Annotated in this window: 43 protein-coding genes; 10 read left to right on the top strand and 33 right to left on the bottom strand. The window is 62.2% G+C overall.

Annotation, left to right across the window (positions count from 1 at the left end):
* Positions 1–1,034 precede the first annotated feature (1,034 nt).
* The 8 genes from EN932_RS02420 to EN932_RS02385 all read right to left on the bottom strand — a co-directional run bounded on the left by EN932_RS02420 (position 1,035) and on the right by EN932_RS02385 (position 9,206).
* Entirely contained in the window at positions 1,035–1,697 is a 663-nt protein-coding gene (locus tag EN932_RS02420; RefSeq protein ID WP_063169436.1) for an SMC-Scp complex subunit ScpB, read from the bottom strand.
* A 2-nt stretch (positions 1,698–1,699) separates the two neighbouring features.
* On the bottom strand, positions 1,700–2,656 hold the full coding sequence (locus EN932_RS02415) for a DUF1403 family protein (protein WP_063169437.1): 957 nt from the start codon (positions 2,654–2,656) through the stop codon (positions 1,700–1,702).
* Positions 2,657–3,659: 1,003 nt separating this feature from the next.
* Entirely contained in the window at positions 3,660–4,262 is a 603-nt protein-coding gene (locus EN932_RS02410) for a DUF3011 domain-containing protein (RefSeq protein ID WP_013529061.1), read from the bottom strand.
* Positions 4,263–4,333: 71 nt separating this feature from the next.
* Positions 4,334–4,768, bottom strand: coding sequence for a hypothetical protein (locus EN932_RS02405; RefSeq protein ID WP_013529060.1), 435 nt, complete (start codon positions 4,766–4,768; stop codon positions 4,334–4,336).
* A gap of 412 nt (positions 4,769–5,180) precedes the next feature.
* Positions 5,181–5,696 (bottom strand): L,D-transpeptidase, encoded by a 516-nt coding sequence (locus EN932_RS02400; RefSeq protein WP_063169439.1) that lies wholly within the window; start codon positions 5,694–5,696, stop codon positions 5,181–5,183.
* 199 nt (positions 5,697–5,895) lie between these two features.
* Positions 5,896–6,672: a DUF6065 family protein gene (locus EN932_RS02395; protein ID WP_245469182.1), complete on the bottom strand. Its 777-nt coding sequence runs from the start codon at positions 6,670–6,672 to the stop codon at positions 5,896–5,898.
* Between the two features lie 109 nt (positions 6,673–6,781).
* Entirely contained in the window at positions 6,782–8,287 is a 1,506-nt protein-coding gene (locus tag EN932_RS38340; RefSeq protein ID WP_206519185.1) for a collagen-like protein, read from the bottom strand.
* 205 nt (positions 8,288–8,492) lie between these two features.
* Entirely contained in the window at positions 8,493–9,206 is a 714-nt protein-coding gene (locus EN932_RS02385; RefSeq protein ID WP_127368707.1) for a response regulator transcription factor, read from the bottom strand.
* An 11-nt stretch (positions 9,207–9,217) separates the two neighbouring features.
* On the opposite strand from EN932_RS02385, the gene EN932_RS02380 reads away from it, so the two are divergent.
* The gene (locus tag EN932_RS02380) at positions 9,218–11,299 is read left to right on the top strand and encodes a sensor histidine kinase (RefSeq protein ID WP_013529056.1); all 2,082 of its coding nucleotides are present in this window, start codon (positions 9,218–9,220) and stop codon (positions 11,297–11,299) included.
* 716 nt (positions 11,300–12,015) lie between these two features.
* On the opposite strand, the gene EN932_RS02370 is transcribed toward EN932_RS02380, so the two are convergent.
* Complete coding sequence (locus EN932_RS02370) at positions 12,016–12,615, bottom strand: NADPH-dependent F420 reductase (protein WP_013529054.1); 600 nt, start codon at positions 12,613–12,615, stop codon at positions 12,016–12,018.
* A gap of 74 nt (positions 12,616–12,689) precedes the next feature.
* Positions 12,690–13,424, bottom strand: coding sequence for an SDR family oxidoreductase (locus EN932_RS02365; protein ID WP_024504244.1), 735 nt, complete (start codon positions 13,422–13,424; stop codon positions 12,690–12,692).
* 277 nt (positions 13,425–13,701) lie between these two features.
* Between EN932_RS02365 and EN932_RS02360 the strand changes: the two genes are divergently transcribed.
* Positions 13,702–14,598, top strand: coding sequence for a LysR family transcriptional regulator (locus EN932_RS02360; protein ID WP_127385502.1), 897 nt, complete (start codon positions 13,702–13,704; stop codon positions 14,596–14,598).
* 277 nt (positions 14,599–14,875) lie between these two features.
* Here EN932_RS02360 and recQ read toward each other — a convergent pair whose 3' ends face one another.
* On the bottom strand, positions 14,876–16,717 hold the full coding sequence (recQ, locus tag EN932_RS02355) for a DNA helicase RecQ (protein ID WP_127368811.1): 1,842 nt from the start codon (positions 16,715–16,717) through the stop codon (positions 14,876–14,878).
* Positions 16,717–17,379 carry a sulfotransferase gene (locus EN932_RS02350; RefSeq protein ID WP_244514242.1) on the bottom strand — a complete coding sequence of 221 codons (663 nt, stop codon included), beginning with the start codon at positions 17,377–17,379 and terminating at the stop codon, positions 16,717–16,719. The genes recQ and EN932_RS02350 overlap by 1 nt, the downstream gene beginning before the upstream one ends.
* Positions 17,380–17,827: 448 nt before the next feature.
* Between EN932_RS02350 and EN932_RS02345 the strand changes: the two genes are divergently transcribed.
* Positions 17,828–19,249 carry a coniferyl aldehyde dehydrogenase gene (locus EN932_RS02345; protein WP_127368812.1) on the top strand — a complete coding sequence of 474 codons (1,422 nt, stop codon included), beginning with the start codon at positions 17,828–17,830 and terminating at the stop codon, positions 19,247–19,249.
* 271 nt (positions 19,250–19,520) lie between these two features.
* Here the strand turns inward: EN932_RS02345 and EN932_RS02340 are convergent, their stop codons facing one another.
* The 8 genes from EN932_RS02340 to uxaC form a co-directional block, all read right to left on the bottom strand.
* The gene (locus EN932_RS02340; protein ID WP_063169447.1) at positions 19,521–19,856 is read right to left on the bottom strand and encodes a cupin domain-containing protein; all 336 of its coding nucleotides are present in this window, start codon (positions 19,854–19,856) and stop codon (positions 19,521–19,523) included.
* 66 nt (positions 19,857–19,922) lie between these two features.
* Positions 19,923–20,681: a 2-dehydro-3-deoxy-D-gluconate 5-dehydrogenase KduD gene (gene kduD / locus EN932_RS02335; protein ID WP_127368813.1), complete on the bottom strand. Its 759-nt coding sequence runs from the start codon at positions 20,679–20,681 to the stop codon at positions 19,923–19,925.
* Positions 20,678–21,529, bottom strand: coding sequence for a 5-dehydro-4-deoxy-D-glucuronate isomerase (kduI, locus tag EN932_RS02330; RefSeq protein WP_013529046.1), 852 nt, complete (start codon positions 21,527–21,529; stop codon positions 20,678–20,680). The genes kduD and kduI overlap by 4 nt, the downstream gene beginning before the upstream one ends.
* A 22-nt stretch (positions 21,530–21,551) precedes the next feature.
* Positions 21,552–22,325: a FadR/GntR family transcriptional regulator gene (locus tag EN932_RS02325; protein WP_024504234.1), complete on the bottom strand. Its 774-nt coding sequence runs from the start codon at positions 22,323–22,325 to the stop codon at positions 21,552–21,554.
* Between the two features lie 104 nt (positions 22,326–22,429).
* Positions 22,430–23,710, bottom strand: a complete 1,281-nt coding sequence (locus EN932_RS02320) for a TRAP transporter large permease (RefSeq protein ID WP_013529044.1) — start codon at positions 23,708–23,710, stop codon at positions 22,430–22,432.
* Positions 23,711–24,238 carry a TRAP transporter small permease gene (locus EN932_RS02315; protein WP_013529043.1) on the bottom strand — a complete coding sequence of 176 codons (528 nt, stop codon included), beginning with the start codon at positions 24,236–24,238 and terminating at the stop codon, positions 23,711–23,713.
* Between the two features lie 59 nt (positions 24,239–24,297).
* On the bottom strand, positions 24,298–25,275 hold the full coding sequence (locus EN932_RS02310; RefSeq protein ID WP_024504231.1) for a TRAP transporter substrate-binding protein: 978 nt from the start codon (positions 25,273–25,275) through the stop codon (positions 24,298–24,300).
* 32 nt (positions 25,276–25,307) lie between these two features.
* Complete coding sequence (gene uxaC, locus EN932_RS02305) at positions 25,308–26,768, bottom strand: glucuronate isomerase (RefSeq protein ID WP_164753770.1); 1,461 nt, start codon at positions 26,766–26,768, stop codon at positions 25,308–25,310.
* A 95-nt stretch (positions 26,769–26,863) separates the two neighbouring features.
* Between uxaC and EN932_RS02300 the strand changes: the two genes are divergently transcribed.
* Complete coding sequence (locus EN932_RS02300) at positions 26,864–28,384, top strand: mannitol dehydrogenase family protein (RefSeq protein ID WP_127369162.1); 1,521 nt, start codon at positions 26,864–26,866, stop codon at positions 28,382–28,384.
* A 51-nt stretch (positions 28,385–28,435) separates the two neighbouring features.
* Here EN932_RS02300 and EN932_RS02295 read toward each other — a convergent pair whose 3' ends face one another.
* The 8 genes from EN932_RS02295 to EN932_RS02260 form a co-directional block, all read right to left on the bottom strand.
* Entirely contained in the window at positions 28,436–28,843 is a 408-nt protein-coding gene (locus EN932_RS02295) for a F0F1 ATP synthase subunit epsilon (protein ID WP_013529039.1), read from the bottom strand.
* Positions 28,844–28,945: 102 nt separating this feature from the next.
* Positions 28,946–30,538: a F0F1 ATP synthase subunit beta gene (atpD, locus tag EN932_RS02290; protein WP_024504228.1), complete on the bottom strand. Its 1,593-nt coding sequence runs from the start codon at positions 30,536–30,538 to the stop codon at positions 28,946–28,948.
* Positions 30,539–30,607: 69 nt separating this feature from the next.
* Positions 30,608–31,492 (bottom strand): F0F1 ATP synthase subunit gamma, encoded by an 885-nt coding sequence (locus tag EN932_RS02285; RefSeq protein WP_127368106.1) that lies wholly within the window; start codon positions 31,490–31,492, stop codon positions 30,608–30,610.
* A 32-nt stretch (positions 31,493–31,524) separates the two neighbouring features.
* On the bottom strand, positions 31,525–33,054 hold the full coding sequence (gene atpA, locus EN932_RS02280; protein WP_013529036.1) for a F0F1 ATP synthase subunit alpha: 1,530 nt from the start codon (positions 33,052–33,054) through the stop codon (positions 31,525–31,527).
* On the bottom strand, positions 33,054–33,614 hold the full coding sequence (locus EN932_RS02275) for a F0F1 ATP synthase subunit delta (protein ID WP_013529035.1): 561 nt from the start codon (positions 33,612–33,614) through the stop codon (positions 33,054–33,056). The genes atpA and EN932_RS02275 overlap by 1 nt, the downstream gene beginning before the upstream one ends.
* A 246-nt stretch (positions 33,615–33,860) precedes the next feature.
* On the bottom strand, positions 33,861–34,256 hold the full coding sequence (locus EN932_RS02270; RefSeq protein WP_013529034.1) for a DUF4345 family protein: 396 nt from the start codon (positions 34,254–34,256) through the stop codon (positions 33,861–33,863).
* 95 nt (positions 34,257–34,351) lie between these two features.
* A complete protein-coding gene (locus EN932_RS02265; protein ID WP_127368105.1) occupies positions 34,352–35,047 on the bottom strand; it encodes an aspartate/glutamate racemase family protein in 696 nt (231 codons plus the stop codon).
* A 54-nt stretch (positions 35,048–35,101) separates the two neighbouring features.
* The gene (locus EN932_RS02260; protein ID WP_127368104.1) at positions 35,102–37,285 is read right to left on the bottom strand and encodes a primosomal protein N'; all 2,184 of its coding nucleotides are present in this window, start codon (positions 37,283–37,285) and stop codon (positions 35,102–35,104) included.
* A 90-nt stretch (positions 37,286–37,375) separates the two neighbouring features.
* Here EN932_RS02260 and fsa point away from each other — a divergent pair, with 90 nt between their 5' ends.
* The gene (fsa, locus tag EN932_RS02255) at positions 37,376–38,032 is read left to right on the top strand and encodes a fructose-6-phosphate aldolase (protein ID WP_024504222.1); all 657 of its coding nucleotides are present in this window, start codon (positions 37,376–37,378) and stop codon (positions 38,030–38,032) included.
* Positions 38,033–38,377: 345 nt separating this feature from the next.
* Complete coding sequence (locus EN932_RS02250) at positions 38,378–38,761, top strand: hypothetical protein (protein ID WP_127368103.1); 384 nt, start codon at positions 38,378–38,380, stop codon at positions 38,759–38,761.
* Positions 38,762–38,864: 103 nt separating this feature from the next.
* Here EN932_RS02250 and EN932_RS02245 read toward each other — a convergent pair whose 3' ends face one another.
* The 3 genes from EN932_RS02245 to leuS form a co-directional block, all read right to left on the bottom strand.
* Positions 38,865–41,546: a DNA translocase FtsK gene (locus tag EN932_RS02245; protein WP_127368102.1), complete on the bottom strand. Its 2,682-nt coding sequence runs from the start codon at positions 41,544–41,546 to the stop codon at positions 38,865–38,867.
* 311 nt (positions 41,547–41,857) lie between these two features.
* Entirely contained in the window at positions 41,858–42,436 is a 579-nt protein-coding gene (gene lptE / locus EN932_RS02240; protein WP_013529029.1) for an LPS assembly lipoprotein LptE, read from the bottom strand.
* Positions 42,423–45,047 carry a leucine--tRNA ligase gene (gene leuS, locus EN932_RS02235; protein WP_127368101.1) on the bottom strand — a complete coding sequence of 875 codons (2,625 nt, stop codon included), beginning with the start codon at positions 45,045–45,047 and terminating at the stop codon, positions 42,423–42,425. The genes lptE and leuS overlap by 14 nt, the downstream gene beginning before the upstream one ends.
* Before the next feature lie 155 nt (positions 45,048–45,202).
* On the opposite strand from leuS, the gene EN932_RS02230 reads away from it, so the two are divergent.
* Positions 45,203–45,865: a YggS family pyridoxal phosphate-dependent enzyme gene (locus EN932_RS02230; protein ID WP_127368100.1), complete on the top strand. Its 663-nt coding sequence runs from the start codon at positions 45,203–45,205 to the stop codon at positions 45,863–45,865.
* A 110-nt stretch (positions 45,866–45,975) separates the two neighbouring features.
* On the top strand, positions 45,976–47,025 hold the full coding sequence (locus EN932_RS02225) for an aldo/keto reductase (protein ID WP_013529026.1): 1,050 nt from the start codon (positions 45,976–45,978) through the stop codon (positions 47,023–47,025).
* A gap of 44 nt (positions 47,026–47,069) precedes the next feature.
* Here the strand turns inward: EN932_RS02225 and EN932_RS02220 are convergent, their stop codons facing one another.
* Positions 47,070–47,978, bottom strand: a complete 909-nt coding sequence (locus EN932_RS02220) for a LysR substrate-binding domain-containing protein (RefSeq protein WP_013529025.1) — start codon at positions 47,976–47,978, stop codon at positions 47,070–47,072.
* A gap of 119 nt (positions 47,979–48,097) precedes the next feature.
* On the opposite strand from EN932_RS02220, the gene EN932_RS02215 reads away from it, so the two are divergent.
* Entirely contained in the window at positions 48,098–49,279 is a 1,182-nt protein-coding gene (locus EN932_RS02215) for an MFS transporter (protein ID WP_127368099.1), read from the top strand.
* Between the two features lie 51 nt (positions 49,280–49,330).
* Positions 49,331–50,365, top strand: coding sequence for an aldo/keto reductase (locus tag EN932_RS02210; protein ID WP_024504215.1), 1,035 nt, complete (start codon positions 49,331–49,333; stop codon positions 50,363–50,365).
* 242 nt (positions 50,366–50,607) lie between these two features.
* On the opposite strand, the gene EN932_RS02200 is transcribed toward EN932_RS02210, so the two are convergent.
* Positions 50,608–50,838, bottom strand: a 231-nt coding sequence (locus EN932_RS02200; RefSeq protein WP_128368706.1) for an usg protein, incomplete at its 5' end; no start/stop codon positions are given.

Genomic DNA, 50,838 nt, shown 5'->3' with positions numbered 1-50,838 from the left:
ACGCAGCGGTGTGAGACGGGCATTCTTGTGGATGTTCATTCGGACCCTCCGATGGATGCTGAAGCGTGGTAACTCCAGTCTCCTCGGTCCGGTCCGAATGGACAACCTCTCGAAAGCTCACACCTAGAACTCCTCTTGAAAGCGTATCTAGCTTCAAAGGGCGTGTCGAAACGCGGTCTCCGGCTCGGCTTCGGTCACAAGATCGAGGACATTTACGAAGCCGCAGTGGCCCTAGGAATGCCGCCGATTGGGAACGTGAAGATGATTGCCAACAACCTTGACCTGATGAATTCTCAGCAAGATTTTAGGTACCCGTCGGGGTACAAGCTGAATGTCCCGCCGCCGAGCTTCTGCCGAGAAACGTATAACGCTCTCCACACAGCGATCGAGCCGAGGATCCCCACCGAGGTACTGAAAGCCAACCTCAAATTTCATTGGGATTTTCGGGGGAAGACTGTCATTTGGAAGGACGAATAGCCCGAGGATGATCTTCCCCATCTACGTTGGCGTTCTTATGGCGCTGCTGTCAGCATCCGCCATTGGCGGTGGCGGCAAGGCGATCTTGTTGGGATGGCCGCCTCGCTGACAATGGCCGGGATGGGCACTCGCCGGCTGGCTAGGTTCTTAGCAGGCCATAGCCGGCTGTCTGGTGGAGATCGTCTTTCAGGGCTTTGATCGTCTGTGAAAGGTCGCGAACCTTGTCCATCAGCGTCTGAATGGTCGCCCCGATGGGCTGGATCTTAACGCCTCAATCGTCGCGAGAAGCTCAAGGTAGACGTGGTTCAATTGAACTTTCTCCCTTCGAGAGCTCTCAATGGTGATCGACATGTGCGACCAGGCTCGATCAATTGCCTGTTCGCTTATCCTTCATCGACAAGCGGACGCGTGCCGCCACCTCCCTTCCGTCACGCGAAGGACCCAGCCGGCGAGACCAGACGGCGTGCGTGGCGCAATCTTCTATGTGACGAGCGGCGAGATCGCGTGTGTCCCGCCGTGATGGGATCATCTATTCGTCGAGCGCGGCGCTGGCGCCATCATCGTCGATATCTGCAAACCCTGGGATGATCCAGCAGCTTCTCCTTCGACAGCAGCCCGGCGTCCTCGAGCGCCTCGAAATCCGGCAGCTGGCGCAGCGTGTCGAGCCCGAACTGCGACAGAAAAGTTTTGGTCGTCACATAGGTGTAGGGCGCGCCCGGCTGCGGGCTGCGCGGCCCCGAGGCGACCAGCTGCTCAGCGCGCAGCACGCCGATCAGGTCACGTGACACCTCCTTGCCGAAAAAGCTCGACAGCTCGCCACGGGTGATCGGCTGGAAATAGGCAATGCACATCAAGACAAGCGCCTCCGCCTGCGACAGTTCTTTTGCTCCCTCGCCCGCTGCCGTGCCGAAGGCTGCGTGAATGGCGTCGCCAAAAACCTTTTTGGTCCGGTGCTGCCAGCCGCCGGCGACCGCGACCAGCTCGTAAGGGCGGCCGGCGAGTTCGGCGCGAATGTCGTCGATGATCAGCTCGATATTGCAGTTTTTTCCCACCACCCGCGCGAGGACACTACGTGTCACCGGTTCATTTGCCGCAAAGATCACCGCTTCGACGCGGGCCATCCATTCGCACCAGCGCAGCTCCGGCGGCAGATGTTCCAGTTCGGTGTCGAGCAGCGCCGGCTGATCGTTTGGCTTGCGGCGGGCGGACGCTTCGCTCATCGCTACAGCCCGAACAGCCGGAATGTGGGGCGGCCGGAGAGCTCGCGCACGACCTCCAGTTGCTGCAGCCGTTCGAACAGCCGTCGCGATGCAAAGCGCGACAGATTGTCCGTCGTCAGCGATCCGGACACGGCGTCTTCACTGAGCAGCAGAAAGATTACGTCGCCGGCGCCTTTGGCGCGCAGTTTCGGCGCCACCGCCAGGAGTTTTTCGGCCCGGCGCGACAGCTCGGCGGCCAACCGACAAGCGTCCGCGGCGGCCGCGACGAGCGCGATGCAAACCGCCCGCTCAAAATTCTTGTCCCCGGGCCGGATGCGCCGGCCACCGCCGGCCTCGGTGCGGAAAGATGGTCCAAAACCCTGCGCCATTAGGAGCGGCAGGGGCTGCGGCCAGCCCAGGCGTTGCGCCAGTACCAGGTCGGCGAGCCACCAGCCAAAGACTTCGGCATCGGGACGCATGGCGACGACCTCAGCGGCGATCGCCGCGGCGTCGAATGGCGCCGACCGCTGGGATACCCCGAGTTTTTCGATCTGCGTGCAAAGGTCGGCGAGCGCGGCGCCGTCCCAATGGAGGCCAAGCTGGTCGAGTATCTTCCCGAGCCGGCCGGGCGTAGCGGCGGGCGGCTGCCTGGCCAACTGCCGCCAGGCGCCAAAGACGGCGCCTGCGGGACCGGGGTCAGCACGTAGGGGACGCAAATGCCAGGCATCGCGCAAGGCGGCCGCATCCTCGGCGCGGCCGGCGAGCCGCATGCTGGAGGCGGCGCAGCGAACCGCCAGCCGCTGCCGCCAAGCGCCGGCCCAGGCTGCCTGCGCGCGGGCGAGCGTGTCGAGGGCACCCAGGGCGGCGCCGGCCCGGAAGGCGGCGTCGCCGTCACTCGGCGCGCCGGCGCTTGTGATCGCCCACGCGGGAACGGAGGGCGGCGCAGAGGAGCTGGCGGTCGCGGGATCGAGGCGAATCATAATTTGGAGAGTAAAGTGCCGGTGCGCTTTTCGCCATGATTTTCGTGCCAAAACGCACAGCCTGTCGGATCAGCACAACGACTGATAGTGTTGCATTATCAATCTCTTCACGAGTTCGTCCCTGCTAAGCCATTTGGCCAACAAGTAAGTCTCGACAGGGCACCTTTTTGCGCAGCCGGACGAAACTCCGTTCGGAAATGTGCCGGCTCGCGGCGTAGGAGCCTGCTCAGGTTCAGATGTCATGAAGGCATCTAACGCCCGATCTGCCGCGCAACTTCGGTCCCATATTCATTGCCGACGGGGTATCTGAGGGCGACGTTTTTTGCGGGTTTTTCCTGGTCGGCTTTGGAGGTGATGCTGGCGCCGATTGTCACAGGCTACTTCACTATCTGTTCCTTGACCGATGAGATCTTTTGCGCTGCGGCGCTCCCGTCTTTGCTGTGGGTCACCTTCTGACCCAAGCCCCAACGTACACACGCGGGAGTGTCCTACAAGCCATCGGTTTCGACAGATCGGATGGATTGGGCAGGCGAGCCCAAAAGCTGCGAGCTTAGAGCGGTTATAAATCGTAGTTGTAGCTGTGTAACAAACTGTGTAACAAAAAGCGCGAAAAGACTAGTATTTTCAGTATCATAGAGGTGAAAGGGAATCCCTCCCTCTCCGCCATCCTCTCCGCCATCGATTTCCCATAACGGCCTGATTCGCAACGATTTTTCCGAATATCGGCTCTCTTTTGGTGCATTTCTTGGTACAAAGAGGCTTCCGCACAAGCCCCTATGGATCGACATCATAAGAACCTCGATCTTATCGTCTCAGCCGCTGCCACGATGCAGGAGGAGATAGAGAACATGTTCGGCTGCCTCCACCGCTTCGAGGAGAAACCAAGAAGCAGGTGAACGAAGTCTGCCGTGGTGATGCCAGGATGAAGATCAAGATTGATGCTGCGGGAAAGATTTAAGAGCCCCGCTTTGACAATCGTGACCGGCTTCCTTCGTCCTTCAATTCACTCCGCGTCAGGATTGTCGACAAGGCAGCCTGCACCATGGCATCCTTGGTAGTTGCCATGCACATCAAAGTTTGGCTCTCCCTGCCTGTCAAATTGCGGTCGGGTATCGATTGCCTGGTCAGGATTGTCGACCTTGCATCCCATGCCATGACAACCATTGTAGCTGCTATCGGGGCGGTAGTTGCTCGTCGTGTGCCGTCGATTGTGATGATCGTCCGCCATCCCCTCGATCAGAGCGCCGAGAATAGCTCCGCCAACCACTGCGCCGACGTCATGACCGCGATGGTCATACATGCGGGCATTGGGATCAAAGCTGTCGCCACGTCCATGGTGGTAGCCGCCGACATCGGCGAAAATTCCGGAGCAGCCTTGCGCGACCCAAATATATTTGCTGCGTGGATTGTAGCCCCAGGTCCGGTTCAAAATACAAGGACTTCCAGAAGTCTGATGAATGAGTTGCGGCTTGCTCAGCGGGCCCGCCCAGCATTCGCCATACTGATAGTGCCTCGATTGGCATTCGACAGTCGATTGTGCGCGGGCATCAGAGATCATCCACGATGAGCCGAGCGCGAGCAAAGCAATGAACATGTAACGTAGCATGTGAACCCCTCCGGAGTGGTCAACGACCGGTTGCGTCGGTGTCATCGAAATGGAATTTCTTCCGCCAGGTGTCAGTCGTTGATCGCGGTGATCTTGATGGTGTTGCCGTCTCCGACGCCGGAGAACCAGACCTCGCCATCACCGATTGAGACGCCTTGCCAATTGGCGAACAGCGTCGGGTAGGTCTGCTTGAGGACGGTCTGTTTGACCTTGGCGGTAACGATCTTGTCGTAATCCGTCACGAAATGCGCGGCGTCGTTTATCTTGATCGCCTTGCCGCCGATCCGGGCGCGGAAGGGATAATCGATCATCGACGCGACGGTCTGCTTGTCACCGGCACTGACAGCCTTCTGCAGCTTGTCGAAAAACTGCTGATAGGTTGTGTGACTGCCGAACAGCGCGTCAAGGGTCTGGTTTGTTTCAGCGGCGGTCTGCGCTGCCGCTGGACCCGCAACGGCGGTACTCAATAGCGCGGCGGAAACCAGCATGAATAGAGAGCGCCTCATCATAGGTCCTTTCACTCGGTGCGTTCAATTGCCAACCCATCAGCCTGGATTTGTCCTTCGGACATTCGCGCCCTGACTGATGCCGACGGCGAACGGGAAGACGAATGGCATGCCGTCACTGACGAGAACTGACATATAGACGCGTCCATTGAATTTTTTTATTTCAATACACGCAAAAGGTGTAAAAAAGAATACCTAAACGTCGATTATGACGGACAGAGATGACGGTTAAGGTATCCAAAACCTTATTCGCGAGTGATATCGATACGAGCAGCGACGCCTATGTCTTAAATTCTCCCTCTATGACGCCATATGGATAGAAGCAGAAATCTGCCGTCACCTGTGCCACCGGCGTGGGTATTGTCCAACGGCATCCGACAGCAAGCGTTGGCCTGTGCCTGTTCAATTCGCTTCACTTCACGATGACCTTTGCTCCCTTCGGCACCAGACTGTAGAGTTCGATCACATCCTCGTTGAGCATGCGAATGCACCCTGAGGACGCTTCAGTTCCTATGGTCCAGGGCTCTGAGGTGCCGTGGATACGATAAAGCGTATCCACGCCGTTCTTGTACAGATAGAGAGCTCGCGCGCCGAGCGGATTGTGCGTGCCGGGCCTGATCATGCGCGGCAGGTCGGGCGACTGGTTACGCATGTCGTCAGTCGGATGCCATGCGGGCCACTCCGCCTTACGCCCTACGCTGGCAATGCCCGACCAACTGTAACCACTAGCCCCGACGGCGACACCATAGCGCCGCGCCATCCCATTGAGGCGGTATAGATAGAGGAACCTCTGCCGTGTATCGATCAACACCGTACCGGCAGGCAAGCGTTCCGGGGGCGTCACATCGACAGGCAGAAAGCGTTGGTCAAACTTGCTGCGATCGACGATGAAGACCTCATGCGGCTCCCTCGCGTAAGCGGCTTTCACGCGAACTAACTCTGTAGCCGTATTCGGGCTACCTTTTCCATCCGCCAGGCAACCGACAAGGAGCGCCGCCAGCGCCAATACAAAGCCCGACCGCACGAACTGGCGGATGCATTCCGGTCTTTCGTCTCTGCTCGAAACCGACCCGTTAATCGAACGGCCAAATGCTAGCGATCCAACTGGAGGAATGCGCACAGGCCGCTTACTCTTGGCTAGCTTCATCTACTGGCGAACCTTTTTCCTGGGCCCGCAACTGGTCGATGTGGATCGGCCGCTTTAGAGTTCGCTTTACTCGGTGAGTGTCATCCGCGACCGATTTCCCCGTCGGCGAAACACCCTGCAGATAGTGCTTCTGCCACTTCATCTCCTTGGTAAGCTCGTCGTTCATCTGCAGGCCGGCCGAAAACCGTCGACGTTCGCTATTCCAAACCTTATGTTCTTTATGGAACTCAGGATCGTCCTCCATCGGACGAATGACCGGCTGCACCTGCTCGATAGCGACACTTGGCATCATGGTGACGAAACAGAATGGCTCGCCCTTGGCAAAAGTGACAGACCCAGGGCGGGTGAAGCGCCAATTCATGGTGAAACTGAACGGCAGCCAGTTGGTTTCCACCAAGCCGTCCAGGGGCGCGATTCCGTCCTTCATCCGGTTGGGAGAGCCGCGAGCCCACACCATCCAGCCCGGCTCGGTGCGAAACACGTAACCCGGATGAAAGGTTACTATGCCGTGCCCGAAGGTCGAGCTGATGAATCGGTGCGTGACGTTCGGTTCGTTTACATGGAAGGCGACGTCTTTTGTAGTGTTGTATCCGTTCCAAGTAACAGTCACATTTATGGGGTTCAGCAATTCCCATCCGCTGGCATTGGCGATTGAAAGCGGCGTGCAGCGGTAGGCGAAATGCTGGTCGGTCGCATCCATCCAATCTCGCGTCCCCTCCGCGGCGACAAGCTCAGGCGGGTTCGGAGCCTGGATCATGCAGTCAAGACGAGGGCCGGTCATACTCTCCGCTATCCTCAAACGATTCGATTCTAAGTTGCTGATCACGTCGCCAACCGTAGCGGCATGACCAGGATAGAAGGGGGCACTATGGGCCTGCCGGTCCGGTAGGTCCCTCCGGTCCCACCGGCCCCACCGGTCCGGCAGGTCCCTCCGGTCCCGCAGGTCCGGCAGGTCCGCTAGGTCCCTCCGCACCGGGCGCGCCGGGAGGTCCAGACGCGCCGGTATCGCCGGGCGCTCCAGGTGTCCCGTCCGATCCGGGCAGTCCGACAGGCCCAGCAGGTCCGCCAGGTCCCTCCGCGCCGGGCGCGCCGGGAGGTCCAGACGCGCCGGGCACTCCAGGCGTACCAGCCTCGCCGGGTGCGCCAGGCGCCCCCGGCTGTCCCCAAACATTGGTGGAAGGCGTCGGCAAGTTGCCAACGTCTTTTACGATGTGCGATGGAAGGAAGTCGCCACGATCACGCTGAATCAAGGAACGACCTGGCTTGTCGGCATAATAATCGTTCTGACCATCTGTGACCGCGCACTCGAAATTCTGGTCCGGATCCTTGCAGAAGACTGTCTTCGGGGCGCTTCGATCGCCATTGGTGCCGAAGTGGAATCTCAAACCGGCCATCGCAGAAAAATCGCCGCTTGAGGAGACGTCGCTGTTCGTCAGATCGAAGCTGAAATCACTGTAGATAGAAGTCGCTATCCCGCTTCCGAACTCGGTCAGGTACTCGGCGCCGCCAACAAGTTGCGTTCTACCACCAAAGGCGTCGCGATGACGCAGGCCGCCATTAACCTTGAAGTTATCCGTAGGATAGTACCCGACCCTGCCTTCGGCGAACGGGCTGACGTCCTCTTCAAGTGAGTTCCATTCTATACCGGCAAGTCCCTCAAGCGTGACCCGGCCCAGATAGTACTGGCCTTCAACGCCGAGCTTGCCTTCGACATAACCGTTTTCAAGAACTCCACCATCATCGTAACCACCTCCGCCGTGAAGGTAGCTTCCATACAGACCCAGCGCCCCAACTTTCGGATCACGGCGGAACAGATGCGCGGCGGCACCTGTGAAGTTACTGTTTGGCGTCACGCCACCAATCGCATCGACCTGGAAGCCGTATTTTTCACCGAGCGGGAGCGCCACGGAACCGTCGGTAAAGGCATACGGGTCGTGACCGTTGGTTCCCGCGCCGAATCCGACACGCACATTGGGCGCGGCAACGGCACGAGTGTCGGATTGCGGATTTGACAGGTACATGCGCCTCTCAACCGAGGATAGCGCAGCCATCTCGCGACTCTGGGCCACCGAACCCCTGAGGGTGGCCAATTCTTCTTTAACCTGAGCAGTCTCGGCGTAGGCGGCCTCAAGTTTGCGCGCCATCTGCTTCTGATTTCGCTGCAGGTCCAAAATCATCTGATAGAGTTGTTCGTTGCTTGGCGCCCCGGCTAGCGCGGGGGTAATCGCGACATAGATGGATGCGAACGTTAGAATAGAACAACTGGCAAATAAAATTCTCTTATGCTGCCGCATCCCGCACCCCTTCTGCGCACCGCCGCCCTCGTTATCTACCTCGCCATGCGCACGATACATTCCTGTTCGATTATGCATAGAATGCGAGCCATCTAACGAATGCGGATTTATCCAACCCTTTCCTTGAAGTAATTAATCTCGCGATTATTCACAATCGCAGTAACTGTCATATCCTTACACTTACTGTCAGTCGCTTGAGGATGCTTCTCGAATTCCTTCCCTGTCATCTTCCAAATTGATGAGATCGGCAATCTTCTCTCTGGACAGGGTCGGCACGATCATTCTAATCGGGGAAGGCGAAGCCTGACCCGCGAATTGCGTGCAAGGGGAGAAGCATGTCGGATTTCTTGGCTCTTCGACGCAGCCGGCTCACGATGGTGTCCAGGTGGGCATAGTTGAAGTCATAGATGTCTGCGCCCATGGCTTCGACGAGCGCGCGGCGATCGACGGTCTTGCCACGCTCACTGAACAAGCGTTCCAAAAAATGCCGTTCCGAGGTGGTCAAGCGAAGGCGATGGCCCATGCCGTCGGTAAGCACCCAGCCGCCTTCCTCCAGGGCCCATCGTGGGGCCGGAGACCACGAAGGGGCGCGGCGCCTGTTGAGACGTTCATTGACCGCCATCACCGTGGCAGCAAGCTCCCGAACATCAATGGGTTTGACGAGGTAAGCGTCAGCGCCCGCTTCAAGACCATTGAGCCGGTCGTCGATGGAACTCCGGGCCGTCGCCATGACGATCCCGACCGATTGTAAGGCCCGCAAATGGGTAGCTATGGAAAGGCCGTCTTCGCCCTCCAGGCCAATGTCGAGAATGACGATTTCAGCCGGCTTGGCGGCACAGGCTCGGTAGAGGGCGGCAGCATTGTGGAATCCATGTACGTTCAGGCCCAATCTGGATAGTCCGAAGACCATCTCCTCGCGGAAATCCCTGTCGTCATCGACAAGATAAACAAGGGGGGAGATCACGACATCGCCATGCTTGTAGCCTTCTCCGATCATCTACGGACCCCATGCAGCAATCTGATACCATTCGATTTCATTTATTCGCCGCATTGTCTATATTGTTTGTGTGTCTTGTGCCGCAAACGTTATGGGCGCTTCCGCTGAAACCGACGGACGGCCTCAAGGCTCCGGTTTCACTCAGCGGTCACCTCGCAATCTTTCATGATCCCACCGGCGCGCTCACGTTCAATGATATCGTTTCCAAGCGCTCCAACATCCAGTTCGAACCCATCCCTTCGATGCTCACGCAGGGCTATCAAAAGGGCGCAATCTGGGCCCGGTTCTCCCTGTCTGCCTCCACGGCTCCAAGGCAATGGCTGCTGCAGGTAGAACGGCCCTTGATCGAACACATCACGCTGTATGTCTCTGACGGGGCGGGAGGTTATTCGGTCTTGCCCCCTGACCGACTCAACCTAGGGGATGGAGCAGACGCCGACGCATATCCGGCCGTCTTCCCAATTTCCGTGCCGTCCACCCGAACCGATTATTACATCCGACTCCAATCGTCGACCTCGATCACGACTTCGCTGAACCTTTGGCAGAGTCAAGGCTATGAAGAGTATCGCCGATCCGACGATTGGGTCATGGGCATGGTGGTTGGCGCGATTTTCGTCATGATCTTCACCAATTTTCTGTATGCCGTATGGCTCCGGGATTCTTTATATCTTCTATACATCGCGGTTATCATAGAGTCTGGCCTAATAAGTCTCTTCCACATGGGATACGCATCCGAAATTCTGAGGTCTCTAGAGCCGAAAACCATACACCTCATTTGGGGTATTATCGTTTGCTTATACAGTATAGTGCTGATATTATTTTTATCTAGACTGTTTGATTTTCACCGCCAATTGATCTGGGCGTGGCGCATCTCCCAGGGCGTTGTACTGCTCAATGGCATCGCCTTGGCTTTTGCGATTGTGGGACGCTACGGCGACGTCGGGTTTTTCGTATCGCGACTGCAGCAGCTGTCTCTCATCTTCATTTCGCTGCTGGTGCTCTATCTGCTCATTGTGCGGCGACGGTATCAATATCTGCTGTCGGCGATTGCATTTTTGAGCGTAATCTCTGTCATGCTGGTGATGCAGATGATGTATACTGGGGCCAACCCGTTCCAACTGGATGGCTCTTTGTCCAGATTCTTGGCCGGCGGGACCGTGATTCACCTGGCGTTGCTCAGCGCGGCCGTCGCGAAGAGAACGCGGCTTGCCGAGCGCAGCTTGAGCGAGGAAAAGGACCGCGTCATCGCAGTGTCGCGCTTGGCCGAGCAGGAGCTGACTATCAAGGTGCGCGAAAGGACCGCTGAGCTTGGGGAAAGAAACACCTCGCTCATGGTGGAAGTGGATCGACGTCACCTGCTTGAACTCAAGCTCAGGCAGGCTCTGGACACCGCCAACGATGCTCTGGCTCAGCAGCGGGACTTTGTGGCCTTGGTATCTCATGAGTTTCGCGGCCCGTTGGCCGTCATCTCTGCCGCCGCCGACAATCTGTCATCTTCTGCAGGTGAAAGCGCCGACAATATCAAGTTGCGCACCACAAGGATCCGCCAGACCGTCAAAAGGATGTCATCGCTGATTGAAAACGTCCTAGCCTTCGACCGGCTCAATGGCGGGCACGAAACTCTTCCCAGGATCAAGATGTTCGACCTGAATGAGGTTTTGCGCGCCGCCGAAGCGGGGTTGGATGATGCTGCGGCCGGACGTGTTAGCTTCACTCACGGCGATGAAGTGATTGTGAAAGGTGACCGCAACCTGCTGGAGATTGTGATACAAAATCTGATCCAGAACGCCCTGAAATACTCATCGGTGACCAGCTCTGTGACGATCCGGCTGTCGACTGAGCAGGGCGTGGCGTTTGTACACGTGGCGGATCAGGGCTCTGGCGTAGCGCCCGACGACCACGAGTTCATATTCATGAGGTACTATCGCGCCGCGGGCCAACTGGTAAACGGCTCCGGTTTAGGGCTCTACATTTCACGCGAGATCGCCCGGCAGCATGGCGGCGGTCTCATACTGGCCGCCAGCGACGTCAACGGGTCGACATTCCGCCTCTCACTGCCCGTCGAGCGGAACTGGCCTGCCCCTGAAAAGTGATCCCCCTGACATATGGCCTTTGGGCCGAACCAGGACTGAAGAAAATGGCCGGAAAGAGACACAGTTGCGGCCGCTCATTGTCTACCGTTAACCTCCGGCAAATCTTGCGGATCTGGTAGAGAGGCGGCGATAGAGCCGCTCGAGCCGGGACACTCTGGCCTTCGCGGAGGCCGTAAAGCTTCGGCGATGGGCAGGCCCATTCGGCATCTCCGCACATCGCTTCTGTCCGCAAGCGCAGCCATGCCGCCGTGAATTTACCAGCCGGTTTAGCCCAAATGGGGAAGAGGCCCGGCCCACGATCTCGTAACGGTTGGTTCGCCGAACCCAGTTAGGAGACCACGATGCGCAAAGCCTCTCTCGCCATCGCAGCTTTCTTCAGCCTTGCCACTGTTGCATCGGCATGCGTGTCGATGGACGGCAACGTCGTCGTAAACAACTGCAATTGTCGCGTCATGGGAAATTACAAAGGCTCGGATGGCAGTTGGGGTGGCTTCGGCCCCATCCGCGCGAGCGGCCGTGAGGCAACTCCCAAAAGATGCGATGCCGGCTGGGACATCAGCTTTTGCAACTACGATTCCTGGGTGGCAGGCACATGTCGGCCGAAGGATCCCAGGCAGATGTAAGCTTTCAAGCATGTCACTTCGCGCGCTTGGCTCGTTGCCGACGATGTGGCCGGCATCGAACGCCTGCCACTCTGTCGGCGCACGATAAATCCGTTACTGCTCCTTCTTGAACAGGTCCTGGAAGATCAGCTGGCCCCAAGTGCGGCCGCGTGCGTGCACCAGCGTGCCGCCCTCGTTGAGCTTCCCCAGCTTGACCGGTGCGAACCCGAGTTGTCTGGCCAAGGCCGCCACGGGAGCGATCGCGTCCTCGTCGTCGCTCGATAGAAAGACGACCCGGTGCCCGCCCTCGACGATCGGATCGGCAGCCAGGGTGGCCGCAATCAGGTGATTGAAGCCTTTGACGAGCTTGGCGCCGGTGAACGCCTTCGCGACGAAGGCGGAGGACGGCAGACCGTCCAGCTCTTCGGGGACTGGAAACACGTTCGTCGCGTCGATGATCGTCTTGCCTTCCCAGCTTGGCAGCGCCTTCGCGACATCCGGGTGCGATTCAAAGCGGACAGCCAAAAAGATGATGTCCGCCTTGACGGCGTCCGCCAGTGTTTTCGGGATGATCGTGGGTCCGATCGCGGCCGCGTCGGATGCAAAGCTTTCCGGGTCGCGCGTGGTTGCCACGGACACTTCGAGGCCCTTGCGGGCAAATGCCTTGGCAAGAGCCTGGCCGATCTTGCCGAAGCCGATAATTGCGTAGCTCATGTATACTCTCCTTCAGTTTACCAGGCCCTGCGGGCTCGGGATATCGAATGGAATGAACGGCGGGGCGTAGCGGGTCAGATTTGCGCCAAGCCCCCGTCGACGGCGACCTCGCTGGCAGTCATGAAGCTGCTGTCGGGCGACGCGAGAAACGCAGCCGCCGCCCCGATCTCCGCTGGATCGGCCATACGCTGAAGCGGATTCATCGAGGCGAAGACCTTCAAGCCCTCCTCGCCTATCGCTGCCTTCGCGAGTTCGGTCGCCGTCGGCCCGGGCGACAGCACGTTTACCCGGATGCCGGTGCCTTTCAGGTCTTCCGCCCAGGTCCGCGCGAGGTTGCGCACGGCCGCCTTGCTCGCGCTATAGACGCTGAATGCGGGCGCGCCCGTGGTGCCGGCGCTCGATCCGGTCAGGATAATCGAACCGCCCTCGCCCATCAGCGGCAGCGCCTTCTGGACCGTGAAGATCGTACCCTTCACATTGGTGTTGAAGGTTTCGTCAATGTGCTCGGCGGTGAGCTTGCCGAGCGGAAGCAGGCTTCCCACCCCGGCGTTGGCGAAGATGATGTCGAGGCTTCCGCGCTCGGCCTTCACCGCCGCGTAGAGCCGATCAAGGTCGGCCTCATCCGAGACCGAGCCCTTCACCGCGCGGGCATTGGGCCCGAGCTCGGCCACAGCGGCGTCTAGCGCTTCCTGCCGGCGGCCGAAGATGAAGACGAAGGCGCCCTCCTCGATGAAGCGCTTTGCAGCGGCGAGGCCGATGCCGGTGGCACCACCCGTTATAACCGCAACCTTACCGTCCAGTTTTCCCATGACTTAATCCTTCCAGGCTCTGTCTTTGGTCGTTCGGGGACGCCCCGAGAACCTCTAGATGGGCCCGCCGGGGTCGCGCGGTGAGTGCGGAAGCGCGCACATCGGTGGTGCAGAATCGATCCGCTTTCAGGATTGACGCCAGCCCGCGACGATCCGTGTCCGCCGTTCGGAATAGCGTCGCCCTTGTCGACACAAGCCACGATATCCCGTCCCTACTGCTGTAGGATGTGTTAGATACGGGCTTTGGAAGGCGCACCGCGCGGTGCCGGATTGCACCATGATCGACTGGGATGACGTTCGCTACTTTCTAGCCGTCGCACGCGGAGGCTCGGTGCGGGCTGCCGGCGCGCAGCTCGGGGTGAATCACTCGACCGTGCTGCGACGCATCGCACAGCTTGAGGAACGCCTCGGGGCGCAAATGTTCGAAAAGCTGCCTTCGGGCTACCGCCTGACCGCTGCGGGCGAGGAGGTCCTCGAGCTCGCGAACCAGATGGAAGCGTCGTCGCACCAGCTGGAGACGCGCGTCTTCGGGCGCGACCAGAGCGTACGCGGACTTCTGCGGGTGACGCTGGCACCGCCCCTCGCGACGCACCTGCTCATGCCGGACTTCGCCGATTTCGCGTACCTGCATCCAGACATCGAGATGGAAATCCTGTCGTCCGGCGAACTGGCAAATCTGACCAACCGAGAGGCCGACGTGGCGATCCGCGTCGTCTACGACCGCAAAACCCTGCCGCTCAATCTTCACGGCCTGAAGGGAGCGGAGGTGTTTGGCGGCGTCTACATGTCCCGCGACCGCCTGGCCGCGTGGCGTGCGGGCGCACCTGATCCCATCCGGTGGATCGTCATAAGCGTTCATGGAATTCCAGAGTGGGCCAGCGCGGGTGAGGTTGGCACCACGGGAGTTCCATTCAGGATCACGGACGCCGAGGCGCAGATCGTTGCCGTACGGCAAGGTCTCGGGATCACGACACTGCCGTGCTTCGTCGGAGATGCCGACCCCCTGCTGGTGAGGGTGCCGGGCACCGACCTGCACCTGTACGGAACGCTCTGGCTTCTCACACATGGGGAGACACGCAAGACGAAGCGCGTGCGGCTCTTCACTGAGTTCGTATCCCGCAGGCTCGCCGCCCACGCTCCGCTTCTCGCGGGACTGTCCACATCGCGCGACTGACGCCCGGCGGGTCGCCCGCGACGCTTGCAGTGGATAGGTGCCTGCAAGCGGACAGCGGCATCTATTGCGGTTGCAGATGCTCGGCCATGAAGTCGATGCACGCCTCGGTCTGGGCCTGATCTGTCGACCGGCCGGCCAGAAAACGTTGAACTAATCGGTCCCTGGGGGGGCATGGGCGGTGGAGGAATGGGCGGCGGCGGCACAGGAGGTTTCGGAACGGATGCCTTCTCCGAAGATCCCTCTGCTTCACGGCGCGTGACCAGTCGCTGATCTGACCTCAGGCCGCCTCACCCGACCGGTGCTCGGCAATCGCACTCAGAAAAACCTGGCCGAATTCCTTGAGCTTTGCCGCCCCAACCCCATTCACTTCGGCGAAGGCGTCGAGGTCGTGCGGGCGGCGCTCGGCCATGTCGATCAGCGTGCGATCGGAGAACACCACATAGGCCGGCACCTGGCGCTCCTTGGCGAGCCGCAGGCGCAAGGATTTGAGCGCGGCCAGTAGCCCGGTGTCCACAGCCGACTGCCCGAGATCCTGCCAGGAGCGCATCTTGCCGCGCAAGGCGCGGCTGCGTACCTCGACACGATAATGGAACGGCACCTCGCCACGGCCAAGCGCATGACCCTTTTCGGCGATGGCGAGGCCGCCATGACCGGCCGGATCCGGCATCAGGAACCCGCCGGCGACGAGTTGCCGGATCAGCGACAGCCAGAAATCCTTCTTGTGCGCCAGACCACTGCCGAAACTCGTGAGCCTCTGGTGGTTCCTGGCAAGCACCTTCTCGGTTTCATGGCCGAGCAGGATGTCGATGATATGGCCGGCACCGAAACGCTCACCGCTCTGGGCGATCGCCGTCAGGATGATCCGACCCTCGGCTCCGCCATCGGCGCGCGGTGCCTGGTCGAGGCAGGTGTCGCAATTGCCGCAAGGCTGCGCTTCCTCGCCGAAATAGCCGAGCAGCACCTGGCGGCGGCACTGCGCCGTCTCGCAATAGCCGATCAGCGTGTCGAGCCGGCCATGCGAGCGCCTCTTGTGCTCGGGCGGCGCATCCTCGTCGTCGATGAACATCCTGCGCATGCGGATATCGCCCAGGCCGAACAGCATATGCGCCTCGGCGTCCCGCCCATCGCGGCCGGCGCGGCCTATCTCCTGGTAGTAGGCCTCCAGGCTGCCCGGCATGTCGGTGTGGAAGACATAGGCGACGTCAGGCTTGTCGATGCCCATGCCGAAGGCGATGGTCGCCACCATGACGACGCCGGACAAGGTCATGAAGCTGTTCTGGTTGGCGTCACGCGCCTCCTTGCTCATGCCGGCATGATAGGCGAGCGCGGTGACACCGTTCTTCTCGAGGAAGGCCGCCATCTCCTCCGTCTTCTTGCGCGACAGGCAATAGACGATGCCGCTGCGGCCGGGATGGCGCTCGACGAAGCGCAGCAATTGCCGCTTGCTGTCCTGCTTGGCCTCAATGGCAAGCTTGATGTTCGGCCTGTCGAAGCCCAGCACCAGGGTCTCGACGCGCTCGGCAAACAGCCGGGATTCGATGTCGGTGCGCGTGCCTTCGTCCGCCGTTGCCGTCAGCGCGATGATCGGCACGCTGGGAAAGATGCCGCGCAGACGCGACAGGTCCTCGTATTCGCGCCGGAACGCCGGCCCCCATTGCGAGATACAATGCGCCTCGTCGACGGCGATCAGGCTGATATCGAGCCTGGCCAGCGCCTCGAGCATCCGTTCGGTCATCAACCGCTCCGGCGCGAGATAGAGCAGGCGCGTCTGGCCCGAGGCGACGCGACGCCATGCGGCAATATTGGCATCGCGGTCGATCGAGGAATTGATCGTATCGGCGGCCACGCCGGCAAGCCGCAAGGCGGCGACCTGATCCTGCATCAGCGCCACCAGCGGCGAAACGACAATGGTGAGCCCGCCCAGGACAAGCGCCGGCACCTGGTAGCAGAGCGATTTGCCGGCACCAGTCGGCATGACAGCCAGCACATGACGCCCGGCCAGCAACGCGTCCATGACATCGGCCTGCCCGGGGCGAAAATCATCGAAGCCGAACACGTCCTTCAGCACGCGCCGCTTGGGATCCAGCTCTTCTGTCGCGAGGGCCGCCGGTGCCTGCATCACCGCGCGTCCACGGTCGGCGTGCTTATTGGCATGTCATAGCCGAACTCGGCGCAGAAACGCTGGACGCGGGCGAGAAATGCCGGGGGCAGGCCGCCGAGATAGGTCCTGAATTCTTCATTCCGTTCCCATTTTCTCAACGAAGCCACCCGGATCGGATTGTCCGGGTCCTCGCTGAAACGAATGCGCGGTGTCAGTCCGAATGACTGCGCGATTCTGTCCTGCTGCGCATCGGGCGCGCCGATCATGTCTTCGTAGCGGACGAAAAGGATCTGCCGGTGCGGTTGTGCCTTCTTCAGCCGGATCAGCGCGTCGTATTCGGTCAGCCAGCGTTGCGGCGTGACGTGGAACCGACGCTGGTTGCGTGTTTGCGGATGCGAACTTGTCAGCGTGTCGAATGGATGGCGCGCGCAATAGATCAAGCCGATGGAGGTCGGTAGCTTCGCCAGATGCGCAAAACCGCGCGCATCGCGCTTGACGACGAGGTTCGATTCCGGCCGGTCCAACATGTCCAGCATTGCGTATCGCGCTTCGGGCGGATGGACGAAAATGTCCTCGAAACACCTCATCAGCCGCTGTGTCAGCGTCGTCCCGCTGCGTGCGCAGCCCGAAATGAAAATTCTGTTGGCGGGCGTCGCGCGTGCATATGTGCGTCTTTGCATGCGCTGTCTCAGAGACAGCGGCACGAACCGCAGAAACTCCCGCACAACCCTTCGCGCAGCCGCTCCAAACGCAGCCTCAAGCCTGTGAGCGCCCTTCATCCGCAATTCCGCTGGGCCGCGCGGCGCGGAACGCGCCGCTTGGGGTCCATGGCCAAGATGCTCGTCGCCGACATCAGCATCAGGCGGACACCGGGCTGGAATTTCGTAGACTGGAGAGGATGTGGAAACCGGTCAAGACGACTCTCTGGCGTGACGCTTTGGAGTAGCGCAGCCGTCATCCAACCACAACGCCCCCTTTGCAGGAACCTGTCGTTGATGCGGCCATCGGCGCCTGCCAGCCGGATGCCGTGCACATCCGAAAGCGGCTTCCCCTAGGACACCTGCACCCCCGCTGGATTCCGCCACGCACCACGATGTAAGCTCCGTCCGGCAAGCCAGGGAGGGCGTGATGCTGCAGACCAGACAGAATGTTCTCGGCGAGCGGTTCCACCTGCAGCGCGCCGCCTTCGAGGCGCAGCCTTTCCCCAACTTTGACGTTCGCAAGGATCGCCTCAAACGCCTGCTCGCGCTGACCGAGCGGCATGGAGCCGACATCTGCACCGCCATCGACACCGACTTTGGCGGCCGTTCCGCGCATGAGACGCGTCTTGCGGAACTGTTCGTCGTACGTGCCGGCATCCGCCACGCGCTGTCGCACCTCAGGGGCTGGATGCGCGAACGCCGCGTTGCCACCACCATGCCGTTCCTGCCCGGCAGAAATCGCCTCATCCCGCAGCCGCTCGGTGTCATCGGCATCGTGTCGCCCTGGAATTATCCTTTCCAGCTCGCCGTCGCGCCGGTGACCGCCGCCCTTGCCGCCGGCAACCGCGTGCTCATAAAACCTTCCGAATTGACGCCGGCTTTTTCGGCGTTGCTGGCCAAACTCGTTGCCGAGCATTTCGCACCCGATGAGCTCAGCGTCATCAGCGGCGACGCGGAGATGGGAAAGGCCTTCGTATCGATGCCTTTCGATCATTTGCTGTTCACCGGCTCGACCGCGGTCGGACGCCAGGTCGCGATCGCCGCGGCCGCCAACCTGACCCCGGTCACGCTCGAACTCGGCGGCAAGTCGCCGGCAATCTTCGATCCGTCATGCGACCTCGACGCGGCAGTATCCAGCATTGCCTACGGCAAGCTGTTGAATGCCGGGCAGACCTGTATCGCGCCGGATTATCTTCTGGTGCCGAAGGGGCAAGCAGGCACGGTCGCTGCCAGGCTCGCAACGGCGATCGCGAAGCTCTACCCGACCCTGCGCGACAACCCCGATTATACCGCCATCATCAGCGATCGGCACCACCGGCGCCTGCGCGACATGGTCACTGAAGCGCGTGACGCCGGCGCCGACGTCACCGAAATCAACCCGGCCGGCGAGGAACTTGACGCCAACAGCCGGAAGTTGCTGCCGACCCTGGTCCGCAATGCCGGCGCAAACCTGCGGCTGATGCGCGAAGAGATCTTTGGGCCGGTGCTGCCCATCGTAGAATACACCGGGATCGACGAGGCGATCGCCCATGTGAACGGGGCCGACCGCCCGCTGGCACTCTACTGGTTCGGCCGCGACAGCGGCAACCGTCAACGCATCCTGCACGAGACAATTGCCGGCGGCGTCACCGTCAACGACTGCATGCTGCATCTGGTACAGGAAAACCAGCCCTTCGGCGGCGTCGGCGCCAGCGGCATGGGCGCCTATCACGGCGAATGGGGATTTCGCACCTTCAGCAAGGAGAAACCGGTTTTCATGCAGTCGCGGCTGAGCGCGGGAAGCCTGCTGCGCCCGCCCTACGGCAAGACGTTCGAACGGCTTTTCAGCCTCCTGCGTCACATCACCTGACCGACCGAGCTACGCAGCCCCGGTGCATTAAGACTATCTTCACCACGGTGCGGCAGGGTCCTCATCCTGCGGTGATGTCTTGAGTACCGCGGCGCCACAAGCGCCCAGGCAACAGACCCGCGCCTCTTTCTGGGGTGCGGGTCATTCCCGCTCGATCTCTTACCCCTCGTTAGAGCAATTCCAGGAAAAGTGTGAAGCGGTTTTCCGTCTAGAATTGCGTCAAAACAAAGAGTTAGAGCAGCTCGCCGTTTCCGTGAAACGGTGAAATGCTCTAGCCGAGGAAATCGGCCCGGTGCGGCGCAAAGCTGTCGACCAGCCGCCCCGCTTCGAGCGCCTTGACCCCGTGCACCAGGCCCGACGGCACGATGAAACTCCCGCCCGTCCCAACGATCTCGCTCCGGCCGTCGATGGTCACCTCGAAGCGGCCCTCGGCGACATAGCTTGCCTGGACGTGCGGGTGCGAATGCAGGGCGCCGACGCCACCCTTGTCGAAGCCGAATTCGACCAGCATCAACTCGTCAGTGTGCAGGAGAATGCGGCGCCTGTTGCCGTCCGGTGTCGCCGTCCAGGCGCCCTCGCCGGCATGCGCGAAGATCTTTGCGGTCATCGTCGTCTCCTCAGCGCAATTCCAGGAAAAGTGTGAAACGGTTTCCGTTCGGAATTGCGTCAAAACCTAGCGTGCCAGCCAGCCACCATCCACCGGCACCACCGCGCCATGCATGTAGTTGGACGCCGGCGCCAGCAGGAAGACGGCGGCATCGCCAATGTCGCCCGCCTCGCCCCAGCGACCGGCCGGGATGCGCGCCAGGATGGCGGCGCTGCGGTCGGGATCGGCGCGCAGCGCCTGCGTGTTGTTGGTTTCGATATAGCCTGGCGCGATAGCGTTGACGTTGATGCCTTTTTGCGCCCATTCGCAGGCAAGCAGCCGGGTGATGCCCAGCACGCCATGCTTCGAGGCGGTGTAGGACGCCACGCGAATGCCGCCCTGAAAGCTCAGCACCGAGGCAATGTTGACGATCTTGCCTTTCCGCTCAGCGGCCAAGGCACGCCTGGCAAAGCTTTGGCAGAGCAAAAAAACCGCCTTCAGATTGACATCCATGACGTCGTCCCAATCGGCCTCGCTGAGATCGACGGCATCGGCGCGCCGGATGATGCCGGCATTGTTGACCAGCCCGTCGAGCGGGCCGCTTTCGTCCCAGACGCGGTCGAGCAAGGGGCCGGCGGCTGACGTGTCGGCAAGATCGGCGCTCACCGCCTCGAATTGCCCGCCCATCGTTGCGATTTTTCTTGCCGTATCGTCCATCGACGAGCGGCCGACGCCGATCACCGTGCCGCCGGCGCGTGCGATCGATACGGCGATGCCCTGGCCGATGCCGGTGTTGGCGCCGGTGACCAGGATACGTTTTCCGGCAAGGCTGAAGGGGTCGCTCACCGCAGATCGCCCAACGCCACCGGGTCGACATCGGTGTAGTCGACATTGTCGCCGGCCATCGCCCAGATGAACGCATAATTGGAAGTGCCGGCGCCGGAGTGGATCGACCAGCCCGGCGACAGCACGGCCTCTTCGTTGCCCATGACGATATGGCGCGTTTCGTCCGGCTCGCCCATGAAGTGGAAGACGCGCGCCGTCTCGGCCAGGTCGAAATAGAGATAGGCCTCCATGCGCCGGTCATGCACATGGCAAGGCATGGTGTTCCAGATAGAGCCCGGCGCCAGCTGGGTCATACCGACCACCAGCTGGCAGGTCTTTGCGCCATCGGCATGGATGAACTGGAAGATCGAACGCTCGTTGCAGGCATCCTTGCTGCCAAGATCGAGGCGCTTTGCATCGCCGATGCGGATCAGCCGGCTGGGATGAGCCAGATGCGCCGGCGCGCTGAGCAGATAGAACTTCGCCGGCGCCCCCTCGTCCGCTGAGGCGAAGGACACATCCTGTGTGCCCATGCCGAGATAGAGCATGTCGCGCGCCTGCAATTCGAAGGACTGGCCGCCGGTCGTGATGACGCCCACGCCACCGATGTTGACGGCGATCAACTCGCGCCGGTCGAGGAAACCTTTGGTGCCGGTCGGCTTGATCGCCTCCAGTTGGAGCGGCGAGCCTATCGGCACGGCGCCGCCGACGATCATGCGGTCGTAGTGGGTGTAGGTCAGGCTGATGCGGCCGGACTGGAACAGGCCGTCAATGTGGAAATTGTGACGGAGTTCATCGGTTCCCATCGCCGCGGCGGCAACCGGGTCTATGGCAAAGCGGGATGTGTAATCGGTATGGCTCTGGCTCATTTTCGTCCTGACTTGAAATGGGTCATTCGCCGGCGGCGGCCCTGACCGAACTGGCATAGAAAGCCTGACGCGCATGCAGGCGCTCGCGGTAGCGCTGCTGGCTGGCTGTGAGGTGCGCGCGCATTGCCTCGCGCGCCGCTTCGGCATCGCCCGATGTGATCGCATTGAGGATCACCAGATGTTCGCGCTGCAGCCCGCGCTGGTAGCTGTCGGATTGCGCCAGTTCGGTCGACCAGGGCGAGGTCACGTCGCACGGAATGGCGCGCCGGCCGAGCACGTCGAGCATCTCGACATAGAACGGGTTGTTGGTCGCGCTGGCGATGGCGCGGTGGAAGGCGAGGTCGGCCGGGCCGGTCGGCTCGCTGGCAAGCAGCAGCCGCTCGAATTCGAAGAAGGCTTCCTGGATCGCCGCCTCCTGCGCGGCGTTGCGGCGAATAGCGGCGATCCCGGCCGACTCGATCTCGATTGCCAGGCGTACCTCGAGCACGTTGAGCGCGATCGAATCCTTGGCTCCCATGTCGGCGGCAAGCGCTCCGAACATCGTCGAGATATGCTCGGTGACGAAGACGCCGGCGCCTTGACGCGACTCGACCAGGCCGTCGGCGGCAAGCTTGGCCAGCGCCTCGCGGATGACGGTGCGGCTGACGCCGAAGGTCTCGGTCAGCTGGCCCTCGGTTGGCAATTTGTGGCCAGGCAGGATTTCGCCCGCCTGCAGCTGCTTGCGGATCGCCGCAACGACGGTCTCCGACAGCTTGGGTTTTCTCTCGACCCTGAGATCGGCGGATGCAGCGGACACGTAATGGTCTCCTAAAGCAATTCCAGGAAAAATGTGAAACGGTTTCCGTCCGGAATTGCGTCAAAACAAAGGGTTAGAGCAGTTCGCCGTTCCCGTGAACTGCTCTAGTGGAACAGGTGCGGCAACCACAACGAAATTTCCGGCACGTAGGTGACAAGCATCAACACAGCGAAAGCCGCCCCATAGAATGGCCAGATCGAACGCATCGCCGTCCAGATCGGGATCCGGCCGATCGCACAGCTGACGAACAGCACTGCCCCCACCGGCGGTGTGCACAAGCCGATGCCGAGATTGAGAATGAGGATCACGCCGAAATGCACCGGATCGACGCCGTAGGCCATGACCACCGGCAGGAAGATCGGCGTGGTGATGATGATCAGCGGCGACATGTCCATGAACGTGCCGAGGATGAGAAGCACGACGTTGATCAACAGCAGGATGACCAGCTTGTTGTCGGATACCGACTGCAGGAAGGCGACCAGAGCGGCCGGCACCCGGAGATAGGCCAGCAGCCAGCCAAAGGCGGCGGCGCAGCCGATGATCATCAGCACCATTGCGGTTGTGCGCACGGCAGCGGTGGTCGCGGTGACGAAGTCGTTCCAGCTCATGGAGCGATAGATCAGCAGGGTCACCAGGAAAGCATAGACGATGGCGATGCAGGAGCTTTCGGTGGCGGTGAAGACGCCGGAGCGAACGCCGCCGAAGATGATGCCGATCAGGATCAGCCCGGGAATTGCGGCAACGAGCAATTGCAGCGCCCTGCCGAAGCCGGCGAACGGCTCGGTCGGATAGGCGCGGCGGCTGGCGACCCAATAGGCCGTGACCATCAGAGATAGCGCCAGCAGCAGGCCCGGTATGATGCCGGCGGTGAACAGATCGGCGATCGAGATCCGGCCGCCGGCCGAAATCGAATAAATGATCATGTTGTGCGAAGGCGGTATCAGCAGCGCAATGATGGCGCCGACCGAAGTGATGTTGACAGCATAATCGACGCCGTAGCCGCGCGCCTTCATCTGCGGGATCATCAGCCCGCCGACCGCCGAGGCATCGGCCACCGCCGAGCCGGAAATGCCGCCGAACATGGTCGAGGCGGCGATGTTGACCTGGCCGAGCCCGCCTCTCAGGTGGCCGACCAACGCCCCGGCGAGCGCAACAAGGCGAGCGGCAATGCCGCCGCGCACCATCAGGTCACCGGCGAAGATGAAGAACGGGATGGCCATCAGCGAAAACACGCTGACACCGGAGTTGAGGCGCTGGAACACCACCAGCGGCGGCAGCCCCAGCACCAGAACCGTGGCGAAGCTGGCGACACCGAGGCAGAAGGCGATCGGTGTGCCGATGATCAGAAGAAAGACGAAGGTGCCGAACAGAACCGTCAATGCCATCTAAAGACCCTCCTCGCCCGTGGCGTACTGATCGGCATCGACCGGCAGTCCGGCAAACCGCCCGGCAAGCCGCTCGAGCGAAAACAGGCAGACAAGCGCGCCGCCCAGGATGACCGGCAGGAAACTGACGCCGCCCGGGAAAGCGAGAGACGGCATCACCGTGTTCCATGTCAGCCGGGTGAGCTGGGCGCCGTAGACGATCATGCCGAGACCGAAGGCGAGCACGACGACATCCGAAATGCTGCGCAGTACCGCCTTTGCGGCGGGCGGCAGGAAATAGAGCAGCACATCGAAGCCCAGATGCGTGCGTTCGCGGACACCGACGGCCGCGCCCAAAAAGATGAACCACCCCATCAAAATCACCGAGAAGGGTTCCGTCCAGCTTGGCGAACTGTTGAGCACATAGCGTGAGAACACCTGCCAGAAGATGATCACCGTCATCAGCGTCAGGCCGATGCCGCTGACCCACAGCGCAAGCCTCGCCAGCCGTGACAGCAGCCGTTCTATTGCCAGCCAGAATGGTTTCATATGCGCGCTTCCCCCTGGACGGTGGCGCGCAAGCTCGCGCCACCATTGCCGCGAACGGATTATTTGGTCGCCTGGATGCGCGCGGCGAGATCTTTCAACTCGGGGGTCGAGAGATATTTCTCGTAGACGGGCTTCATCGCATCGATCAGCGGCTGCTTGTCGATCTCACTGACCTTGACGCCGGCTTTCTCGACGATGTCGCGGGACTTCTTCTCCTGCGCGTCCCACAATTCACGCATCTTGACGACGCTGTCCTTGGCCGCCTGCCGCACGATCGCCTGGTCTTCCGGGGCGAGCTTGTCCCAGCTCGCCTTCGACATCACCAGAACCTCGGGCACGATCTGGTGCTGGTCGAGCGTGTAATGCTTGGCGACCTCGAAATGCTTGGCGGATTCGAAGCTCGGCCAGTTGTTCTCGGCGCCGTCGATGACGCCTGTCTGCAAAGCCGAATAGACCTCGCCATAGGCCATCGGCGTGGCGTTGGCGCCCAACGCATTGACCATGTCGACGAACACGTCGGATTGGATGACGCGGAACTTCATGCCCTTCATGTCGGCCATCGAGGTGATGTCCTTCTTGGTGTTGTAGAAGGAGCGTGCCCCGGAATCGTAGAAGGCGAGACCGACAAGGTCGTGAGTCTCAAAAGCTTTCAGGATCTCGTCCCCGATCGGCCCGTCCATGACATGGCGCATATGCTCGACCGAGCGGAACATGTAGGGCAGCGACGGCACCGCGGTCTGTGGAACGATGCCGTTGAACGGCCCCATGGAGACGCGGTTGAGATCGATGACGCCGGTCTGCGTCTGCTCGATCGTGTCCTTCTCCTCGCCGAGCTGCGCCGAATGATAGACCTCGACCGAATAGCGGCCATTGGTGCGCTGCTTGATCAGCTCGCCCATATATTTGACCGCTTCGACGGTTGGATAGCCGTCGGGATGGGTATCGGACGACCGCAGCACGGTTTCGGCGTTGGCGATGCCGACCAGCAACGAGCCGAAAACGAATGTTACTGCCGTCAATTTCGAAAGATGCAACATGACTTCCTCCCTATGAAACCAAAACGCCCGGCTCAGAGCCGGTAGGCCTTTTTCGCAAGTGTATAGGCAAGCTCGCGCGCCAGCTCATGCGCCTCGTCCTCGCGCAGCCGATGCTCGGCGACGAGACGCGCCAGGAACGCGCAGTCGACCCGCCGCGCCACATCGTGGCGCGCCGGGATCGAGGGAAAGGCACGGGTGTCATCGTTGAAGCCGACGGTGTTGTAGAAGCCGGCGGTCTCGGTGGTCATCTCGCGGAAGCGCCGCATGCCTTCCGGGCTGTCGTGGAACCACCAGGCCGGCCCGAGCTTCAGCGCCGGGTAGACACCGGCAAGTGGCGCCAGTTCGCGCGCATAGCTTGTTTCGTCGAGCGTGAAGAGAACGATTGTGAGGTCGCGCTCAAGTCCGACGCAGTCGAGCAGTGGCTTCAGCGCCGTGACATAGTCGGTCCGGGTCGGGATATCGAAACCCTTGTCGCGGCCGAATTTTTGGAAAACAGCCGACGAATGATTGCGCCAGGAGCCGGGATGGATCTGCAGCACCAGCCCGTCGTCGAGGCTCATCTTGGCCATCTCGGTCAGCATCTGGGCGCGGAACAGTTTCCGTTCGCGCTCGTCGTCGGAGCCACGGCGAACGCGATTGAACAGCTCCTGCGCTGCAGCATCCGAAAGATTGGCGGTCTCGGCCGTCGGATGGCCATGGTCGGACGAGGTCGCGCCGAAGCTTTTGAAGAAGGCGCGCCGCTGGCGATGCGCATCGAGATAGCCTGCCCAATTGCCGGTGTCGCAGCCGGTGATCTCGCCGAGCCGGTCGAGATTGGTTGAAAACCCCTCGAAGTCGGGATCGACGACGGCATCCGGCCGATAAGCGGTGACCACACGGCCCTGCCAGCCGCTGTCGCGGATCATCTGGTGCCATTTGAGATCGTCGAGCGCGCCTTCCGTGGTCGCGATGACCTCGATGTTGAAGCGCTCGAACAGGGCGCGCGGGCGGAAATTCTCCCACTGCAGCAGCGTCGCGATGGTGTCGTAGTGGCGGTCGGCGGTCGCTGCGGTCAGCGGCTCGTCGATGCCGAACAGATCGGCAAGCACATGATCGAACCACAGCCGGGTCGGTGTGCCCCGAAACAGATAATAGTGCTCGGCAAAACGACGCCAGATCGTCCGGCCGTCTGTCTCGACAGGCGCGCCGTCCAGCGTCGCCACGCCGAGATCCTCAAGGCGGACGCCTTGGCTGAACAGCATGCGGAAGATGTAGTGGTCCGGGACGATGAGCAGTTGCGCCGGATCCGGGAACGGCTCGTTCAGCGCATACCAACGCGGATCGGTGTGGCCATGCGGGCTGACCAGGGGCAGGTCCTTGATCCCGGCATAGAGATCGCGGGCAACCGAGCGCGAATGCGCCTCGGCGGGAAACAGCAAATCCGCATCGGTCAGTGGCACGGCAATCCTCCCAGGGCCGCTATCGGTAGGGGCGGCAAGAAATAATGTCAACATACAAAAATTAGATTGTTGTATGATGACTTTTCGGCCCATTGTGTGGCGGGAAATCGAATGTTACGCCGCTTTGCCGATCCCTGCCGAGGCCACTCATGTCATCCGACCAGACCAGTCGCACCACGACCACCGAACGCCTTTCCACGAAGACGGTGCGCGCACTGCCGGCTTCGATCGCGACGCCTTCGTACGACCGCAGCCGCATCGTCCCGGGCATCGTGCATCTTGGCGTCGGCGCCTTCCATCGCGCCCACCAGGCCGCCTATGTCGACGATTGCCTGGCGGCCGGCGAGACGGATTGGAGCATAACAGGCGTTTCGCTGCGCAGCGCCGACACGCGCGACGCACTCACGCCGCAGGATGGGCTCTACACGCTGGCGATCAGAAGCAGTGGAACCGAAAAACTTCAGGTCATCGGCTCGATTACCGCGATGCTGGTGGCGCCGGAGGATCCGAGCGCGGTGCTGGCCGCGCTGACCGATCCGCGCACCCGCATCGTCACGCTTACGATCACCGAAAAGGCCTATCTGAGGGCGGCTGGCGGCGGATTGGACGCTGCTCATCCCGATATCGCCCATGATCTGGCCAATCCGCAGATGCCGAAGACAGCGCATGGTTTCCTGACCGAGGCGCTTGCCCGGCGACGCGCCGCCGGCACGCCGCCCTTTACCGTGCTCTGTTGCGACAATCTGCCGGCCAACGGCGCCACGCTGCATCGGCTGCTGACCGAATTCGCCGAATTGCGCGATGCCAAGCATGGCGTGAAGAGCGACGTTAGAATCGCCGATCACATCGCCCATCAGGTCGCCTTTCCTTCAAGCATGGTCGACCGCATCGTGCCGGCAACCACCGATGCCGATCGGGCGCGGATCGCTGAAGAACTCGGTGCCGAGGACGCTTGGCCTGTCATGACCGAGCCGTTCTGCCAATGGGTGGTCGAAGACAATTTCCCAGCGGGCCGCCCGGACTGGGAACAGTTCGGCGTCACCATGGTTCGCGACGTCGGCCCGTTCGAGGACATGAAGCTCAGGCTGCTCAACGGCTCGCATTCGGCCATCGCCTATCTTGGCCTGCTCAGCGGTCATGCCACCGTCGACCGCGCCTTCGCCGACCCGGCGATCCGGCAATTCGTCGATGCATTGTGGGCCGAAGCCATCCCGACCCTGCCCGAGGATGCCGGGCTCGACACGAGCGCTTATACCGCGGAGCTCGCTGAGCGTTTTGCCAACACTGCACTTGCCCACCGTACGGCGCAGATCGCCAATGACGGCAGCCAGAAATTGCCGCAGCGCATCGTCGCTTCCGCCATCGAATGTCTAGAAGCCGGTACCGAGCTGGTCCATCTCACGTTGGTGGTGGCTGCCTGGATCGCTGCTTGCGCCGCACGAGGAAAAACCTTGCCGGAGGGCCATTTCACGGATCCGCTCGACGCGGCGTTGACGGCACTTTTGGGCGAGCAACTGCCGGCGAACGAAACCGTGACCGCGGTGTTCGACCTCGCCGGCTTCGCCAGGGACCATGCCGAGCGCCAGACCTTGATCGAGCTCGTGGCCGTGCATCTCGTCCACCTGCGACGAGACGGCCCGACATTGGCTTTCGCAGCCTTGGGCATTTAAACAAAAAAGCGAGGCAAGGCCCCGCTTTTTACTCTTTCATCGAACCGAATTTCAAGCCGGCAGGATGGCGCCTTCCAGCGTGGTGAGCTGGCTAAGGAACTGTTCCGCCTTGCTGCGAGCCTCGTCGTCCTTGGCATCAGTGGCGTCTTCTTTGGCTTCCTGGATGCGGCGCGCGAGATCGGCGCGGTCGACATCCTTCACCGCGACAGCCGATTCCGCCAGCAGCGTGCAGCCGGCCGGAACGATGTCGGCGAAGCCGCCGAACACCACATAGCGTTCTTCGCCGCCCGCTGCGGTTTTTACGGTGACGACACCCGGCTTGATCGTCGTCATGACCGGCGCGTGATGCGCCATCACGGTCATCTCGCCTTCGGCTCCCGGAATGACGACGGATTCAACCTGCTCGGAAACAAGCAGGCGCTCCGGCGAGACCAGTTCGAACTTGAAAGCTTCAGCCATGATCAATTTAGCGAATAGCGAATAGCGAGCAGCGAGTAGTCAGAAGAAGAATTCGCCGGCCCATATTCCCTATTCGCTACTCCCTATTCGCTATTCGCTTGATTACGCCGCTTCAGCCGCGAGGCGCTGTGCTTTCTCGACCGCTTCCTCGATGCCGCCGACCATGTAGAAGGCAGCTTCCGGAAGGTGATCGTAGTCGCCGTTGCAGAGGCCCTTGAAGCCCTTGATGGTGTCGGCGAGGTCGACCAGCTTGCCCGGGGCGCCGGTGAACACTTCGGCGACGAAGAAGGGCTGCGACAGGAAGCGCTCGATCTTGCGGGCGCGGGCCACGGTCTGCTTATCTTCTTCCGACAGCTCGTCCATGCCCAGGATGGCGATGATGTCCTGCAGCGACTTGTAGCGCTGGAGGATCGACTGCACCTGGCGGGCGACGCCATAATGCTCGTCGCCGACGACCAGCGGGTCGAGCATGCGCGAGGTCGAATCCAGCGGATCGACGGCCGGATAGATGCCCTTTTCGGCGATGGCGCGGTTGAGCGTCGTCGTCGCGTCAAGGTGGGCGAACGAGGTCGCCGGCGCCGGATCGGTCAAGTCGTCGGCGGGCACGTAAATGGCCTGCACGGAGGTGATCGAGCCCTTGGTGGTGGTGGTGATGCGTTCCTGCAGCGCGCCCATGTCGGTGGCGAGCGTCGGCTGATAGCCCACGGCCGAAGGAATACGGCCGAGCAGAGCCGACACTTCCGAGCCAGCCTGCGTGAAGCGGAAGATGTTGTCGACGAAGAACAACACGTCCTGGCCCTGGTCGCGGAAATACTCCGCAACCGTCAGGCCAGTCAGGCCGACGCGGGCGCGCGCGCCCGGCGGCTCGTTCATCTGGCCGTAGACGAGCGCGGCCTTGGAGCCTTCGCCGCCGCCCTTCTTGTTGACGCCGGATTCGATGAACTCGTGATAGAGATCGTTGCCTTCGCGGGTGCGCTCGCCGACGCCGGCGAACACCGAATAGCCGCCATGCGCCTTGGCGATGTTGTTGATCAGTTCCTGGATCAGCACGGTCTTGCCGACGCCGGCGCCGCCGAACAGGCCGATCTTGCCGCCCTTGGCGTAGGGAGCCAAGAGGTCGAGCACCTTGATGCCGGTGATCAGGATCTGTGCTTCCGTCGACTGCTCGACATAGGTCGGAGCCGGCTGGTGGATGGAGCGCATTTCGATCGCGTCGACCGGGCCTTCTTCGTCGACCGGCTCGCCGATGACGTTGATGATGCGGCCGAGCATGCCCGGGCCGACCGGCACGGTGATCGGCGCGCCGGTGTCACGCACTTCCTGGCCGCGAACCAGACCTTCGGTCGAGTCCATGGCGATGCAGCGCACGGTGTTTTCACCCAGGTGCTGGGCGACTTCGAGCACCAGACGGTTGCCGACATTGGTCGTCTCGAGCGCGTTCAGGATCGCCGGCAGGTGATCGCCGAACTGCACGTCGACGACGGCGCCGATGACCTGGCGGACCTTGCCGACAACGCCGGTTGCCTTGCTGGCCACTGCCGATGTCTTGGCAGCTGCGGTCTTCGCCGGTGCTGCTGCCTTGGCCGGGGCCGCCTTCGCGGCTGCTGCTGGAGCCTTTGCCGCCTTCGCGGGGGCTGCTGCCTTCGCGGCTGCGGCCTTGGGGGCTGCCTTCTGGGGGGTCGCTGCTTTCGCCATCGTCTTTACCCTTTTCGTCCTTTGTTTCTCACGCGGTCCGGTCGCGGGCAAAAAACCCGCGGACCGCGCCTAGAGCGCCTCGGCGCCCGAAATGATTTCGATCAGTTCCTTGGTGATCTGCGCCTGCCGCTGGCGGTTATAGGTGATCGACAGTTTGTTGATCATCTCGCCGGCGTTGCGCGTCGCATTGTCCATGGCGCTCATCTTGGCGCCCATCTCGCCGGCCGCGTTTTCGAGCAGTGCCCGGAAAAGCTGCACCGAGATGTTGCGCGGAATGAGATCGGATAGGATTTCGCCCGGCTCCGGTTCGTATTCATAGACAGCGTTGCCGCCATCCGTCACTTCCGCCTGAGCCGAAGCAACGCCCGCCGGAATGATCTGCTGCGCGGTCGGGATTTGGCTGATCACCGACTTGAACTGCGAATAGAACAGCGTGCAGATGTCGAAGCCGCCCTCGTTGAAGAGATGGATGACCCTCTTGGCGATGGCATCGGCATTGACGAAACCGAGTGTCTTGACCTCGCGCAGATCGACGCGATCGATGATCAGCGACGCGTAGTCGCGGCGCAGGATGTCGAAACCCTTCTTGCCGACGCAGATGATCTTGACCTGCTTGCCGTCGGCCAAAAGCTTGCGGATGTGGTCGCGGGCAAGACGGGCGATCTGCGAATTGAAGCCGCCGCACAGGCCGCGCTCGGCGGTGCAGACGACGAGCAGATGCACATCATCCTTGCCGGTGCCGGTCATCAGCGCCGGGGCATCGCCACCGCCGCCGATCGCCTGGGTGATGTTCGCCAGCACGGAACCCATGCGCTCCGAATAGGGGCGCGCCGCTTCCGCAGCCTCTTGCGCACGGCGCAGCTTCGCCGCAGCGACCATCTGCATCGCCTTGGTGATCTTCTGCGTCGCCTTGACCGAGGCGATACGGTTACGAAGGTCTTTTAATGAAGGCATGCTTCAAACCTGATCCCGTCTTGTCGCTTCGCTCAGGCGAAGGTCTTGGCGAAAGCGTCGATCTCGGCCTTCAGCTTGGCGCGCAGATCGTCCGACAGTGCCTTTTCCTTGCGGATGGCGTCGAGAACGTCCTTGCCGGCCGCACGCATGTGGCTGAGCAGGCCATGCTCGAACTTGCCGACCTGGTTGACCGGCAGCTTGTCGAGATAACCGTTGACGCCGGCGAAGATCACCGCGACCTGCTCTTCCGTCTTCAGCGGCGAGAACTGCGGCTGCTTCAGGAGTTCGGTCAGGCGCGATCCGCGGTTGAGCAGGCGCTGCGTGGCAGCGTCGAGATCCGAGCCGAACTGCGCGAAGGCCGCCATTTCGCGGTACTGCGCGAGCTCGCCCTTGATCGAGCCGGCAACCTGCTTCATCGCCTTGATCTGCGCGGCCGAGCCGACGCGCGACACCGATAGACCGACGTTCACCGCAGGACGGATGCCCTGGAAGAACAGGTTGGTTTCGAGGAAGATCTGGCCGTCGGTGATCGAGATCACGTTGGTCGGGATGTAGGCCGACACGTCGTTGGCCTGCGTCTCGATGATCGGCAGAGCGGTCAGCGACCCGCCGCCCAGATCGTCGTTGAGCTTGGCGGCGCGCTCGAGCAGGCGCGAGTGCAGGTAGAACACGTCGCCCGGATAGGCTTCGCGGCCCGGCGGGCGGCGCAGCAGCAGCGACATCTGGCGATAGGCGACGGCCTGCTTCGACAGATCGTCATAGCTGATCAGCGCGTGCATGCCGTTGTCGCGGAAATATTCACCCATGGTGCAGCCGGCGAACGGCGCCAGGAACTGCATCGGCGCCGGGTCGGAAGCGGTGGCGGCGATGATGATCGAGTATTCGAGCGCGCCGCGCTCTTCCAGCACCTTGACGAACTGCGCGACGGTCGAGCGCTTCTGGCCGACGGCGACGTAGACGCAGTAGAGCTTTTCCTTCTCGGGGCCGTTGTCGTGCACCGACTTCTGGTTGAGCATCGTGTCGAGGATGATGGCGGTCTTGCCGGTCTGGCGATCGCCGATGACCAGCTCGCGCTGGCCGCGGCCGACCGGGATCAGCGCATCGATGGCCTTGAGACCGGTCGACATCGGCTCGTTCACCGACTTGCGCGGAATGATGCCGGGCGCCTTGACGTCGACGCGCTTGCGCTCGACTGCCTTGATCGGACCCTTGCCATCGATCGGATTGCCGAGCGCATCGACGACGCGGCCGAGCAGGCCTGGGCCGACGGGAACGTCGACGATGGCGCCGGTGCGCTTGACGATGTCGCCTTCCTTGATGTCGCGGTCGGCGCCGAAGATGACGACGCCGACATTGTCGGCTTCGAGGTTGAGCGCCATGCCGCGGATGCCGCCGGGGAATTCGACCATCTCGCCGGCCTGGACATTGTCGAGGCCGTAGACACGAGCGATACCGTCACCGACGGACAGCACCTGTCCAACTTCGGAGACCTCGGCCTCCTTGCCGAAATTCTTGATCTGGTCTTTCAGAATTGCGGAAATTTCCGCGGCGCGGATGTCCATCAGCCGACCTCTTTCAGTGCAAGCTTGAGCGAATTGAGTTTGGTTTTGAGCGACGTATCGATCTGGCGCGAGCCCATCTTGACCACCAGCCCGCCGAGCAGCGACGGATCGACGGTGACGGAGATAGCCACATCCTTGCCGGCAACGCTCTTCAGCGCCGCCTTGAGTTCGGTCTGCTGGACAGCCGTCAGCGCGTGAGCCGACGTCACTTCAGCAGCGGTCTCGCCACGGTGTTCGGCTGATATCTGGCGGAACGCCCTGATCATGCCGGGAATGGCGAACAGCCGGCGGTTGCGGGCGACGACACGCAGGAAATTTCCGGTAAGGCCGGTGATCCCGGCCTTGTCGGCGATCGCCGCGATGGCCTTCGCCTGGTCCTCGCTGGAGAACACCGGGCTGTTGATCAGCCGGGTGAGATCAGCGCTGCCCGCGAGCATGATTTCGAAACTGTTGAGGTCGGCTTCGACCTTGGCCACGGAATTTGCCTGCAGGGCGAGTTCGAACAGCGAACCCGCATAGCGTTCTGCGACACCTGAGATTGGCGATGACGATTGAGCCACGGACCGTCTTTTCTCTTGTCTGACAGGCCGTAGATTGTTGGCGCGAGCAAAAACTCTGGCTAAATCTTTGACCTTACTGCATTTTTTCGAGCACGGAGGCGCGGCTTCCGCTATCCCCGGCCGAAAGTCGATTGCCGTCTAGCACAGGCATTTTAAGACCGCAATGCGTCGTTCCGCATGGTTTTCAGGCACTATTGTCGCATCCGGCGAAAGTCGCCCGTCTTCCATCGCGGAATACCCAACGATTCAGGGCAGAAAGCCGAAGGCGAAGGCGAGCGGCAACGCCGCCAGGACCAATTCCAGCACAATGGAAACCCAATTGAAAGGCGTGTTGGCGCCATCAGACATCATCGACAGCAGCCGGCCGAAGGCAGTGAACAGCCAGGAGAAGCCAAGCGCCATGTAGATCAGCGGCTGCGCCAGCAGGATACAGCACAGGCCGACACCGAGATAAAAGCCCGACATCCTGCCGCGCCCCTCGGCGATCGCCGCAGCCTTCTCTGGCTTGACCTGCAGGCGCAGGGCACGAAAGGCGAGACCCGGCGCCAGGAAGAACAAAAGCCCGAGCAGCACCGTGAAGACGGCGCTCGACCACGCCAGCCATTCGCCCTGGCTCGTCGGCCATGGAAGCGCAAAATCCATCTTGTCCCCTCGAAATGCCTGTTTTGAAATTCCGGGCATTCTAACGGAGGAAAGCCCCCGCGCCAGATGGGTCCAGGTACTTTAGGCAGCGCGCATCAACCGAGCGCGAATTCCACAGCCGCCTCGGCATGGATGCGCGTCGTGTCGAAGACCGGGATGTCGAAATCCTGCTGGCCGATGAGCATGGTGATCTCGGTGCAGCCCATGATGACGCTGTCGGCCGCCTCTTCGCGGCGCAGGCGTTCGGTCTCGGCGATATAGGCCGCCTTTGAAGTCTCCTTGACCATGCCCTGGCACAACTCGTCGTAGATGACGCGATGGACCATGTCGCGCCCGGCCGCACCCGGCACCACCGGGTCCAAGCCAAATCTGTCAGCGAGCCGGCCTTTGTAGAAATCCTGCTCCATGGTGAAGCGCGTCGCCAGCAGCGCCGGACGCTGCATTCCGGCACGCTTGACCGCCACTGCGGTGGCATCGGCGATGTGGATCAGCGGGATCGACACCGACGCCTGCACCTGATCGGCCAGTTTGTGCATGGTGTTGGTGCACAAAAGCAGACCTTCCGCGCCGCCGGTCTCAAGCTTGCGCGCCGCTTCTACGAGGAGCACGCCGGCACCGTCCCAATCGCCGTGATGCTGCCGCTCGGCGATTTCGGCAAAGTCGAACGACCACAGAAGCAGTTTCGCGGAATGCAGCCCACCCAGCCGTTCGCGCACGATCTCGTTGAGCAGGCGATAGTAGATGGCGGTCGATTCCCAGCTCATGCCGCCGAGCAGGCCAAGGGTCTTCATATGAGTTTCCACATCTCGCTGGCTTGCGGGCAACCTATCGCTGAAAGCGCAACCTTACAAAAAACTCTGCGGGTCGACGTCGACCTGCACCCGGACCGAGCCGCGTTGCTTCGGCCCGTTGGCCAGCATGGCCCTGATGAAACCTTGCATGTCGGCGCGCCGTTCGCCCTGGATCAGCAGCCGGAAGCGGTGGCGGCCGCCGAGCAGTGACAGTGGCGCCTCGGCTGGCCCCAGCACGAACAGATCTGACGCCTCGGGTGCGGCGCGGCGCAGGCCACGTGCGTGGCCCTCGGCTTCCGCTCGTGTCACCGCACTGACGATGACACCCGCGAGCCGGCCGAAGGGCGGCAGGGCAGCCCGTTCGCGCTCGGCGATCTCACGTTCGTAAAATGCCTCGGCGTCGCCCGAGACGATCGCCCGCATCACCGGGTGGTCGGGCTGAAAGGTCTGCAGCAGTCCCAGGCTCTTCTTGCCGGTGCGGCCGGCGCGGCCGGTGACCTGGCTAAGCAGCTGGAAGGTGCGCTCGGCGGCACGCGGATCGCCATTGGCAAGGCCGAGATCGGCATCGACGACGCCGACAAGGGTCATGTTCGGGAAATTGTGGCCCTTGGCAACGAGCTGCGTGCCGATGACGATGTCGGCCTCGCCATCGGCGATCGCCTCCAGTTCCAGCCGCAGCCGCCGCACGCCGCCCATCAGGTCGGACGACAAGACGATGGTGCGCGCGTCGGGAAAATGCGTAACGACCTCTTCGGCGATGCGCTCGACACCCGGCCCGCAGGCGACCAGATGATCCAGCGTGCCGCATTCCGGGCAGGCTTCGGGGCGGCGCTCATTGTGGCCGCAATGATGGCAGACGAGTTGCCCGCGAAACCGGTGCTCGACCAGCCAGGCCGAGCAGACCGGGCAGCCGAAGCGATGGCCGCAGACCCGGCACAGCGTCAGTGGCGCATAGCCGCGCCGGTTGAGGAACAGCAGCGATTGCTCCTGCCTCTCCAGCGTCTGGCGCATCTGGTCGAGCAGAACCGGCGACAGGAAACCGCCACGCGCCGGCGGCGCACGCCGCATGTCGACCGCCTTCAGATGCGGAAGTGCTGCCTCGGCGAAGCGAGCGGAAAGCACCGCCCTGTTATATTTACCTTGGCTGGCATTGACCCGGCTTTCGACCGACGGCGTCGCCGACGCCAGCACCACGGGGAAGCTGCCGATATGGCCGCGCACCACCGCCATGTCGCGCGCATTGTAGAAGACGCGGTCCTCCTGCTTGTAGGCAGGGTCGTGCTCCTCGTCGACGACGATAAGGCCGATCTCCTTGAACGGCAGGAACAGCGCCGAGCGCGCGCCGGCGACGACCCGCACGCCGCCTTCCGCCACTTGCCGCCAGACTTTTTCGCGCATCCGCGGCGGCAGGTCGGAATGCCATTCGCCCGGCTTGGCGCCGAAGCGCTGCTGGAAGCGCTCGAGAAAGGCATGCGTCAGCGCGATTTCCGGCAGCAGGATCAGAACCTGCCTGCCCTGGTCGAGCGCAGCCGCCACCGCCTCGAAATAGACCTCGGTCTTACCCGAACCGGTGACGCCGTCGAGCAACGCGACGTTGAACACGCCGGCTGCGACATTGGCGCGCAGCATCTGCGCCGCGGCGCCCTGGTCCGGCATCAGTTCCGGAATAGCGTAGCCGGGATCGGGCGCGGCCACCACCGGGCGCGGCGGGATCATCACGGTCTCGAACACGCCTTGCGCCCTCAGGCCGTCGATCACCGTCGAGGACACGCCGGCGGCGTGAGCGAGGCCGGAGCGCGTCCAGGCAAGGCCGCCTTCGGCCGTCTCCAGCACGCGCTGCCTGGCGCCCGTCATCCGGTCAGGTGCGAGAAGCGTGCGCTGCAACCCCTCGATCCACGGTTCGGGGTCGAAAGCCTCCGGCGCCCGAAGCAGCATGCGCGCCACCATGCCCGGCGGCGACAGCGTGTACTGCGCCACCCAGTTGACGAAACGGCGCATCGCGCGGTCGATCGGCGGGCAATCGAAGACCTGTTCGATGGGGCGCAGCTTTTTCGCGTCGACCTTCTCGACCGCGCCATCCCAGACGATGCCGGCGACCTGGCGCGGCCCGAGCGGCACACGCACGATCGAGCCCGGCACCACGCGCATGCCGGCCGGCACGGCGTAGGTGTAGGGGCGTTCGGCGGGCATCGGCACCAGCACCGGTGCGGCTGCGACAAAGGGCGAATCTTCGATCATGAGGCGTGACCTTGCCCTGACTTTGGTCTAGATCAAAGGCCGACCCCAAATGTGCATGGCATGCACATGAAAATCTTCAGGAGACCCGCCATGAAATTTTTTGTCGACACCGCCGACGTCAAGGATATCCGTGAGCTGAACGATCTGGGGCTGCTCGACGGCGTCACCACCAATCCGTCGCTGATCCTCAAATCCGGCGGCAAGATCGCCGAGGTCACCAAACAGATTTGCGACATCGTCAAGGGTCCGGTCTCGGCTGAAGTCACCGCCACCGAATATTCCGAGATGATGCAGCAGGCCAAGGTTCTGGCCAAGATCGCCGACAATGTCTGCATCAAGGTGCCGCTGACGCTGGACGGTCTCAAGGCTTGCAAGACGATCCGCACCGAGATGAACCGCCTGGTCAACGTCACCCTGTGCTTTTCGGCCAACCAGGCGCTGCTTGCGGCCAAGGCCGGCGCCTCGTTCATCTCGCCCTTCGTCGGCCGAATCGACGACATCGGCATCGATGGCATGGAACTGATCCAGGAGATCCGGCAGATCTACGACAATTACGATTTCCAGACCGAGATCCTCGTCGCTTCCGTGCGCACCGTGAACCACGTCAAGCAGGCGGCACTGATCGGCGCCGATGTTGTGACCGCGCCGCCGGCGACCCTGAAGGCCCTGGTCAACCATCCGCTGACCGACAAGGGCCTCGCCGCCTTCCTCGCCGACTGGGCCAAGACCGGCCAATCGATTGGCTGAGATGGCGATCGGCTGAAGCCAATGCGCTTGCAGTGAAAAAAGACCGGGCAACCGGTCTTTTTTATGTGCTGCGGGTGGGGTGACTTTCCAAGTCTTTGTTTTTGCGTGCCTTGCACTAGCTCTTTTGGCTTTACTGCATCGCAGCATTGCATCCAGCTGAAATCGAGAGCGACAAGTTCAAAACAGGATATTTGATCGAGTTCACCAGATCGACACGCTGCTGAAGCATACCCTGGATATCACGCTAGAGAGATGCCCTTCGACGAACTTAAAAAACGATGACTTGGTCGAACCCTTTGTAAAGGTGCTGGCTGTAGCTTCGATGTTTTAGCTACTGGGTCGAACATGAGCCTTCTAATCTCAATCGCCTTTTCTGTTCTTGCATCAATAGGACTCGCTTTCGCAAAGGCATTTTCAATCTACGGCCTCATTCGGGACAAACGCTATTCGTGGGTGAGTTTCATAGTGATTTCGGTCGTGTGGCTTGGCGCAACGGTGCTGAGTGCCAACCGGACGTGTGGTCAATGGGGGTGTAGCTGGGGCCTTCACTTCGGTTGGATTCTTGCCCTGTTGCCTCAAGGCTTCGTGACGAATGTTGCGTTAGGTGAGAAGCTATTTGTGATTGCGTTGCTTACATATTTGGGACTGTGCGTCTATTTCTTCGGGCATGTCATTGGCTGGTTATCCTATGTGGTCGTCAGCATTGGAAAGGCCGTCACTAACCGCTAGTGTAGATGCTTAAGGTTTAGGCTGGGATAGGTGATGGAATTCACGAGCTTGACCCGCAGCTGAAGCATCCCCTGAAGCATGATCCCATAACGGCCGGGGTCGCTCAGTCCGCGCCGTCATCCTCAGGCACGGTCGCCGGCTGGCGCCGGCCCATGATGATTTCGCGTTTGCCAACATGGTTGGGTGCGCCGACCAATCCTTCCTTTTCCATACGCTCGACCAGGGATGCGGCGCGGTTGTAGCCGATGCCGAGGCGGCGCTGGATGTAGGAGGTCGAACACTTCTTGTCGCGCACCACCACCTTGACCGCCTCGTCGTAGATCGCATCGCTGTCTTCGGCTGCAACCGATCCCTTGTCGAAGACCGCGCCCTGGTCCTCGTCGATTTCTTCCTCATCCTCGTCGGCGGTCACGGTTTCCAGATATTCAGGCCGGCCCTGCGCCTTGAGATGCGCCACGACGTGCTCGACCTCCGCGTCGGAGACAAACGGCCCATGCACGCGCGAAATGCGCCCGCCACCCATCATGTGCAGCATGTCGCCCTGGCCGAGCAGCTGCTCGGCGCCCTGCTCGCCCAGGATGGTGCGGCTGTCGATCTTCGACGTCACCTGGAAGGAAATCCGGGTCGGGAAATTGGCCTTGATCGTGCCCGTGATGACGTCGACCGAGGGACGCTGCGTTGCCATGATCAGGTGGATGCCGGCAGCACGCGCCATCTGCGCCAGACGCTGGATGGCGCCTTCGATCTCCTTGCCGGCGACCATCATCAGGTCGGCCATCTCGTCGACGATGACGACGATGTAGGGCATCGGCGCCAGGTCTACTTCCTGCTGTTCGAAAAGCGGTTCGCCGGTGCCCTTTTCGAAGCCGGTCTGCACCGTCATGACGACGGTTTCGCCCTTGTCGCGGGCTTGGGCGGCGCGCTCGTTGTAGCCGTCGATGTTGCGCACACCGAGCCGCGCCATCTTGCGATACCGGTCCTCCATTTCGCGCACCGCCCATTTGAGCGCCGTGACGGCTTTCTTGGGATCCGTGACGACGGGCGTCAGAAGATGCGGGATGCCGTCATAGACAGAGAGTTCGAGCATTTTGGGATCGACCATGATCAGCCGGCATTCTTCCGGCTTCAGCCGATAGAGCAACGACAGGATCATGGTGTTGATGGCGACCGACTTGCCGGAGCCGGTGGTTCCGGCCACGAGCAGATGCGGCATCTTCGCCAGCTCGGCGATGACCGGCTCACCGCCGATCGTCTTGCCGAGACACAGCGCCAGCTTGCAGCTCGTCTTGCGGAAGCCCTCCGATTCGATCAGCTCCCGGAAATAGACGGTTTCGCGCATCTCGTTCGGGAGCTCGATGCCGATGACGTTGCGGCCGGGCACGACGGCGACGCGCGCCGAAATCGCCGACATGGAGCGGGCGATATCGTCGGCAAGCCCGATGACGCGAGAAGATTTGACGCCCGGCGCCGGTTCGAACTCATAGAGCGTGACGACCGGGCCGGGACGAACATGAATGATCTCGCCACGCACGCCGAAGTCTTCGAGCACGCTTTCCAGCAGATCCGCGTTCTGCTCGAGCCGCTCCTGCGACATGTAGAAACCTTGTCCCTCCGGTGGCTGCTGCAACAGCTCTTCCGAGGGAAGCTCGTAGGGATCGCCCGCGGTTGACAGCACCACCTTTCCAGCCCCAGGCAAGCGTGCAGAGCGGGCGCCAACGGCCTTGGCAGGGACGTTCGCATTTGGCGCGGCCGGCGCGGAAACGGCATCGCTTTTGGCGGCTGGAATTATGACAGGCTGGACCGGCGACAGCGCATTGCTCGCCGGCACGTCAGGTTGGGCGACGGCCTGGTTCGAATTGGCCGGCCAAACATCCGGCAACGGCTTCAAGGCCTGGCCCGGCAGGCAGTCGATGACACGAAACAAGGCGGTGGCATCGGTCCCTGTCGTCGGGCGGATGTCGATCGGCATGGTGGTGACTGGCGCTGCGGCGAGCGGCGCAGGCGACGCTGAACCGGTTTGCCGGGCCGACGGCGAAACGTCGACCAGATAGGGTGCCATAGCCTCGAAGAAGGCATGATCCGAAAGATAGGGCCAGCGCTGCCTTTCGGTTTTGGTCGGGGCGCCCGGAGCAACGGACGCACGCGCGGATGCCCGTCCCGTTGCGACCGTCCTCGGCGGCACCGGCGCAACGGCTGGCACCCTCTCCCTGGCGCGCACGGACGGGACAAAAGCAGCAGCCGGCGGCAGTGGCCCTTGCGTGGCCTGCCCAGTCTGCGGCTGGGAGGCAGGGCTTTTCACCGACGCCGGCAATGCCAGGAGCGAGGGCGCGGAGGACGCCCTGCCGACCATGGGTTGCGCAACGGCTTGCTGTGCCGGGCGCGTCGCGCCGTGTTCGACGACACGCTCGTGCTGCGGATGATGCTTCCTGGCCTCATAATCCGGCGTGCGTGTAAAACGCACGTTGGGTGCAAGGAAGAAATATTCCTGCCAGGCAGGGCTCTCGATATCGCCGATTTTCGAAGGCGTGTCGTCGGAGCCACTCCGCGGCTCCATATAGGGCCGCTTGTTGCCGCCGAGATCGACCACCGGCGCGGAATAGCCGGCCTGGCGTGTGGCGGGCTGCCGGCCGGCCGTTTCCTTGCGAGCCGGACGATCAAGGTCGCTTGCCGCGGAAGAACTTCGCTGACCACCCCTGTCGCCGATGCTCTCGGAGCGCTTCCCCTCGGGATCATCAGGCGATGCGGCCGTCGACAAATTGACCCGGGAAAAACGCTTGGCTTCCATTCTCAAGACTCACTCTGAAATGTCTGCCGAGCAATAGGGAGCGAGTGGTTAACAGTTGCTTCCCGGATGGGTCGCCGACGATCCTGAGCGCCAAAATCTTCGTGGCAGTCTGCGAGCGACGTGGCACGATCGTCGCCTCGCCGCACCCACCGCTGTGGCGCGATCTACTCGCTGTGCTATAGCAGGCCGATGGGTCTCTTCGGACAATCTCTGTTCAGAATCTGGCTCTGTTCGGGAATCTGGTCATGATCCCACGATCATCCCGTCATGCCTGGGGCGCCAGACCGTTTTCGTGAAGCAGATGAGGTGCGCTAGCCGGTCTTGCCGTGCCGGACAAGGTCCTGGGCAATGGACAGCTGCAGCGCTTCCGCCAACTCTCGCGCCGCGCGATTCTCGGCGTCGATCTGCGCCCGGTATGCGGCGAATTCCTGACGCGGCCTGTCGAAGGACGAGGTGATCGAACGCTTGCCGGATGCGATCACCACGCCGGTCTTCGCATCGGCCAGCGTATAGCTGCCGGTCAGCGTCACGGAACCGGCGGTCGGCTCGTCTTCGTCGGTTCCGACCTGCACAAGTGCCGCGGACTCGACCGCTTCGGTCACGCCGAGATTGAGCGAATAGGCCGGCGAGGCCGGCTCGCCGGCGCCTCGTCCAAACCCGAAAATGAGATTGTTGCGCACCTGTTGGCCGTAACGCGTATTGACCGGCTTGATGCCGATCAACGCCAGTTCGGCACTGGCACTGGCCTGCGAACCCGACAGTGGCGCGCTCGAATAGAGCGGCCGCACCGTGCAGGCCGAGACAAGCGCGAGCGAACCTATCAGGCCGGCAAGCGCCATGCGGCGCAGCAAATGGCTCAACTCTGTCTTTTCCCGATCAGGCAACGACATTGACGATCCTCTGCGGCACGATGATCACCTTGCGCGGAGCCTTCCCTTCGAGTGCTTTCTGCACGAAGTCGAGAGCCAATACCGCTTTTTCGACCGCACCTTGGTCCGCGTCGCGGGCAATTGTCAAATCCCCCCGCTTCTTGCCGTTGACCTGTACCGGATAGGTGACTTCGTTGTCGACGACCAGCGCCGGATCGAAGACCGGCCACGGCCGTTCGGCAACGAGATCGGTGCCGCCGAGCGTTGCCCAGCACTCCTCGGCCAGATGCGGCATGACCGGCGCGATCAGATGCACGAGAATCTCCACCGCCTGCCGGCAGGCGCCTTTCAGCGCTGCATCGGCCTTGCCTTCGGCCACCTCGTTAAGCGGCGTGGTCAGCGCGTTGGCCAGTTCGTAGATGCGGGCGATGGCGCGGTTGAAAGCGAGCTTCTCGATATCCTCTCCGACCGCCTTGAGGATCTTGTGCGCGGCCTTGGAAACCACCGCGGCCTCGCCGCTGCTGGCCGCCACGGGCTTGATGCCGGCCAGTGTTTCGGCCGCCGTCGACACCAGGCGCCAGATGCGCTGGATGAAGCGATGCGCGCCGGCGGCGCCATCGTCGGTCCACTCGACATCGCGCTCGGGAGGCGAATCCGACAGCATGAACCAGCGCGCCGTATCGGCGCCGTAGCCATCGGTGATGTCTTCCGGGCTCACCGTGTTCTTCTTCGACTTCGACATCTTTTCCAGCGGGCCGATGGAGACGGTCTCGCCGGTGGCGATCTCGATGGCGCTGCGCTTGCCGTCGACGTCCTCCAGCCGAACTTCGGTGGGCGCCAGCCAGCGGCCGTTCGATGCCGAGCCAACGCGATAGGTTTCGTGCACCACCATGCCTTGCGTGAACAGGCCCTTGAACGGCTCGGCCAGATCGACATGGCCGGCCTCGCGCATGGCGCGGGTGAAGAAGCGCGAATAGAGCAGATGCAGGATCGCGTGCTCGATCCCGCCAATATACTGGTCGACCGGCAGCCATTCGTTGGCCGCCTTGGGATCGGTCGGTTCATGTGCCCACGGCGCGGTGAAGCGGGCAAAATACCACGACGAATCGACGAACGTGTCCATCGTGTCGGTTTCGCGCCGCGCATCCCTGCCGCATTGCGGACATTTCACATGCCGCCATGTCGGATGACGGTCGAGCGGATTGCCCGGGCGGTCGAAATCGACATCGTCGGGCAGCTTCACCGGCAGGTCCGCCTTCGGCACCGGCACCACGCCGCAAGCCTCGCAATGGATCATCGGGATAGGGCAGCCCCAGTAGCGCTGGCGCGAAATGCCCCAATCGCGCAGGCGGAAATTCACCTTGCGCTCGGCCATCGGCCGGTTGCCGATCGTCTTCTGCTCCAGCAGTTTGGCGACTTCGTCGAAAGCCTGATCCGGCTTCATGCCGTTGAGAAAGCGCGAATTGATCATCACGCCGTCATCGACATAGGCTTCATCGATGATCTGGAACGTCGCCGGATTCTCGCCTTCCGGCATCACCACCGGAATCACCGGCAGGCCATATTTGTTGGCGAAGTCGAGGTCGCGCTGGTCGCCGGACGGGCAGCCGAAAATGGCGCCGGTGCCGTATTCCATCAGCACGAAATTGGCGACATAGACAGGCAGCGTCCAGTTGTCGTCAAACGGATGGACGACGCGGAGGCCGGTGTCAAAACCCTTCTTCTCAGCTGTCTCCAGCGCCGCCACCGAGGTGCCCATATGGCCGATATCCTCGATGAACTTCGCCAGTGCCGGATTGTGCGCAGCGGCCTTCTTGGCCAACGGATGATCGGCGGCGACAGCCATGAAGGAAGCGCCGAAGATGGTGTCGGGCCTTGTCGTATAGACTTCCAGCTCATGCTCGCCATCAGAGGCGTCGGCCAGAGGCCAACGGATCAGCAGGCCTTCCGAGCGGCCGATCCAGTTCTGCTGCATCAGCTTCACTTTTTCCGGCCATTCGTCGAGGCCTTCGAGCGAATCCAGCAGATCCTGGGCGAAGTCGGTGATCCTGAAGAACCACTGCGTCAGTTCGCGCTGTTCGACCAGCGCGCCCGAGCGCCAGCCGCGCCCGTCGATGACCTGCTCGTTGGCAAGCACCGTCATGTCCTCCGGATCCCAGTTGACCTTGGAGGATTTGCGCATCACCAGCCCCTTCTCGACAAAGTCGAGGAACAGCATCTGCTGGCGGTGGTAGTAATCGACGTCGCAGGTGGCGAATTCGCGCGCCCAGTCCAGCGACAGCCCCATGACCTTGAGCTGCTCGCGCATGGTGGCGATGTTCTGGTAGGTCCACTCCTTGGGGTGGACCTTGTTCTGCATCGCCGCGTTTTCGGCCGGCATGCCGAAGGCGTCCCAGCCCATCGGGTGCAGCACGTTGAAGCCCTTGGCCCGCTTGTAGCGCGCCACCACGTCGCCCATCGTGTAATTGCGGGTATGACCGATATGGATGCGCCCCGACGGATAGGGGAACATCTCCAGCACGTAGTATTTCGGGCGCGGATCGTCATTGTGCGCTTCGAACAGCTTCTTGGCGTCCCAGGCCTTCTGCCATTTGGGCTCTGACGCGCGCGGATTGTATCGTTCGGTTGCCATGGGACGTTTTTCACTTAAAAGCATGCGCGAACTGCGGGCGATGGCTCGGCAGTTCAGGGAATGTGGTCCGGGTGTTCACCATGGTTTGGCAAACCCGTCAACCATATGGGTACCGCGTCTGACAAAAACGCCGGTCAAAACAGCAGGATTTGCATATGGGTGACGCCGTTCAGCAATTTTTCGCGGTCAAGGCGAAGATCGCCGCCGCCGAACGCGAGGCCGGCCGCGAAGCCGGCGCCGTGACCCTGGTCGCGGTCTCAAAGACCTTTGATGCCGCCGACATCGGCCCGGTCATCGAAGCCGGCCAGCGCGTCTTCGGCGAGAACCGGGTGCAGGAGGCGCAAGCCAAATGGCCTGATCTGAAGGACGCATTTCCCGACATCGAACTGCATCTGATCGGCCCGCTGCAATCCAACAAGGCTAGGGAAGCGGTAGCACTGTTCGACGTCATCGAGACGGTCGATCGCGAGAAGATCGCCGCCGAACTCGCCAAGGAGATCGCCAAACAGGGCCGCGCGCCAAAACTCTATGTCCAGGTCAACACCGGCTCCGAGCCGCAGAAGGCCGGCATCGAGCCCCGCGAGGCCGTGGCCTTCGTCGCCCGCTGCCGCGACGTGCACGGCCTCGCCATCGAAGGCCTGATGTGCATCCCGCCGGCCGACGAGAACCCCGGTCCCCACTTCGCCCTGCTGGAGAAGCTTAGCAAGGAAGCCGACGTCGCCAAACTCTCGATGGGCATGTCCGGGGACTACGAAACGGCGATCGCCTTCGGTGCCACCAGCGTCCGCGTCGGTTCGGCGATCTTCGGCACTCGCTGAGACGCAACGGCCTTTGGGCCAATCCGAGAGGCTCGTTGCTCCAGGACTGGAAACGAAACGTACCGTTCCTATTTGCTTTGCGTCATCACAAACTCTCTGGAGCCGCCACCATGCGCTACAACCAGCTTGGAAATACGGGGATGTTCGTCTCCGAACTGTGCCTCGGCACCATGACCTTCGGCGCCGCCGGTCAGAATGCCCAATGGGGCCTGATCGCCAGCCTCGACCAGAAGGGCGTCAACGAGATCGTTGCCCATTCGCTTGCCGCTGGCGTCAATTTCTTCGATACGGCCGACGTCTACTCCTTTGGCGAATCCGAACGGTTGCTCGGCCAGTCGCTCAGGGATCTCAAGGTCAACAGGCAGAATGTGGTCATCGCCACCAAGACGCATGGCGCCATGGGTGAAGGCCCCAACCAGCGCGGCTCGTCACGCGGCCACATCATGGATTCGGTCGATGCCAGCTTGGAGCGGCTGCAGCTCGACCATATCGATCTCTACCAGTTGCACGGCACCGACACGGTGACGCCGATCGACGAGACGCTGCGAGCGCTCGACGATCTGGTTGCCAGCGGTAAGGTCCGCTATGTCGGCGTCTCCAACTGGGCGGCATGGCGCATCGCCAAGGCGCTCGGCATCGCCGAGCGCAAGGGCTTTGCCCGTTTCGAGACCGTGCAGTCCTACTATTCGATCGCCGGCCGCGATCTCGAGCGCGAGATCGTGCCGCTGCTCAATGAGGAGAAGCTCGGCCTGATGGTGTGGTCGCCGATGGCCGGTGGCCTGCTCTCCGGCAAATATGGTCCCGGCGCACCCGGCAATGGCGAAGGCCGCCGCGCGTCCTTCAACTTCCCGCCGGTCAATGAGGACCGCGCCTGGGCGGCCGTTGCCGTCATGCGCGACATCGCCAAAAAACATGATGTGAGCGTCGCCACGGTGGCGCTCGGCTATGTCCTGGCCAAGCCCTTCGTGATGAGCGTCATCATCGGCGCCAGCCGCATGGAGCAGCTGGAGCAGAACCTTGCCGCCACTGAGGTGAAGCTCGACACCGACGATCTGGTTCGTCTCGACGAGGTCAGCGCCCTGCCGTCCGAATATCCAGGCTGGATGCTGGAGCGCCAGGCAGCGGGCCGCCGTCCGGCGGCGTTCACGCCGAAAGCATAAATACAGCCCACGCTGACATCTCGGGAGCCGTGGCTCCGGAGATGTCAGGTCAGCCGGACGCTCTCGCCCAGAAAATCGAGAAAGGCGCGCACCCGCGCCGGCAGATGCCGGCCCTGGCCGACATAGACGGCGTGGGTCGGCTCCTCGTCACCCGGATTGAATGCCTCCAGCAGCGGCGCCAGTCTGCCGGCCGCTATGTCTTCCGCCACATGCCAGCGCGCCAGCCGGGCGATGCCCGCGCCCGCCAGTGCCATGAGCCGCATCGCCTCACCATCGCTGACCAGCGTGTTGCCGGTGATCGGAATCATGATGACGCGGCCTTCCGCGTCGAGGAACGGCCAGCCATCGAGGTGCCTGACGAAGCCGAAGCCCATGCGGTTGTGTTTGTCGAGATCGGCTGGCGTCAGCGGTATGCCGTGCGTCTCGAGGTAAGAAGGTGCTGCAACAACGACCACCGGGCTTTGCCCGAGCTTGCGCGCCACCAGCCGTGACTCACTCAATGGCCCGGCACGGATGGCAACATCGGCGCGCTCCGCCATCAGGTCGACGACGCTGTCGGTCAGCACCAGATCGACCGAAATCTCGGGGTAGCGTTCCAGGAACCGAGGCAGAAGCGGGACCAGCCGATGCACCCCGAAGGGCACGTAGCTGTTAATGCGCACACGTCCGCGCGGTGAAGCACCGGCCGCTGCCTCCTGCTCGGCTGCCGCCATGTCGGCAAGGATGCGCAGGCCGCTCTCGTAGAATGCTGTGCCTTCCGGCGTCAGTTGCAGCTTTCGCGTCGAGCGGCTGACCAGCCGCGCGCCAAGCCGGGCCTCCAGCCGCGCGATCAGCTTGCTCACCGCCGACGGCGTCATGCGCAACGCGCGTGCCGCGGAGGAGAAACTGCCTTCCTCGACGACGCGCACGAACACTTCGATCTCGCCGGAGCGATTGACGTCGGGCCTGGCCATTTATGAATCTATTTCACAGAAAATATGCCCAAGGCAAGCCTGGTTCACAATGCAGGGAAGCACGATCTCAGGGGTCGGGGCGCGGGACGGCGCTCTTCGCCATCGAAGTGGAAACCGCCATGCCTCTTGCTCTCTACGCCCTCGCCGCCGGTGCCTTCGGCATCGGCGTCACCGAATTTGTTATCATGGGTCTGCTGCTCGATGTCAGCAAGGATCTCGGCGTTTCGATTTCGGCTGCCGGCCAGCTCATTTCGGGCTATGCGCTTGGCGTCGTCATCGGCGCGCCCTTGCTGACCATCGCCACCGGCAACTGGCCGCGCAAGACCGTGCTTCTGGCGCTGATGGCGATCTTCACGTTCGGCAATCTCGCCTGCGCGCTGGCGCCCGACTACTGGACGCTGATGGGCGCCCGCATCATCACCGCCTTTGCCCACGGCACTTTCTTCGGCGTCGGCTCGGTGGTCGCCACCGGCTTGGTCGCGCCCAACAGACAAGCCTCGGCGATCGCGCTGATGTTCACCGGCCTGACCATCGCCAACATCCTCGGCGTGCCCTTCGGCACCTGGCTCGGCCAGGCCTTCGGCTGGCGCGCGACCTTCTGGGCCGTGACAGTGGTCGGTGTGGCCGCCTTCGCCGTCATCCTGGCTCTGGTGCCACGCAGCCGGACGGCGCCCGAAAAGAGCGACCTGCGCGCCGATCTCGCCGTTTTGCGCCGCACCCCCGTCCTGCTCGGCCTCGCCACCACCGTGCTCGGCTATGCCGGCGTCTTCGCCGTCTTCACTTATATCGCTCCGTTGCTGACCGAGATAAGCGGCTTCAAGGAAGCAGCCGTGTCGCCGATCCTGCTCGTCTTCGGCGGCGGTCTCATCGCCGGCAATTTGCTTGGCGGCAAGGTCGCCGACCGCTGGCTTGTGCCGGCCGTGCTGGGCAGCCTCGTGGTGCTGGCCCTGGTGCTCGCAACGATGACCTTCGCCATCCACAGCCAGGTGATGGCCGTCATCTATGTCGGCCTGCTCGGTGCCGCCGCCTTTGCTACCGTGGCGCCGCTGCAGATGTGGGTGCTGGACAAGGCGCAAGGTGCCGGCCAGAGCCTCGCCTCGTCCTTCAACATCGCCGCTTTCAATCTCGGCAACGCCGCAGGCGCCTGGCTTGGCGGCGCGGTGATTGCCCAAGGGCTTGGCCTGGGTGCCCTGACCTGGGTCGCCGCCTTGCTGCCGCTCACGGCGCTCGGCGTGGCCGGACTGGCGCTGCGTCTCGATCGTACCCCGGCGCTCGGCGCACCTGCCTCCATCCGCTCGTGACTACCCTCGGCAAACCCTTCCGACACCCTTCATACCACCAGGAGTAAAAAGATGGATTATCGACGTCTCGGTGCATCGGGCTTGAAAGTGCCCGCACTCTCATTCGGCGCGGGAACCTTTGGCGGTTCCGGCCCGCTGTTCGGCGCCTGGGGCAACAGCGACGCCAGGGAAGCGCGGCGGCTGATCGACATCTGCCTGGAGGCTGGTGTCAATTTGTTCGACACGGCCGACGTCTATTCGAACGGCGCTTCTGAACAGGTGCTTGGCGACGCGATAAAAGGCCGCCGCGATGCCGTGCTGATCTCGACCAAGACCGCGCTGCCGATGGGCGATGGGCCGGGCGATTACGGCTCGTCACGTTCGCGGCTGATCAGATCCGTGGATGATGCGCTGAGGCGCCTCGGCACCGACTACATCGACCTTTTGCAGCTACACGCCTTCGATGCCGGCACGCCGATCGAGGAGGTGCTGTCGACGCTGGACAACCTGATCCGTGCCGGCAAGCTGCGCTATGTCGGCGTCTCCAACTTCTCCGGATGGCAAGTGATGAAGTCGTTGGCGCAAGCCGACAGCCAAGGCTATCCGCGCTATGTCGCCCATCAGGTCTACTATTCGCTGGTCGGCCGCGACTATGAGTGGGAGCTGATGCCGCTCGGCCTCGACCAGGGTGTCGGTGCATTGGTGTGGAGCCCGCTTGGCTGGGGCCGCCTGACCGGCAAGATCCGCCGTGGCCAGCTCCTGCCGGAACAGAGCCGGCTGCACGACACGGCAAGCTTCGGTCCGCCGGTCGAGGACGAGCATCTCTATCGAGTGATGGATGCCCTCGATGTCGTGGCCGAGGAAACCGGCAAGACCGTGCCGCAGATCGCCATCAACTGGCTGCTGCAGCGCCCGACCGTATCGTCGGTCATCATCGGCGCCCGCAACGAGGAGCAGTTGCGCCAGAACCTCGGTGCCGTCGGCTGGACCTTGACGCCGGAGCAGATAAGGCAGCTCGACGCGGCAAGCGAAGTCACCGCGCCCTACCCGTACTTCCCGTATCGGCGGCAGGAAGGCTTTGCCCGGTTGAACCCGCCGGTGGTTTGAGCGCATCGGGCCGTCATGGCGCAAGGTTCGCGGGCCAGCGCCCCCCTCTGGCCTGCCGGACATCTCCCCCTCAAGGGGGGAGATCGGATGTCGCGGCGACTTTCGCCAATCGCAGGCCTAACAAGGGGCGGCGTTGTCGGTGGAGCTGCCAATCTGCCCACTTGAGGGGGAGATGTCCGGCAGGACAGAGGGGGGCGTCGTAGAACGCCGACCTCAAGAAGCCGTTGCTGCGAAACTTGCCCCTAGTGCAGCACAAACTCCCCATCCACCTTGCGCCATTCATTCGGCGCGATCAGCTTCTGGTGGGTGTAGCTGATCGAATGCAGCGGCCCGTCCAGCTTGGCCTTCCAGAATTCGATGAACTTGATCAGCACCGGAAACTTCGGCGCGAGATCGTAGTCCTGCCAGATGAAGCTCTGCAGCAGATGCGGGTGATCGGGAAAGTGATAAAGAATCTTGGCAGTGGTCAAGCC

The organism is Mesorhizobium sp. M7A.F.Ca.US.002.01.1.1 (assembly GCF_004022955.1).
In the GTDB taxonomy this organism is placed as follows: domain Bacteria; phylum Pseudomonadota; class Alphaproteobacteria; order Rhizobiales; family Rhizobiaceae; genus Mesorhizobium; species Mesorhizobium ciceri.
This window is presented reverse-complemented; position numbering and strand designations above follow the sequence as displayed.

What these genes read in the sequence shown, in the direction of transcription:
- EN932_RS02250 (WP_127368103.1), top strand. Translation starts at nt 38,378, where the DNA reads ATGAGCCTTCTAATCTCAATCGCCTTTTCTGTTCTTGCATCAATAGGA.
- EN932_RS38340 (WP_206519185.1), bottom strand. Translation starts at nt 8,287, where the DNA reads ATGCATAATCGAACAGGAATGTATCGTGCGCATGGCGAGGTAGATAAC.
- EN932_RS02415 (WP_063169437.1), bottom strand. Translation starts at nt 2,656, where the DNA reads ATGATTCGCCTCGATCCCGCGACCGCCAGCTCCTCTGCGCCGCCCTCC.
- atpD (WP_024504228.1), bottom strand. Translation starts at nt 30,538, where the DNA reads ATGGCGAAAGCAGCGACCCCCCAGAAGGCAGCCCCCAAGGCCGCAGCC.
- EN932_RS02365 (WP_024504244.1), bottom strand. Translation starts at nt 13,424, where the DNA reads ATGGGAAAACTGGACGGTAAGGTTGCGGTTATAACGGGTGGTGCCACC.
- EN932_RS02285 (WP_127368106.1), bottom strand. Translation starts at nt 31,492, where the DNA reads ATGCCTTCATTAAAAGACCTTCGTAACCGTATCGCCTCGGTCAAGGCG.
- uxaC (WP_164753770.1), bottom strand. Translation starts at nt 26,768, where the DNA reads ATGTTGACATTATTTCTTGCCGCCCCTACCGATAGCGGCCCTGGGAGG.
- EN932_RS02345 (WP_127368812.1), top strand. Translation starts at nt 17,828, where the DNA reads ATGCTGCAGACCAGACAGAATGTTCTCGGCGAGCGGTTCCACCTGCAG.
- EN932_RS02215 (WP_127368099.1), top strand. Translation starts at nt 48,098, where the DNA reads ATGCCTCTTGCTCTCTACGCCCTCGCCGCCGGTGCCTTCGGCATCGGC.
- EN932_RS02225 (WP_013529026.1), top strand. Translation starts at nt 45,976, where the DNA reads ATGCGCTACAACCAGCTTGGAAATACGGGGATGTTCGTCTCCGAACTG.
- EN932_RS02360 (WP_127385502.1), top strand. Translation starts at nt 13,702, where the DNA reads ATGATCGACTGGGATGACGTTCGCTACTTTCTAGCCGTCGCACGCGGA.
- EN932_RS02410 (WP_013529061.1), bottom strand. Translation starts at nt 4,262, where the DNA reads ATGCTACGTTACATGTTCATTGCTTTGCTCGCGCTCGGCTCATCGTGG.
- EN932_RS02420 (WP_063169436.1), bottom strand. Translation starts at nt 1,697, where the DNA reads ATGAGCGAAGCGTCCGCCCGCCGCAAGCCAAACGATCAGCCGGCGCTG.
- EN932_RS02310 (WP_024504231.1), bottom strand. Translation starts at nt 25,275, where the DNA reads ATGTTGCATCTTTCGAAATTGACGGCAGTAACATTCGTTTTCGGCTCG.
- EN932_RS02315 (WP_013529043.1), bottom strand. Translation starts at nt 24,238, where the DNA reads ATGAAACCATTCTGGCTGGCAATAGAACGGCTGCTGTCACGGCTGGCG.
- EN932_RS02405 (WP_013529060.1), bottom strand. Translation starts at nt 4,768, where the DNA reads ATGAGGCGCTCTCTATTCATGCTGGTTTCCGCCGCGCTATTGAGTACC.
- lptE (WP_013529029.1), bottom strand. Translation starts at nt 42,436, where the DNA reads ATGTCGTTGCCTGATCGGGAAAAGACAGAGTTGAGCCATTTGCTGCGC.
- fsa (WP_024504222.1), top strand. Translation starts at nt 37,376, where the DNA reads ATGAAATTTTTTGTCGACACCGCCGACGTCAAGGATATCCGTGAGCTG.
- EN932_RS02270 (WP_013529034.1), bottom strand. Translation starts at nt 34,256, where the DNA reads ATGGATTTTGCGCTTCCATGGCCGACGAGCCAGGGCGAATGGCTGGCG.
- EN932_RS02245 (WP_127368102.1), bottom strand. Translation starts at nt 41,546, where the DNA reads ATGGAAGCCAAGCGTTTTTCCCGGGTCAATTTGTCGACGGCCGCATCG.
- recQ (WP_127368811.1), bottom strand. Translation starts at nt 16,717, where the DNA reads ATGCAGGCACCGGCGGCCCTCGCGACAGAAGAGCTGGATCCCAAGCGG.
- atpA (WP_013529036.1), bottom strand. Translation starts at nt 33,054, where the DNA reads ATGGACATCCGCGCCGCGGAAATTTCCGCAATTCTGAAAGACCAGATC.
- leuS (WP_127368101.1), bottom strand. Translation starts at nt 45,047, where the DNA reads ATGGCAACCGAACGATACAATCCGCGCGCGTCAGAGCCCAAATGGCAG.
- EN932_RS02320 (WP_013529044.1), bottom strand. Translation starts at nt 23,710, where the DNA reads ATGGCATTGACGGTTCTGTTCGGCACCTTCGTCTTTCTTCTGATCATC.
- EN932_RS02230 (WP_127368100.1), top strand. Translation starts at nt 45,203, where the DNA reads ATGGGTGACGCCGTTCAGCAATTTTTCGCGGTCAAGGCGAAGATCGCC.
- EN932_RS02220 (WP_013529025.1), bottom strand. Translation starts at nt 47,978, where the DNA reads ATGGCCAGGCCCGACGTCAATCGCTCCGGCGAGATCGAAGTGTTCGTG.
- EN932_RS02300 (WP_127369162.1), top strand. Translation starts at nt 26,864, where the DNA reads ATGTCATCCGACCAGACCAGTCGCACCACGACCACCGAACGCCTTTCC.
- EN932_RS02295 (WP_013529039.1), bottom strand. Translation starts at nt 28,843, where the DNA reads ATGGCTGAAGCTTTCAAGTTCGAACTGGTCTCGCCGGAGCGCCTGCTT.
- EN932_RS02380 (WP_013529056.1), top strand. Translation starts at nt 9,218, where the DNA reads ATGCAGCAATCTGATACCATTCGATTTCATTTATTCGCCGCATTGTCT.
- EN932_RS02340 (WP_063169447.1), bottom strand. Translation starts at nt 19,856, where the DNA reads ATGACCGCAAAGATCTTCGCGCATGCCGGCGAGGGCGCCTGGACGGCG.
- EN932_RS02265 (WP_127368105.1), bottom strand. Translation starts at nt 35,047, where the DNA reads ATGAAGACCCTTGGCCTGCTCGGCGGCATGAGCTGGGAATCGACCGCC.
- kduI (WP_013529046.1), bottom strand. Translation starts at nt 21,529, where the DNA reads ATGAGCCAGAGCCATACCGATTACACATCCCGCTTTGCCATAGACCCG.
- EN932_RS02350 (WP_244514242.1), bottom strand. Translation starts at nt 17,379, where the DNA reads ATGCAAAGACGCACATATGCACGCGCGACGCCCGCCAACAGAATTTTC.
- EN932_RS02370 (WP_013529054.1), bottom strand. Translation starts at nt 12,615, where the DNA reads ATGAGCTACGCAATTATCGGCTTCGGCAAGATCGGCCAGGCTCTTGCC.
- EN932_RS02395 (WP_245469182.1), bottom strand. Translation starts at nt 6,672, where the DNA reads ATGATCCAGGCTCCGAACCCGCCTGAGCTTGTCGCCGCGGAGGGGACG.
- EN932_RS02260 (WP_127368104.1), bottom strand. Translation starts at nt 37,285, where the DNA reads ATGATCGAAGATTCGCCCTTTGTCGCAGCCGCACCGGTGCTGGTGCCG.
- EN932_RS02385 (WP_127368707.1), bottom strand. Translation starts at nt 9,206, where the DNA reads ATGATCGGAGAAGGCTACAAGCATGGCGATGTCGTGATCTCCCCCCTT.
- EN932_RS02210 (WP_024504215.1), top strand. Translation starts at nt 49,331, where the DNA reads ATGGATTATCGACGTCTCGGTGCATCGGGCTTGAAAGTGCCCGCACTC.